The organism is uncultured Lacinutrix sp. (assembly GCF_947500325.1).
Lineage (GTDB): Bacteria > Bacteroidota > Bacteroidia > Flavobacteriales > Flavobacteriaceae > Lacinutrix.
This window is the reverse complement of sequence record NZ_CANMRQ010000019.1, coordinates 1-57,671: the sequence shown is the minus strand read 5'-3', so window position 1 is coordinate 57,671 and position 57,671 is coordinate 1. Positions and strand designations below refer to the sequence as shown.

The window sequence follows — 57,671 nt, the reverse complement described above, 5'->3', positions numbered from 1 at the left end:
AGAGGAGAAGAAAATAAAAGTCTAGATTTTATTTATCCAAAAATAAACTACACCCTTAGTAAAGCAGATACTATTATTCCAAAATAACACCTATATATAAATCAGATTCACAAAATATAGTACAACAACTTATGATTATTGCTTTTGATACTTACTACTATGATAACAAAGCCAAAACTGTTGGTGTCAGCTTTAATAAATGGAATGATAATCAGCCTATTGAAATTTATAGTGAAATAATTGAAGGAGTAGCAGAATACGAACCTGGTTCTTTCTATAAGAGGGAGATGCCATGTATCATAAGCTTATTAAAAAAAATCAATATAAATGAAGTTGAGTTGATTCTTGTTGATGGCTATGTTATATTAAATAATGATGGAAAATATGGTTTAGGTGGTCATTTATACAAATATTTAAATGAAAAAATTCCAATTGTGGGAGTTGCAAAATCGGGATATGATTCCAATACCTTAAATTCAAAAGCTCTTTTAAGAGGGGAGAGTAAAAAACCTCTTTATATATCAGCAATTGGAATTGAATTAGATTTGGCCTATACACATATAAAATCAATGCATGGGAATTATAGAATACCCACACTGCTACAAATAATGGACACAAAAACAAAAGAAAACTGTGGGTAACAATTTGTATATTGCATATGCTCCCTACGGGAAGCAAACGCAACATACAAGAGACGTTGTACGCAAGCTGAAAAACATCACGTGAATTTAGAAACTGCAAAATACATAATTGACTATTTTCCCAATCTTCTAACTAGTGAAGAATGGAATGCTTTGAGGTATTTAAGACTTAAATCTAAAACTCAAGGAAATCCGAGAATGGAGAGGCTTTTAAGAAAAAAAGGCGATTTGATAATTAGTGATGTTGGAGCGGAATTGATAAAAAACGGTTCTAAAAGCTTCAGAATTAATGTCGGAAAAAGAATCTTGAAAGAAAGTCCAGATGACATATTCATGAATGAATGCCTAAAATGCGGATTTCTTGCCAGAACACCTCAATCAAGGCAGTGTCGGAATTGCGGACATAATTGGCACAAAATAAAAGTGGCTGATTTTAAACTCAATACTTCTTTCCAGCTAACTGGTGGGTATTTTTATGTTTTAGGTGAAATAAGAAATGGTAATGTTGAAATCGGAAATTTCATCGATTTAACAATGCTCGGAATGAATTGTAAACCAAAAATAGAAAAAATAGAATTTGCCCTTAAAAAAATCAATGGAATTGCTACCGAAGACATCGCTCTCGGAACTAATGAGCTTACTAAATCTCAAAAAGAGCGATTAAAAGAGATTGATTGTTTTGGAACACCATTTGACATAATTAAAGAAAGATAGCTGAAAATGGAACGATTAACAACAAATAGAGATTCATATTTCAAAGAAGTTATAAAAGAACTTACCGAAATTGACTTATCAAATAATGAGGAAAGTAAGTTTGTATTTTGTGAAATTGGACAATTGTTAACTCACGGGTTTTCTGTAAGTCTGATTTTGGGAGAAAAAGAATATCTAAGAATGAAAATATGGAATTCACATTATGATAATGAGCGATTTAAGTTAAGAATTTTCAATCTTGACAGATTAGCTGTGACGGAAAGGGATTTAGACTTATCTGAATTCGAATTAAATGAGGTCAATGGAATTTTGGAACAAGAACTTGATACAAAAAAATATGCTGGAATTGTACTAGATGGACTCTTTTGTCAACTAAAGATCGGAAATAAAACTCTTGAATGGAATATTGACGAAGAAATGAATAAGAACCTTAATAGTCTGATTACCATATTGAGAAAAAAAGCCAGCGTACAACAAAGTGTATAATTCATTGCTAGTACTCGCCTACTTACGAAAATCCTCGCGGATTTTCTATTCGGTTTGTATTTGCTAAATTAGTTACTTAAACACGCAACTAACCATACACCAACCGTTGTACAACATTTGAAGACATTGAGTTTTAAAAACAAAATATTTAAAAAATATGATGATTTAGTTTTAATTGAAAATAAAACTGAAGAGGATATTTTACGTTCTGAAATCAAGTTAATGTTAGAAGAATACTCTGAAAAAGATTCTAATTGCTATCATTTACTTGGACTTGTGGACTTCGAATCAGATGATTGGGAAAAACATATTGGAAAGTCAATCTGGAATTTTAAAAAAGCAGTTGAATTAGATGAAAATAATTTTTTGGCGCAATTGCATTTGGCTCATTGTTATCACGACTTAAAACAATTAGACTTAGCATTGGAAAACTACAATAAAGTTGACAAACAAAAATTAAAGGAATTTCAAGTTTGGCGATACACGAAATTGATTGAACAAATTGGGTATTGCGAATACAAACTTGGAAATGAAAAAATTGGAGAAGAGCACTTTGAGGAAGTGTTGAAATGGTACAAAAAATTACCTGAAATTGACAGAGTAGTTCCTTCAGAACTCATTGAGTGTTTGCCAAAAAATCATCGAATTGTAACCGAAATAAAAAAAATAGAAACCTATTTGGAATAAAAAACGTTGTACAACAACCTGTATAGTTAATTACTTGTTCTGTGTGTACTCGGAAAACCTTACGGATTTCTCTCAGGCTCGTTTTCTTTTGCTAACTTAGTTCTTGCCAACGCAACTAACATAAACTAACACGTTGTGCAACATTTGAATCGAGCCCATAAACTAAAATTTAACTATTGACTTTGAAATCGGAATTAAACATAAACTCTTTACTAAAAAAAGCACTTTTGGTTGTATTCATTACATTCTTTTCTTGTAAAAACAGTTATGATTCAGAATCTGAATTTATGAATTGCATATATTCTAAAACTGCTGATTCCAAATCCCTAATTAAAAGTGCAATATTCCAACACGAAGTTTATTTAAAAACTAAAGGTATTATTAACAACAATAAAGGAAAAGACTATAAAAAATTTATACGAGAGATTGGAGATGGGAAAATCAATCCGAATATGATTGAAAAAACACTAGCTCTTGATGTGGACGAATTAGATCTTGATGTCATCGGTTGTGGAAAAAAATATTCGTCAAAAAGTTCTAAAGCAAAAAAATTGCGGAATTTTTTTAAAGATATTCTTGAAAACAAAAAAGACATTAAAACCGCATTTAATGATTTCGATAAAATTGCAAATGAAGAAGATTTTGAGCATCCCTTTTTTAAAATCTGCACTTTTGTAATATTGGATTACTATATTTTAAACTTGAATGAATAAAAAACGTTGCACAACAATGTATAAAAATAACTGCTTGGTCATTGCCTACTTGGAAAACTCTACGGATTTTCCTCTGGTTCGTTCTATTTTTGTTAAGTTAGTTCCTTAATCACGCAACTAATCATACACAAACACGTTGTAACACATTTAATCACAATTGAGAAAAAGAATTGACATATCTGAAAAACTGAATCGTGAAAAAGTTGAGAGAGAATTTCAATTAATTAATTCATTCTACTTTTCAGAAATCAATTATGACGAAGATGGTAGTTTTTTTGACTTGTATTTTCTAAAAAATGGAATTGGTATTACAGAAAAGCAAATAGAAGCTTACAATGAACTAATTGAAAACTTGAATCGACATTTGACTAAAATTAGTGAATACATTAAAACGACTTACTCAAATTTTGAAATAAAGAAAGCAGATAAACTTAATGAAGTAAAATTGAGATTAAGTGTAGTTGAGATTACAGATTATAATAAGGACTTTGACACTGTTATAACTTGTGAAAAGGAATATAAATATTTTGGAATTTTTAAGAAAAATATTGGGATTAGAACAGAAATTAAGAATGGTCGAAGAATCTCAATGGAGAGAAAATCTGACACCTTAAAAGAAAACAAAAAAACGTGTTACAACAATGTATAACCGCAATTACGGCGGATTCGACTACGTCCGAATTCACTCAAAATTGCTTAAGTCTGTGCTAAACCGAAAACAATCAATAATTTAACTAAACCAAAAACTGAATGAACAAAATTTACATTATACTGCTACTAATTTTAATTACAAGTTGTGGAAATCAAACAGAATTAAAAAATCAAATTGACCAAATACAAACTCAAAATGACAGTTTAAAATCGGAATTAAAAAAATATGAAAATAAGTATGTATTTGACCAAGTTAAAATTAAGCATTATCCTATTAAAGGTAGCCAAGTAAAAAAAGGAACTAAATATTACGGAGAATTTATTTTTGTTCCAGTTGTTAGGGAAGATATTGTAATGTTTGGAACAGAAAGAGATGAATCGAAACAAGGTTATGAAATTAACAATCCGATTACATTAAAAACTAAAAAAGGCGATTTCGGAGCTTATCGATTTGAGATAGATATTGTAAATGACACAACAGATTTACTCTTTAAACCTATAATAAAAAATAAACTTTCGCTTCAACATCTAAATGCTGGATTTAGTGGATCAATGTTCATAGATAAATTAATTGTGGACTAAAAAACTATGGCACAGCACAGTATGTAAAAATTACTATTTTTAGCTTAGACAATGGCTGTTGTTTTGTTTGCTAGCTTCTGATTCTCCTTCAGAAAACCCTCGCACACAAACACTCAACTTTCCATATACAAACCGTTAGTACAAATATGAAAAAACGCATCCTGATAATATTAATTTTTCTAATTCCTGCTATAACTTTTGCCTGTAGTTGCGATATACCAAAGCCAATACTTGAATTTGAATCTGCTGAATATGTTTTTGAGGGTAAAGTTATTTCTAAAGTTTATGCAATGGACTCTTTGACTTACACTGTTACTTTTGAAATTTCAAAGCACTATAAAGAAAGTGATAAGCCAAAAACCATAGAATTCACTTTCAAATCTGAAGGAAAATACACAGGAGAATGGACTTCGTGTGATTGGAGTGTAAATAAAGACGAAAACTGGCTTGTATATGCAGACTATTGGAATGAAAAACTGACTTTTAGCTACAATTGTTCGAATTCAAAACCTTTATACAAAAGAACTATTTCAAAAAGTGAACAGAAAATTTTAGACAATGGAAATTCTTTCAAATTAGAAAATTACATTTATCAATTTGAACACGATTTTAATTACACAAAACCGATTTCCGATATTGATTCTATATTAAATACTGGAAAAATTAAAGATTACGAAAGATCTTTTACTTGGTTAAAATTATTTGTTGATAAAAATGGTAATCTAAATTCGGTAACTACACACATTGGTTATCAACTCGAAACTGATTCGGTATTTAAGCTTCCAACAGAATTTAAAATAAAGTTAAGAAAGCCACTAACTGAATTTGAGAAAGATGCAATTGAATTAGTTAGTAAAATTCCAAAATGGGAAATTAAAAAGCATAAAAAAACGAATGTTCCTGTACCTTATATTAAACATTTAGCGATAGAATTTGATAAAGAAAAAAAGAAGTGGAAATACGAATTATAAAATACTTGTGCTAACATCCTGCATAATTAATGGCTAGTTTACGCCTACTTACGAAAATCCTCGTAGATTTTCTATTCGGTTTGTATTTGCTAACAACGTCCATAAAACTACCTCAACATAAAATAAAGAACCTTATCTAGAAATTAAAAAGCACTCTTTTTTAAACGAGTGCTTTTTAATACTAAACATTTTATGATTTATATTACAATCCAAAATCTAAATCAGGATCAAAATCATAATCTCCAAAATCGGGTTCATGCATTTCATCTCTATAATGATCTCTATCCCTTTCATACTCATAATCATTTAGATCTTCATAATTATTAGACACTGTCGTTTTCTCATTTTCTCCAATGTCGTCTATGCCTAGATCTGTTTCATCAAAAACATATGGGCTCTTACCTAAAAAACGCGTTAAATCGTTTTCATTGTTTCCATCATCATTATAAAGTTCTCTATAATCTGGTCCAAAATCTTGTAGCATAGGATGTGTACTAATATTACTATTATATGTGTTAGACTCGTATCTACTATAATCGGTATTTTCTCTAAATAGAGCAGAATCTGCGACATTTCTAAAATAAGATTCGGCTAGCATTGAAATAGGGTTTGGTTTAATTGCATCGTGTGCATCTTTTGGCATAAAAGGCCCATTTATAACTGCCCTTTTAATAAGTTGATATCCTGCTTCTACAGTTATTAAATTTACTCTAGAATATTGAGAAACTTTTTCAAGAATTTGATCAAGATGTTCTGGAGGAATTGAAGGAACATCGACAAAATCATCAACAAAGTCATTAATAATTTGTTTATTATAATGCCCTAAATCGTAGTTAGGCATATCATCAAGTATACGTCTAGCCATTTCTATTTTTGGATTTGTAACTTCTCGAGAAAGATAATCTCTAGAACTACCTTGACTAATAGAAGGTACTCCATTAATATTACTTTTAAACTTATGCATTTTAATATAGTTTAAAAGCGCCCACCATTTTTAATTTTATAAACACATGTGTTAGGTATTTATAAAATATCGACCTAATAGAATATAATAACCAAATCAAAATTAAACATGAAACGTATCTTAACTTTACTATTATTATCTATTTGCTTAACTGGATATTCTCAAACAATCGATTTAACTGCTTATAATGATTTTTTAAAAGATCATGTCTCAAAAAAGGGGGTAGTTAACTATGATAAAGTTTTAAAAAACATAGGTGAATTAAATAAAATTACTAGCAATTTTTCTAAAATCTCTCCTAATTCAAGTTGGAGTAAAAGTGAATTAAAATCGTATTGGATAAATTTTTACAATGCTAACGTTATAAAATTGCTAGCCGAAAACTACCCAATAAAAAGCATTAATTATATAAGAGATCCTTTTGATATAAATATTGTTGCTTATGCTGGTAATAAAATATCTCTTGACAATGTAGAACACGAAGTTATAAGAAAATTAGATGATCCAAGAGTACATTTTGCCCTTTACTCTACTGCAATTTCATCTCCTGTATTAAAAAGAACAGCATACACACCAGAAACAGTAGAAAAAGATTTAGGTGTTGCTACTAGTAATTTTATTAACGATAAAACGAAAAACAAAATTGGCGCAAAACACAGTAAGCTTTCTAAAATATTTAAATGGTATAAAGATGATTTTGATATTGTAACTTTTATTAACAGGCATTCTGGAATTAAAATAAATAAAAATACCGTTATTGACTATATGGATTACGATTGGAATTTACACCGTAAATAATTGCTACTGTATAGTATCTAATCTATAAAAAACCGTAATATTAATTACGGTTTTTTTATGTTTTATTATAATATAATTAGAAACAGAATATAGTCAATTTCATTTATCTTTACAGGACAAAGCAATACACTGTGAATTATACTATAATAGATGTTGAAACCTCAGGACGTACAAATCGTATTACTGAAATTTCAGTGTTTAAATACGATGGAGAAACTGTTATAGATGAATTTACATCACTAGTAAATCCAAATTGTTACATCCCCGATCATATTACCGCTTTAACAGGTATTGATAATGGTACAGTTGCCAATGCTCCAGAATTTCATGAGATAGCACAAAAGATTATAGACATTACTCAAGATTCTATTTTTGTGGCGCACAATGTAAATTTCGATTATAATGTAATAAGAAACGAGTTTAAATTATTAAATATAGATTTTACAAGAAAAAAACTATGTACAGTTCGCTTAAGTAGAAAATTATTACCTGGACATCGTAGTTATAGCTTAGGGAAGTTATGTAAAGATTTAAACATAAATATTGTAGGTAGACATCGCGCTCGTGGTGATGCAGAAGCTACAGTAATTCTCTTTAAAAAATTACAAGCGCAAGATAATTCTCAGGATGTTTTTAACGCATTTTTAAATAAGAATAATAAAGAGGCTACCTTACCTCCTAATCTACCTAATGCAGTTTTTAATAAATTACCAAATGCAACAGGTATCTATTATTTTAAAAATAAGAAAAGTGAAATCATCTATGTTGGTAAAGCTAAGGATATAAAAAAACGAGTACTAAGTCATTTTTATAGTAAGGCGAAAAAATCCCTAGATATGGTACGAGAAACTGCAGATATAGATTTTGAGTTATCTGGCAGCGAACTCATAGCTTTATTAATGGAAGATGCTGCTATAAAGAAGCATTTTCCCCAATATAATATTGTTGCAAAAAAAACAATTAAAGGGTTTTCATTATTTAGTTATCAGGATAGAAATGATATTATGCATATTGCCATTAATAATTCTAAAACAACACCCAACCCAATAATTACATTTTATAGTTTAAGAGAAGCTAGGTTACTTTTAGAACGACTATGCGAACAATTCTCTTTATGTCCTAAATTTTGTCATTTACAAGAAGGCGTTTCTCAATGTTCTCATTATACCATAAAAAACTGTAAAGGCATTTGTAGAAATAAAGAATCTGTTGACGATTATAACGAACGTGTTACAAATGCTATTTGCCACATCGTTAACAATAGTAAAGATGTGGTTTTAAAAGAAAAAGGGAGACATACAGAAGAAGACGCTTTTATTATTATAAAAAATGGTAAATATCTAGGATATGGTTTTATTGATAAAACTGAACAAATTTCTCATGAAGATGAATTAGAAGCATATCTTATAAGACAAAAAGATAACAACGAAGTTCAAAAAATATTAAGGAATGCTTTATTAAAGTAATTACTGTTTTTAGTATTTAATATTATTTTCTATACTCTAGAATTATGGATCAAAATTTCAATACAATTAATCTTGAATATTTAGAGACTAAAAAGGTTTCTTTTTTTATTAAAATTATAGCTTTCATTCTATGCGCTTTATTTATTATTATACCGCTTTATGATTTAACAGATTTATTTCATACTCCATCATATTGGGGCTATGGATGTTATTAATTACTTATATTTAGGTTTGTTTAAATTTGATTCATGAATATCATTAAAAACTTAGCATTTCGCTTTTTTATAAGTGTATTTGTTGCATACAGAATCTCTTTACAATTCCCCTTATATGAAGATTTGGTTTTAATAGGTGGAACAATACTTTTATTAGGCTTGCTTACATACATGGCTAAGAAATTTTAACTGTTATTTAATTGGTTTGTAACGTTATAAATTTTTCATTTATATCAATATTTATTTAACTACAGTTTTTAAATAATTTCTATCGTTTTTACATTTATGTATAGCACTTATACATTTTATGTTGTTATTTCTTTTATTATGCAGTTTATTTATTTTATTATTAATTTTAAAATGATTTAAATATGTTAGAGAAATTTAAAAAATTCGAAATCGAAAATCAATATTCCATCTATGGTGGTTGCCAAGAAATTGATTATCACCAAACAGAAGATGACTCTGTAATGAGATAAATCTTCTAAAACAATAATTAAGTAGAATTTAAAAGCGAACTTCGGTTTGCTTTTCTTTTTTCTTACTTTTCACACTACTGTTTTAATTTATTTTGTAACATTATATATAGTTCATTGACTTATCTATTGTATGATTTTATTTTCTATATATATGGGTGTTTTAGGTGTTTTAAATATACTTTCAACTTTTTTTGAATGGGAGCTTTTTAAAAAAAGTTGGCACAAAGGGAAACCTTACTCTAATTTTGATAAAATCATGTCTTATATTGTTAGTTTTATATTTGTTATAATTAGTATATTCATTTTTATAAAGAGTTATTAACCACAGTTTAATATTTCTTTCCGTGTTTGTGTTCACGCAATGAATTAAATCGCATTTTAGCTTTAATATGCTTTTCTAAATAGCTTAGACAAATTAGATATGGAATCAGTTTTAAAAATAATATTAGAATTTATTAGTGAAATATTTACTTCTAACACAAAATTGACTTTGGTTGTTAGCATATCAATTATTTTTTTCTTTTTGTTATTCATACTATTTTAATTACTGTTTGTTTGATTTGTAACATTTTTTCATACCTATATACTAATAGGTATGAACTTTTATAATTGTTTTAAACTTTTTATAATTACATTATTAAGCATAATTGCTTTTTGTGCTTGTCTATATATTTTCGGACTTATGTTTGGAAAGGCATTTACACTATTGGTTTTATTTATCATTTTTTTAAAACATGTAGTTTATGACGAATTGAAAATAGGTGAATAACTACTGTTTAATTGGTTTGTAACATTTTCTTTAGTATTAATACTAATTAGTATGGATGAAAATATTTCTAATATTATTATGGCTTTTTTTCTTTTTTCATTTGCGTATGAAAAACCATTCATTAATGCAGAAACAGGAAAGCAAAAAACATGGTATCGAATACTTCTTTTTATAGGTTTTTCATATTTTTTAATTAAACTTACCTTAGGATTGATTTCTTAATTATCTACAGTTTAAGTGATTTTTCGGTTTTAATTATATTTAATCTCAAATATTTTATCATGCTTAAATTTTTAAAGTTTTCATTCTTAATAATATTTCCTTTTTTCCTTTTTAGTTGTTCTAATGATGATAATTCAATTAATTGTAATGAATTAAATATTCAAAGTCCTGATGATAATTTCATGACTTGTGAAGAATTAGCTCAAGAATATAATTGTGACTGTAATTAACTATAATTATAAAGAAATGTACTTCTTAAAGTATTATATATATAAGATAACTATATAACTTTTATAATAGAAATATAGTTACCTTAGTAATTATATAACATTGTTGTAACCAATTTGAGAAAACGCAAATGATATTTGAAACTGAAAGATTATTTATAAGAAAACTTCGAAAATATGACATAGAAGGATTTTATAATATGCAAAGTAATCCGAACGTTATGCGACATATAAAAAAAATTATGAATCGTTCTGAAAGTGAGAATGAATTGAAACGATTTATGGATTATTATAAAAATGAAGATATTTTCTTTAACATCTGGGCAGTTGAACAAAAAAACGATAACAATTTTATTGGTATTTGTGGTGTTTATGAAAATGATAAGTCAGAATTTGAAATAGCATATAGACTTCGTGAGTTTTATTGGAAAAAAGGTTTCGGAACAGAAATCGCAAAAGGTTTAATAGATTATTGTTTTGAAAAAATAAGTTTGAATGAATTATCAGCTTACGTAAGAGTTCAAAATAATAGCTCTGTAAACATTCTTGAAAAAGAAATGGAATTTATAAATGAATTTCATTGTGAAAAGACAAATTCTTATGAGCGACTATATAAACTAAAAAAAGAGAACTGGTTACAACAATGGCTATAATTAATACGAATTTAGGTACTTAACCCAAAAGTAATTGTTTTTAATTCCCGCTCCAACCATAGCCGAGACGTTAGCATGCATTCGAAAAAATGAATAGAAAATCTAAAATCTTTATATCATTATTATTGATAATATCTGGTTGGTTACTAACTGGAATTGGATTTACTGTAAAGATTGGACATCCGATAAATACAACTCTTTTTTTATTAGGACTTTTGACTTTCCTTGGTGGGATTATTTGGTTAATAGTTTTAATTAAATCTAAAATTGATACGAAATCATAAAATGACAGATACTAAAGGATATACATATTTTGCTATTAAAACTGAAAATGAAAAAATCGGACTGGATGAATTCAATTCATATCTAACAATTAAGCCGACGGAATTCAAAAAGATGTTTGAAAACGGAAAAACTCCGAAATGCACAACTTGGGAATTATCCTCAGGTAAATTGATAAATCCCTACTACTTCGAAGAAATTGAAAAATTGATTAATGAACTTGAAAAACATAGAAATGAATTAATTGGATTAAAAAAACAAAATCCTGAATTTTCATTTGTTTTAGAAGTTGTAATCTTTTTAGGAGATAAAACTCCAGGCCTTCATTTTAGTGAACGAACAATACGATTTATAAATGATATTGGTGGAACTATAGATTGTGACATCTATAACGAAAAATAAAAAACGACACGCTAACAAATTGTATATTGCATATGCTCACTTTGAAAAGCAAACGCAACATACGATGAACGTTGTACACAATTAAGCAATAACTATGAAAATTGGATTTGGATTTGACAAATACCCTGAAGAATATGACTATATAGCGACTTTTAAAGAAGTCAATGGACTTGAAGGAGAAAATGTCATTCAAAAACATTTAGAAAACGAAAATTCTATTGATTATTGTGAATTAACTCTTTTTAGATGTAGTATTGGAGAGAAAGAATTTCTAAATAGGTTTGATAAAGAGAGTAAACATTATGATTATTCAGCTTACATCTACATTTTATCCTCAAGTGGAAATATTTTAACATCAAATTTCATTTCTGGAGTAGAAGTTTCAAAAATATTTAAAGACAATAACAACTTAAATGTAACTATAAATGGTTGGTTATATCCATCAAGTAAAGGGTTTTACGAGATTGCGAAAAAACGTTTAAACAATGATATTAAAACTTTCGGAACTTGGAAAGATTTATCACCAGAAAAAGTTCAAGGTTGGTTAGATGCAAGTATAAGGTTAGGAACTTATTCAGAAGATGTTTCTAATAAAATTGTGAGTATTAATAGTAATGATATTGATTGTGAAGATAAATTCTATTGTGCACTAGGAGAGTCAATTAACGGAATTGGAGGTTATTTTGGAAGAAATTTAAGTGCCTTAAATGATTGTTTCTACGGTGGCTTTGGAATAAAAGAAAATTTCACTTTAAAATGGTTAAATCACGAAATATACAAACAGAAATTTCCTGAACATTTTAAAGGCATATTAGAAATTTTTTCAGATAATAATAAGACACTAATTTTAGAATAAACCTATGTACAACTCGGTATATAAAACATAACTAATAAATCGAAATTTTTATGCTTATTTGCAAAGACCGCCAAATTTAAAATTTGGTATTTAAGATTAATACGTTAAAAACAAAATATAAAAATTCGACTTTGTGTTAATCCGAAAAATTCGTGCCTTTTATATGCTACATTTCATACATAAAACCGTTGTAACCAATTTGACCAAACGAAATGAATCCTACAGAATTTAAAAAACTTTGGATGACTAATGACTCTGAAAGATGGGTTGAATTTCCAATTGACCAAGTAAAAAAATCAAATCTGAATGAAAAAACAAAGGAATTTTTAAAAATCGGATTTCCAGAAGATGCAGCACCTTTTTTAGGATTTGGATTAAGAAGTTATAATTGGGAATTTAATACAATCCAAAGATATTATGAATATGATGATTTAGATGAAAAAACTAAAGATTATTGGATTTTTGGTTCAGACAATAATGGAAATCCAATTTGCATTGATTCATCTAATAATGACAAATTAGTTCTACTTGACCACGAACAAGGATTTGAGTTTATGGAAAATATGAACAAAAATATTTCAGAATTAGCTTCTTCTCTTCTTCTTTTTAGAGGTTTTATTGAAAGAATAAACAACGAGTTTGGAGAAGATGGGTTTTTCGAATCAATGTTTACAGAAAAGCACCTGATGGAATTAGAAAATGAATTTAAAACGTTGAATCCTAATTATTATCTTGAATCTAGTTTTTGGGACACCGAAATTGAAAATTTAAGAGCAGAAATTGAATAAAAACTGGTTGCGACAACGTGCATAATTAATTGTTTTGGCAAGCGCTTATTTTGAAAATTACTTCGGAATTTTCCATACATAATTCTACTGTTTAAAATATTTTAAAGTAGGGTGTTGAGCATTCCATCTGTTTAATATATGTATTTGTGTTTTGCATAAGATTGGTTTATATGATTAGTTAAGTGATGCATAACATTTTTTATATACTGAAAGACTACTATTAACTTAGTAGTCTTTTTTTTTTTTAGTCTTAAGACTAATTATTTATTATTAATATTATAATAATTGTGTTTTAATTTTTCTCGTTGTAGCTGGTTTATTTTTTTACTCACATATTAAATGGCAAAATGAGAGAGTGAAAACAATGAAGATTATAACTCATAACTACTCTTTTTTAGTTTGTTTATATTTGTGTTATGCTTAAAAAAGCATTTGGCATTATATTCATTATCATAGCATTAATTATTTTAATAGCTGTTATTTATCAAGCACCTAAAGCAATCAATACTGCTTTTATTAGGATAGATAATCTTGACTTTCTTTTTGATAATTACATAACTTATCCAATTATTGCGTTAATAATTGCTTTTATAAGCATTCGTTTTTTACTCAAATTAGGAATTAAGTGGATTAAGAATTAGCTACTTTTCTATTTCATCACATCTAATAATGTTGAGATACATGATTATTAATTTTTCTCTAGCTTCATCCCTTATTTTAGGTTTAATTACAACATTTATATATTCGCCGTTTCTGCAACTACATCTATATTCAAATGCTTTTATATCTACTATTTTTGCATTTACTCTCCTTATAAAGAGTAATGAAATTCGTTACAGTTTATTTATTTCTATGTTGTTTCTTTGAATTATACAATAAGTAAGATACTAGTACCTAAAACACCTGAATAATAGTAGGGTGTTTTTCTTCTTATTATTACTACTTTAATAATTTTATATTTATCCATGTATGAGGTATTAATTCAATTTAAACCCAACATAATTACTCATTGGTGCTGTCAACCTCATTTTTGTAACTTTCATTAATTCTACTGTTTTTTTTAATATTTAATGTTCTTGTACAATACTTCGGCATAATTAATGTTTTACATTTTCTATATTTGAACTTTAAATTACAATAATGAAATATTTATTTATCGTATTAATAAGCTGTTTTTCGTTAACAATAAATGCGCAAAACAATGCTTTTCAAGCAGGAGAAAAACTAACATTTACAGCTGGCTACAAAATGTCTGGTTTAATGACAGATTTTGCTCAGGTAACAATGGAAACTAGTAATGTTAAAACTAAAACATCTACATTATTACGTCTTAAATGTAAAGCAACTTCTTATTCTAAATGGGATAGTTTTTTTAAAATTCGTGATTTATATGAAAGTTATGTAAACCCTAGAACTATCACACCATATTTATATAAAAGGGAAATAAATGAAGGTGGCCATTATAAGTTCATGAAATATAATTTCAATCCAAAAAATAATAGTGTAAAAAGCCAAAGAAAAAAGCGCCGTGGAGATGGAACTATATGGGAAGTTAATAAAAACTACAAAATTGGCAACTCTACAAAAGATATAGTATCTACTATTTATCACCTACGTAGTTTAGATATAAAGAAAGCACCTATTGGTTCTAGTGATTCTTTTAAAGTATTATTTGATAATGAAGAAAAAGCATTTACCTTCACTTTAGTTGGCAAAGAGACAATTAATACTGCTATAGGTAAAAAAGAATGCTATAAATTAAGAATAAGCTTAGTAGGAAATAATGTATTAAAAGGTAGTGGTAACTATCTTTGGTTAACTGCTGATGAAAATAAAATACCAGTATATGCTAAGTTTAAAGTAGCGATTGGTAGTGGTGAGTTAAAAATTAAAAGTGCAACAGGTTTAAAAAATTAAACTATTTATGAGAAAAACAGCTATAGTTTTAGGATTTATTTTTTCAATATTAGCAGTACTTTTGGCTGTATTACCGTTTTATAATTTTGCTTTTATCCCTGCGATTATTGCGCTTCTTTTAGGAATAATTGCGCTTTTAAAATCTAAAGCTGAAGGAGAAAAAAAACATACCATACAACTTATTTTTTTATTAACCATTATCGCTTTAGCTCTAGCAACCTATAAATCTATATATACAACAACCGAAGTTGGAGATACAGAACAATTAGAGCAACTTGAGGAAGATTCTCTAGAAGATTCAATAGACGAATTAGAAGATATAGAAATTTCTGAATAAGAAACGTATTCCATTTTTAGGCTAAATTATATATCTTTGACATTCAAAATCTTATGAATGAAATCCTTTATTATACTTAGTGTATTAGCACTTGTTGGTTCTTGTGCTGAAACAAAATATTCGAAAAAAATTGAAAATTTAGATAATGGAGTACAAATTACAGACAGTACTCTTGTTACAAAATATGCAAACACCATAACAGCCGAAGAATTAAAATCTAACCTATATATCTTTGCCTCTAAAGACTATGAAGGTAGAGCTGTAGGAAAGCCTGGTCAAATAAAAGCTGTAAATTTTCTTAAACACTTTTATGTAAAAGAAAATATAGCGCCAGCTATTAATGACTCTACATATTTTCAAACTATCCCTGCAAGTTTTTTACCAGAAGGCACTGGCGACTCACAAAATGTTTTGGCTTATATTAAAGGCTCAGAAAAACCTGAAGAAGTGTTAATTATTTCTGGCCACTTAGATCATATAGGCGTTGAAAATGAAGATATCTATTTTGGTGCAGATGATAATGGTTCTGGATCTATGGCCATTCTAGAAATCGCACAAGCATTTAAAATTGCAGAAAGAGAAGGTCATAGACCTAAAAGAAGCGTGCTTTTTATGCATTTAACTGCCGAAGAAATTGGCTTACAAGGTTCGTTATATTATACTCAAAATCCTATTTTTGATTTAAATAAGACTATCGCAAATTTAAATATAGATATGATAGGTCGTGTGGATGATAGACATAAAGACAATCCAAACTACATTTACATTATAGGTGCAGATCGTATTAGCAAAGAACTTAATTTTGTTTCAGAAAAAGCCAATAACAGTTTTACAAATTTAGAATTAGATTATAAATATAATGCTGAAGACGACAGTAATAATTATTACTACCGTAGTGATCACTACAATTTTGCAAAACAAAATATACCTGTTATTTTTTATTTTAATGGAGAACACCCAGATTATCATAAACCTACAGATACTCCAGATAAAATAAACTACTCCCTTTTAGAAAAACGTACAAAACTTATATTTGCCACAGCATGGCAATTGGCAAACAAAGACAAAATGCTTAAGCATAATGAGGACATATAACATGTTAAAACTGTTTTAAACATACAGTAATCCTTTTATTTTCTTGTACTTTTACAATTACTAACAACTTTTTAGTTTTTATGAAAAAAATAACAATCATTTTAGGTGCAGCTTTATTGCTCGCAGCCTGTGGCACATCTAATAATTCTACTACAAAAAAAAATAAAGTAGTTGCAAATGCATCTACTTATGCAAGTTCTATAACTTCTGCCGATTTAAAAACAGCACTTTACAAATATGCATCAGATGAATTTGAAGGTCGTGAAACTGGGAAACCTGGTCAAAAAATGGCTGTAAATTTCATAAAAGAACATTACATGAAGTATGGTGTTGCTGCTGCTAAAAGTGATGGTAATTATTTTCAAGAAGTACCATTAGAATTAATGTCTGCTCCTGGTATTTTAGTTGATGTAAATGGTGTTAAATACAAGCAAGTCGATGACATTATTTCTGTTGGAGCTGGTAAAACACAAGTTTTAAACACTAAAGAAATTATATATGCTGGCTTTGGTATAGATGATGAAAAATATTCAAGCTATACTAATATGGAAGATTTAACTGATAAGATTGTATTAATTAAATCTGGCGAACCAAAAAATGATGATGGTACTTATGCTATAACTGGAACAACCCAAAGTTCTAAATGGTCAGACTTTAGGCAAGCATATGCCTCTAAAAGAGATGCCGCTCAAAAACGTGGTGCTGCCGCTGTATTATTTTATTATCCTGAAGTATACCAAATGGCTGCCATGCGTTTTGGTACTTCTAGTGGACGAATGTCTTTAGCAGGTAATAGTGATGTTATGTACTATTTTATGGTAAATACCGATTTAGCAAAAAGCTTGGTTTCTGATATTGAAACTAATGAAAAAACAATGCCTGTAGCAACTAATATGAGCTTAGATTTTAAGAATAATTCTGAAGCTATAAGTTCTGAAAACGTAGCTGCAGTTATAAAAGGAAGCGAAAAACCTGATGAATATATTATTATTTCTGCGCACTTAGACCATGAAGGTATTAAAAATGGAGAAGTCTATAATGGTGCAGATGATGATGGCTCTGGAACTGTTGCCGTTTTAGAAATTGCCGAAGCTTTTGCAAAAGCTAAAAAAGACGGAAACGGCCCTAAACGTTCAATTGTATTTCTTAATGTTACTGGTGAAGAAAAAGGACTTTTAGGCTCTAGATATTATACAGATATTGATCCTATATTTCCATTAGCAAATACTGTAGCAGATTTAAATATAGACATGATTGGTCGAATAGATCCAAAACGTAAAAAAGAAACTAGAAACTACGTTTATTTAATTGGTAGCGATAAATTAAGTACAGAATTACATAACATTTCTGAAGCTGTAAATAAAAAGTACATGAATATTGATTTAGATTACACATTTAATGATGATAATGATCCAAATCGTTTTTACTACCGTAGTGATCATTATAATTTTGCAAAAAATAATATTCCAGTAATCTTTTATTTTAATGGTACGCATGATGATTACCACAGACCAGGAGATACTCCAGATAAAATCCAATACGATTTATTAGAAAATCGCACACGTTTAGTGTTTTATACTGCTTGGGAATTAGCTAATAGAGATGCAAGAATTGTAGTGGATAAAGCTGTAGAGTAAAGACATTAAGTATATTTATAAAATAAGAAAGGTCTAAGTCAATCTTGGACCTTTTTATTTTGTAGAAATAAAGAACCGTAAAACTAGTACAACAAAAAAAGCTTCTCATTTCTGAGAAGCTTTTTACTTTTGGGTGGAAGACCGGGTTCGAACCGGCGACTTTCGGTACCACAAACCGACGCTCTAACCAGCTGAGCTACAACCACCATTTGTGCGCATTTTTGTAATGCGTGTGCAAATGTAAATTAATTCCTTTTTACTACAAAGACTTTTAGTAATATTTTAAATATTTTTTATTGATATTTTTATTTCAAATCAAACAAACTGTCTACAGCAACATACCGTTCTACCGTAAATGCCTCAGCGTGATCTACTCCCACTAATCGTCCTAAGTCTCTTGCTCTGTAATCTATACTATCAATAAATGTTTTACTTGTAATTGGAGTTACTGGATCTTTACTATTAGGGTCATAAAATTGTGTCTTATATGCCTTAACAGAAGCCATTTTAACATCCATGTAACCAGAAACATCAACAACTAAATTGGGCTCTAAATTTTTCCACTGTACATAATGATACACTGTTTTTGGTCTCCATTTAGCTTGTGGTTCTCCATTAAGTTCTGTTTCAATTTTAAGTAACCCGCTTAAAAAGCAAGCATCACTAACCAATTTACTACCCTTTCCATGATCTATATGCCTATCATCTACCGCATTACAAATCACTATTTCAGGTTGATACTTACGTATCATTTTTATAATTTCTATTTGATGTGTTTTATCGTTAATAAAAAAACCATCAGCAAAAGCTAAATTTTCTCTTACTGCAACACCCAATATCTTTGCAGCATCTGCAGCTTCTTGATCTCTTGTTTCTGCGGTACCACGAGTTCCTAATTCTCCTCTGGTTAAATCTACTATTCCAACTTTTTTTCCTTGAGCTACAGCTTTTGCTACAGTAGCTCCAGCTCCTAATTCTACATCATCTGGATGCGCTCCAAAGGCTAATATATCTAACTTCATCTATTTTAGTTATTTTGTTTTGTCCATTTAGTTTGTTCTTTTTTATTCAAAAAAGTCCAAGCTACTACTCTACTCTTTTTATTCCCTTGATCCATTGCTATGGTATTAACTGTTGTTGCTCCTAATTTAGTTAAGGACTTATACATAGACTTAACATTATCTTTATTAGAAACTAAAGTTGTATACCAAAAACAAGAGTCTTTATGTAAAGAGCTTTCATACAAATAAGTATGCAAAAAAGCTTTTTCTCCTCCATTATACCAGAGTTCATGAGCTTCTCCTCCAAAATTTCTTATTGGTGAGTCTTTTAATTTACCCAAACCTTTCAGTTTGCTTGTAGTGACTGCTAATGCTTCTGCTTCATTTTTATAAAATGGTGGATTACACATAGTAACCGCAAATCTATTAGTCCCATTTAAAACACCTTCAAAAATATGTGATTTATCTTGCTGAAAATTTAGTTTTATACTACTCTCAAGCTTATTTTGATTTATTATCGCTTTAGCAAAAGCTATGCTTTTTTTATTACAATCTGTAGCTAAAAAATTCCAATTATACTCGGCATAACCCAATAAAGGATAAATACAATTTGCGCCTGTACCAATATCTAAAACGTTTATGTTATTATTAATATTTGAAGTCTTTAACAAATCGTTTATATGATGAATATAATCTACTCTTCCTGGAATAGGTGGACATAAATTATCGTCTGGAAATTCCCAAAAACTAATATTATAATATAACTTTAAAAGCGCTGTATTAAGTAATTTTACAGCTTTTGGATTCGCAAAATCAATAGTTTTATTTCCATATTGATTTGTTGAAACAAAAGGCTCTAATTTTGAAGTCACTTCAATTAGCTTTTCAAAATCATAACCTTTTTTATGTTTATTATTTTTATGCAATGTTATAATTGATTTACTGCTTGCTCAATATCTGCTTTTAAATCACTAGGTGCTTCTATTCCAACTGAAAATCTAATCAATCCATCACTAATACCTATAATATCTCTTTTTTCCTGACTTAACAAAGCATGTGAGGTTTTTGCAGGGTTTAAAACTGTACTTTCTAAACCTGCTAAACTCATAGAGGCTTTGATTAATTTTAAAGCTTTTTGAAATTTCACAGAATCTAAACCATCAACTAATTCAAAAGATAGCATGGCTCCAAACCCTTTCATTTGTTTTTTTGCTAATTCGTATTGCGGATGTGATTTTAATCCTGGATAGTATACTTTTTTTATAAATTTTTGAGCTTCTAACCATTTCGCCATTTTACGTGCATTTTTTGTTTGTTTTTTTACACGTAACCCCATAGTTTTCATACTACGTTCTAACATCCAAACGGTTAGATCGCTTAAACTACCTCCAAGGTTTTTAGAAACATTCCAAATCTTTTCCATATGTTCTTTAGAACCTGCTACTGCACCTGCACAAATATCACTATGTCCTCCAAAATACTTAGTTGCCGAGTGCATAATAAGGTCGATACCAAAATCTGCTGGATTTTGGTTTATTGGACTAGCAAAAGTATTATCTATACTTGTAACAATATTTTTAGATCTTGCTAATTTGGCTACTGCTTCAATATTTGTAATAGTAAGCAAAGGGTTTGATGGTGTTTCTATATGTATAAGCTTAGTATTTGGTTTAATAGCATTCTCAAAATCTTTAACATCATAGCCATCTGTAAACGTAAAATCTATATTCAATTTCGGGAATTCCTCTTGTATAAAATTACTAGTACCTCCATATAATGTATTTTGAACTACAATGTGATCGCCAGCCTTTAAAAAAGCTAAAAACATATGACTAATAGCAGCCATACCAGAGCCAAAAATCATAGCAGTTTCAGTGTGTTCTAAAGCAGCTACTTTTTTTGCTAAATACTCTTGATTTGGTGTATTAAAATAACGTGGATAACGCTTAACATCAACATCTAAAAACTCATACGAAGAAGCCAAATATATTGGAGATACTGCACCTTTAAACTGTTCGTCTTTTATCTCGCCTACATGGGCACAAATGGTATTTAAACCTAACTTTTTTTTGCTCATACTGTAAAGATAGAAAATATAGAGTTTGAAAAATAAGTAATTTAAAATTTAAACATTAACTGTTTTCCATTTCCCTTTTTTAAACCAAATAATACCAATAATAGCTATTAATACTTCTGCTAATGTAATGGCCCAAAAAACGCCAACTGGTCCAAAATCAAATGTAATAGCAGCTAGATATGCAAATGGCAATTGGAACATCCAAAAACAAATAAAATTAATATATGTTGGTGTTTTTGTATCTCCCGCTCCATTAAATGATTGTATTACGGTCATACCATAACCATAGAAAATATAACCTGCAGCTATAATACGTAAACATAAACTACCGTATTTAACAACACTTGGAGTACTATTAAACAGCCCTACAATTTGAGGTGCAAATACTAAATAAATTACAGATACCAATCCCATAAACCAAGCATTATACTTTCCGGTTTTCCATACAGAAGCTTCTGCTCTATCTGGTTTTTTAGCACCTAAGTTTTGTCCCACTAATGTTGCTGCGGCATTACTCATACCCCAAGCTGGCATTATAGTAAACATCATTACGCGAATAGCGATAGTATAACCTGCTAAAACTTCGCTTCCAAATTCACTCATAATTCGCATTAAAAAAACCCAACTAGATGTACCTATTAAAAACTGTCCTATTCCTCCTAGGGATACCTTAACAAGGTTTAACATTACACCAATTCTTAATACTAAATCTTTAACTTTTATCTTTATTTTACTGTAGCCGTAAAATAAAACGAATAACTGAAAGACAACAGCAGTACCACGACCAATAGTAGTTGCTATTGCTGCACCTTCAACACCATAAGCTGGAATTGGTCCAAAACCAAAAATAAACATTGGATCTAATATAATATTAAGACCATTAGATAATATAAGCGTCCACATCGCTATAGATGCATTTCCTGCACCTCTAAATACTGCATTAATTAAAAAGAGTAACATAATTGTAATGTTTCCTCCCAGTAATATTTTAGTATAGCCATAACCTTCAGCTATAAGATCTGGTTCTGCTCCCATTATTTTTAAAATTTCTTTAGGATATAGTATACCAATAACACTAATTATTACAGCTATTAAAACACCTAGAAACAAAACTTGAACAGTGGCTTGCGATGCGCCTTTTAAGTCTTTTTCACCAACTCGTCTTGCTACAACAGCAGTTGCAGCCATACTTAAACCAATAGCAACAGCATACACTAAAGTAATTACAGACTCAGTTAAACCTATTGTTGCTACTGCATTAACACTTACTTGTGATACATAAAGAATATCTACTATTGCAAAAATAGACTCCATTAGCATCTCTAAAATCATAGGAATGGAAAGCATAAAAACGGCTCGTCTTATGCTACCAGAAGTAAATTCTTGTTCTTTACCTGATAAGGCTATTTTAAAATATTGAAAAAATTGTTTTATGGAAATTGTATTTGATTGCATTTTAATTATGTTTAATAGATAAGACATTGTTAATCATAATAAAATGACTAACACTCTATAGTCGAACAAGTTTCGACAGGACGAAAAACATATATTAAACAATCATAAGTAACAAATATGGCTAAATATTTTGAAACTAACAATTAAATAATGTAAAGAATAAATAAACCTATTTACTATTTTTTATAAAATTTAGCATATTTCAGGTAAGCAAAAAAGCCTAATACAGCAACAATTACAACTGCTATTCCTATAAATTTTAAACTTACAATTTGGTCTCCACTTGCATAAGAATGTAAGCCAGCAAGATAAAAGTTAACTCCAAAGTAAGTCATCATAATACTTGCAAAGGCTACAATAGACATTAAATTAAAAAACCATCTACCACGTAATCCTGGTACTAATCGCATGTGTATAACAAAAGCATAAACCATAATACTAATTAATGCCCAAGTTTCTTTTGGATCCCAACCCCAGTAGCGTCCCCAGCTTTCATTTGCCCACATACCGCCAAGAAAGTTACCAATAGTTAACATGACTAAACCAACAGTTAATGCCATTTCATTAATTATAGTTAACTCCTTAATATTTAAGAGCATTTTTTCTTTGTTCTTTTCATTGGTTAAGATCATTAATAATAATACAACAACCCCTAATATCATTCCTAAAGTAAATGGGCCATAACTGGCTACAATTACTGCTACGTGAATCATTAACCAATAGCTATCTAAAACAGGTTGCAAATTAGCAATAGCTGGATCCATCCAATTCCAATGCGCAATCATTAATATCATAGATGTTACAAAAGCCGCAGCTGCTATAGTTAAATCTGATGTTTTTCGATAAAACGTGTATGTAAACATGCTTAAAATCGCACGCAATACTTTATTTTTTATAGGCGATTTTTTTGCTGCTCCCATTAATAATCCAAACAACATTGTTGCCCAAGCTACATAAATCATAGATTCATAAGCATCACTCCAAGGTGCATGTCCTGAAATATACCATCGTGCAATTAAACCTAGTGTGTGCAATACAAATAAACCAATTATAACACCTTTAAATACTGTTACTATTGTATTAATTAGTTTGCTTTTATCCTTAAATATTTGAACTATTAAAACAATAAATAGCAATGTGCCAGCATACATATACCAACTATATAACTTCTTAAAAATATCGTATTTATTATAACGAATTTCTGCTTTAATTTTGTCATCACTAAGCATGACTTCGCTTCCTATAGCTTTTTGGTTTTTCTTAAATGCTGCTAAAAGTTTATTAGCTTCGGTATAATCTCCGTTTTGTTTTGCTGCATTTAGCCTATATAAATAAACATCAAAACTACCATTAATAAATCCTGCATAGATAGAATCTTCTATCTTATCATTATATCCATCTTTTCTAAATTCATCATCAGAAATCCATTTATTATTTTCATCATTAGGTACAGGGAAAATTCTTAAAGATTTTCCTTGAATTGTATTATATAGTAAGTTTACACGAGAGTCCGTTTCTTTAAATTCTTTTTGAAAACCACTAGGTATTTGTGCTTTGTATGCTTCCTCTAAATATGGTTCTAACTTATAATCACCTCTATTAGTAAAAAAATGAGCTAGCGTAGCATATTTTTCAGTTTTTTCTAAGCCAATAATCTTACGTATAGAATCTCCCTTTTTAGGTTTTAAATAAATAATAGGGACATTATACCATAATAACGGACTTTCTTGAATGGATAAAAATACTTGATCTGCAGTAAAGGTTTCATATGTATCACTTTTACTTAACTTTCTTAGAAACTCTGAAGCATAAGTATTTAAAGGCATCATTCTTCCTCCAATATCTTGAATTACTAAGTTTCCAAAATTCTCAGCTTCATGTTTAGGAACAACATTTGCTTTTAAAATAGAATCTACTTGAATTTTATTTTCAGCAAAAGAAAATACTTGCTCTTCTTTTATATTTACTTGCTGTTCTTGCGTTTTGGTATGCTCACTATGATCATGACCATCGTGCTCATTATGCTCTTCAACTTGAGCAAAAGCCGATATAGAAAAACATAAAACCAAAAGCATTGTTAGCTTGCTTTTTTTATTTTTCACTTTCTCTAAAGCTTTTTTCAAATCGGCAAAACGTGTATTCTTATCAAATAAAATGGCCATTAATCCAAAATATAAAAGAAAATACCCTAAATAAGTAAACCAAGTTCCCCATCGATCATGATTTACAGAAAGAATGGTCCGTTTTTCATTATTATCGAAACCAGATTGAAAGAAACGATAGCCTCTATGATCTAATACATGGTTCATGTATATTTTATAATCAAAATCACCTTTCTCTTCATCTTTTACCGTAATGGCACTAGAAAAAGCAGAATATACATTTGTTGTTCCTGGTCTTTTATCTGCGACAAAGTCATTTAGCTTAACACTAAAAGGTAGATCTAATACTTTAGAACCAAATTTTAAATCGAAAACTAAACCGCCAACATTAACTTGCTTCCATTTATTATTTGTACCAATTCCGCCTAATAAATTTACTTTTTTTGTTTCTCCATTTGCAGTAACATTAACTACAATACCATCTTCATCACTTTTAAGTAGTTTAGATTTTTTTACTACATCAAAATGCCCTTTTATAACTGGTTTAGGAAAAACCATTTGCATTTTACCAATAACATAACGAGATCTTAACATTAATGGTTGTAAGCTATCTTTCGCTAACTTACCTTGTGCCATCGTTGCCATTGTTAAAAATTCACCTTCAAAAGGTGATTTAATATTTAAAGAATCTCCTGCATAAGTAATATTTATGGCTCCTTCAGTTGGTTTATTTAAAGCAATTAATACATTATGAATGTTTTGTATTTCTCCTACTTTTAAATAATGATTATGTGGTGTTCCATCTCCAGCTTCTACAATTTTAAGATATTCTTCACCAGTATCATCTGGAATAATATCTTCTTCTGCATTAGAAATAAATTTATCTAATGTGATGCTAATTGGTGTATCACCATATTTAGAATTAATATTTAATTTATTATTTAGTCTTTCAGAAAAATCAACAGTTTCTTCAATTCGTAGACGCTGCGGCACACCTCCAATTTTATAATCTCCATTAACTAAAACAGATAAATATGTTTTTTCGGAAAGGAATGTATTTTCTGTTTCCCCTTCAAAAATTGGCATTTTACCTTCATAACCAATATACCTTGTAATAAAGGCACCGAATAGAATGAAAATAAAAGCTAAGTGTAATGTTAATGTTGCCCATTTTGCTTTTTTATACAATCTGAATCTAAAAATGTTACCAACAAAATTGATAACAAAAAATACCATAATGGCTTCAAACCAAATAGTATTATATATCCAATATCGAGAATAAGGCGTTGGAGATGTTTCCATGTGCCTATCCATAAAAGTACCAATACCCATGGCTAGCGCGAAAGCAAAAAATAGAAAAGCGGTTAAACGTGTAGAGAAGAGAAATTTTGCGAGTTTATTTTGCATAATATCAAGGCTATTTTAGCTCGTGCAAAGATAAGCCTTTTTGTTTGTTTTTTTAAACTGTATCGTGCGTAATTAATTGTTAAAGTTCTATTCGCTTTTTTGTCTAGCTTCAAAAATTTTTAAATACATAAAAGTTCCCATTTTTCGAGCGCGTCGTTTAGCATTTTCTGCAACTTCGCCATGAAATAATTCATCAATGGTTTGTAACCAATAATTTAACCAAATGCCAAAGTGTAGTTCTGTAATACTATTATTGTTTTCTTTATCTACAGTAACATGAACGTCTAAAGGATTCCCTTTATATTTTTTCTCTAATCTTCTAGTCATAAACAAACTAGTTTCCCAAAACGTTGTTAAGTGCTCTAAATGCGCATCCCAATCTTTAATTTTATTATTAAAAAAAGGTCCTAGAACGTCATCATGCCTCACTTTTTTATAAAAAGTAGAGACAAGGTTATATACATTGTCTCTATTCTCAATATCTTTTTTTTGTTTTATCATCTGTACTATTATAGATTAATGATAATCAATAATATATTAATTAACATAGACAAAACTAACATATTAAACACCAATTTATAACCTAATTGCGCTAAAACAGATGCATTATAAGCCATAGAGACTATAACACATAGTGTTAATTGAAAAAAAGGAAACGCATCTACAGCACTGGTTTGCAAAATATACATAGCAGCAATAGAACCTATACAACTTTGAAGAATGATACTTAGTGGTATATATATCATAAAGTTTACTTTAAAATCTGATAGCATATAATTATAATATTTCATAATGTGTGGTGTTTAAATTAACACTACAAATTTCTATATCATATCTTTGTTATTTTATGATTGAAATCATAATACTATGATAGCTCCAGATATTTTACTACGTTATAAAGCAACTTTAAAATCTTTTAGTAAAGACCGAGTTATTTTTAATGAATTAGATACGCCTCAATTTTACTTTCAAATAAAAACGGGAAAAGTAAAAATGTACAATATAACTGAAGACGGTAAAGAGTTTGTACAGGGTTTCTTTGAAGATGGCAAGTCTTTTGGAGAACCGCCATTATTTGTCGATTCTAAATATCCTGCTTCTGCAGCTGCAATGGATAACACTGAAGTTTACATACTTCCAAAAACTATTTTTTTAGACCTTTTAAAAGAGAATCCAGAGATTCATCTAAATATAACTAAGTTACTTTGTGAACGTATGGTTTATAAAGCAACAATAATAAAAGAGGTTTCTATTTATCCACCAGAGCATCGTATTCTAACACTATTAAATTACCTAAAAACGGCTTCAAATACAGATAAAAAATCACTATATGAAGTGACACTAACTAGACAACAACTTTCTGAACTTACAGGACTTAGAGTAGAAACTGTTATTAGAAGTGTGAAAAAATTAGAAAAGTCCAATAAATTATCGATCTCTGAAAGAAAAATTTATCTGTAATTAACTACTTTAGCGCTATGATTTCAGTAGTACTTTTAGGCGCAGGAAATGTTGCCTCTCATTTATATAAAGCATTTCAAAATGCTAAAGACGTTGATGTAAAACAATGGTATAATCGTAACATTAAAGCTATTGATAGCTATAAAAATGATGTCGACATTACTGATGATTTATCCAGTTTAGTAGAAGCAGATATATACATTTTAGCGGTTAGTGATGATGCTATAGAAGATTTATCTAAGCAATTACCGTTTGAAAATCGATTAGTAGTACACACTTCTGGAAGCACTAGTTTGTATGCTGTAGATATGAAACAGAAACGTGGTGTATTTTATCCATTACAAACATTTTCTAAAGATGCAGAAGTTGATTTTACAGAAGTACCATTATGTGTTGAAGCGTTAAAAAAAGAAGATTTACCGTTATTAAAATCTTTAGCTAAAGCTATTGGTTGTAAAAGTCACAAAGTAAATAGTGATCAAAGGCAAGGCTTACACTTAGCAGCCGTATTTGTAAATAATTTTACAAACCAATTATACAGAATAGCTCACGAAATTACAGAAGCAAATGGTGCAGAATTCGACATTTTAAAACCTTTAATTAAGGAAACAGCTAATAAAATAGAAACACTTTCTCCTTATATGGCTCAAACTGGACCAGCTAAGCGTAATGATAAAAAAACCATTCGCAGGCATATTAAGCAATTAGAAAGTGACCACCATAAAGCTATTTACGATTTACTAACAAAATCTATACAAAAAACTCATGGCAGACGATAAAAGCTATAAAGAATACTTAAGCAACATTAATACTTTTATTTTTGATGTTGATGGTGTTTTAACCGACGGTTCATTAACTATTACCTCGACTGGGGAGATGTTAAGAACCATGAATGTTAAAGACGGTTATGCCATGAAACAAGCTTTAAATAAAGGCTATAACTTGTGTATTATTTCTGGTGGAACAAATGAAGGTGTTCGCAATAGATTGAAAAATTTAGGTGTTGAAGATGTTTTTTTGGGAGCCCATAATAAAATTGAACAATTTAAAGAGTATACAAAAGCTAAAAAGGTAACTCCTGAAAATGTATTATATATGGGAGATGATATTCCAGATATTCCAGTTATGAAACGCGTTGGTTTAGCTACTTGCCCACAAGATGCTGTGCATGAAGTAAAAGCTATATCTCATTATATTTCACATAAAAATGGCGGTAAAGGTTGCGTTCGTGATGTTATTGAACAAGTATTAAAAGTGCGCGGTGATTGGGATGGCTTTTTTGATGCTTCATTGTAACATAGCACTATTCCTTTAGTCTTATTTGTAATTAATTCAATTACAATGAAAAGACCAAAAAGAAGACACAATACAAGTTTTAGTTATACTGGAGCAGGGAATAAAGCATCTGTTTTTAATAGGAAACCTAGAGCAGTTTTTTCTGAAAGTAAAAATAAGTTAAACAATAAAAGCCTATCTAAATATAAATTAGAATTTAACAATAAGAGTTTATCTAAAATAGAAAGAAAATATATTAAAGATAAAATACGTTCAGAAAATAGAAAGAAAAACATAACAGTAATAATTTTTTCTTTTTTACTTTTAATTCCAATTATTTTGGTCTTACAAGCTATAATTGAAGGCGCATTATCAAACTTAAAATTTTAAATCATTGAATATACTAAACCTCATTCGTTGGAAAAACCTAATCATGATTGCCGGAGTGCAACTTCTAATTAAGTATGCTTTATTTCCTGCATTTGCAATAGATATTACACTAAACGGACTAGGCTTTGCTATTTTAGTGTTCTCGACCCTATTTATTGCTGCTGGTGGTTATATAATAAATGATATTTATGATATAGAAACGGATGCTGTTAATAAACCCACTAAGGTAATTGTAGGCAAACATATAAGCGAAGATATAGCAAACAAACTTTATATTTTATTTACAGTAATTGGAGTTGGTTTAGGGTTTTATTTATCTAACTCGGTTGGTAGACCTCCTTTTTTTATTGTCTTTATTACTATTTCTGGTTTACTTTATATTTATGCTTCTTACCTAAAGCAAATAGCTGTTGTTGGAAATATTGTAGTCTCTGGAGCAGTAGCTTTAAGTCTTTTAATTGTTGGTATTTTCGAATTAATTCCTGCAATTACTACTACCAATCAAGTAGACCAATCAAGTATGTTTGAAATACTAACAGATTTTTCAATTTTAGCATTTCTAATTAATTTTATTCGCGAAATCGTTAAAGATATTCAAGATGTTGATGGCGATCATAAAGCAGGAATGCAAACTTTACCTATTATCTTTGGAAAAACACGAACGGCAAAAATAGCTTTTGGTTTAACTTGTTTTACCATTTTAATAATTGCTTATTATGTAGGCACATTTGTATACATGCATATGTTAGCTATTCTTTATTTCTTAATATTTGTTATTGCTCCACTAATCTATATTGCTATAAAATTATTTACTGCAGAGAAAAAACAAGAGTTTAAACATATTAGTTTAATGCTTAAAATAGTTATGTTTACAGGAATGTTATCAATGGCTTTATATTATTTTATTCTATAGATTATGCTAAACGAAAAACTTAAAAACTTTAATATTATTCTTGCTTCTGGTTCCCCAAGGCGCCAACAATTTTTTAAAGATTTAGGTTTAGATTTCGAAATACGCTTAAAAGAAGTTAAAGAAGAATACCCACCAGCTTTACGTCATTTTGAAATAACAGATTATCTCGCACAATTAAAATCAATGCCTTTTTTAAATGAATTAACAGAAAAAGACATTCTTGTAACAAGCGACACTATAGTTTGGCATGAAGAGACTTGTTTAGGTAAACCTAGAGATAAACAAGATGCTTTTAATATGATTCAGTCATTAAGCGGTAAAACCCATGAAGTTATTACTTCGGTATGTATACGAACTAAAACCTATCAAAAAACAGTAAGCGCAGTAACCAAAGTTACTTTTAAAGATTTAAATACTGATGAAATTTGGTATTATATAAATAATTATTCTCCTTTAGATAAGGCTGGCGCATATGGCATACAAGAATGGTTTGGTTTTATCGCTGTTACAAAACTTGAAGGAAGTTATTTTAATGTTATGGGCTTACCAACTCATCTTGTTTACGAAACGTTAAACTCCATTGCTGAAGGCATTTAGAATCGTATTTTTATATAAAATCTAATACGATGAAAAAGATATTTAAAGCCGAATTAATCTTTTGGGGAATTATTGGTCTCTTATGCATTTTAGGCTCATGTAAACATACAGAAGACAAAACACTTGCTATAGCAAAACCAGAAACCGAAACAAAAGCACTAGTAAAAACTGAAGCTTTTAAACCTACAAAACAATTTAATGAGTATTGGTATGCTGGAGAAGCAGAAATTTCATCGTATAAACTTGAGCAATCACGTTATGGAGAAACTAGAAATGGTACGGCCGTTTTAGTATATGTTACTGAACCATTTTTAACAAAAGCACAAGTAAAAGCAGATTACAATAATCCATCTAATATTAATGTTTTAAAATTAAATGCTACTAAAAAATTTAACACAGGTATTTATCCGTATTCTATTATGCAAAGTACGTTTTACCCAATAGCAAATAACCAACATGCTATTAAGACGAGTTGTTCTGTTCAAGAATGGTGTGGCCATGCCTATACACAACTAAATAATAGAGACCAATTTGAAGTTAATTCTCACTCTTATTTTGAAGGTGAAGCCGATAAAAATTTTAATTTAAACAAAGCCATTTTAGAAAATGAATTATGGACACAATTACGTATAGCTCCTAAAAGTCTACCTACAGGAGAACTAGAAATTATTCCTGCTTTAGAACTTGTGCGTTTAAAACACAAACCCCTTAAAGCATATAATGCAATTGCAGAATTAAAAGACGGTAATTATACGCTTAGATTTCCAGATTTAAAACGAACGTTAAGTATTAATTTTAATACAAACTTTCCTTATGACATTACAAGTTGGGAAGAAACTATAGATGGTAAAACGACTAAAGCAACAAAGTTAAAAACTATTAAATCTGCTTATTGGAATAAAAATAGTAATAAAGATGAAATTTTACGTAAAACACTTCAGTTAGAATAACTTCTGTACTATATTTATACTCTTATTATAGTGTATGAATTCTTTTTTAAAAACCTATCAAAACGAACTTATAAATTCTTTAATAGTCTTTGGAATTTTCTTTATTGTGCAATTTATTGTTAGATTAATTTTAAGGAGAATAGGAAAATCTAAGTTAAAGAATATAGGACGAATTAAACTTATTGGTCGCTATGTTACAGTAACATTTTTAATGATAGCCTTACTTGTTGAAGCTTTTGTTTTAGGTGTAAATATTGAAGATTTAGTGGTTGTATTTTCGTCTGTCTTTGCTATTCTTGGTATTACTTTATTTGCCAATTGGTCTATTTTAAGCAATGTTACTTCTGGAATAGTAATGTTCTTCTCTTTTCCATATAAAATAGGAGATAAAATACAAATCCATGATAAAGAACTAGAGATAACTGCTGTTATTGAAGATATACGATCTTTTCAATTACACTTAAGAAAAGAAAATGGAGACCTTGTAACTTACCCCAATAATTTACTACTTCAAAAAGCAGTGACATTATTAGAAAAAAATGCTGTTTTATAATTCAAACAGAGTTAAACATTACGTTAAAGAAAACCTAAAATCCAATATTAGAAAAGTGATTGTTTATATTTGAAAATCATTCAAATTGAAAACAAAACAATGCGAAAAATAATTGCTACACTCCTACTTACTATACTAATCGCTAACATAAGTAATGCGCAACAGCCACAAAAACTAAACGCTTCTGAAATTCACGATGCAATAAAAAAACTCAATTTTTTAGGTTCTGTTTTATATGTTGCTGCGCATCCAGATGATGAAAACACAAGGTTAATCTCTTATATGTCTAACCATGTTAAAGCCAGAACTGCTTATCTATCTTTAACTCGTGGTGATGGAGGACAAAACTTAATTGGTCCAGAAATTAGAGAATTATTAGGCGTTATAAGAACACAAGAATTATTAGCTGCTAGAAGAACCGATGGCGGACAACAACGCTTTACAAGAGCTAACGATTTTGGATACTCTAAGCATCCAGACGAAACATTAGCAATTTGGAATAAAGATGAAGTATTAAGTGATGTTGTATTAGCCATAAGAGAATTTAAACCAGATATTATAATAAACCGTTTTAATCATAGAAATCCAGGAAGCACTCATGGACATCATACTAGTTCTGCGATGTTAAGCTTGGAGGCTTTTGATTTAGCAAACGACAAATCTGCTTATCCAGAGCAAATAAAAAAATATGGTACATGGCAACCAAAACGTGAGTTTTTTAATACTTCTTGGTGGTTTTATGGTAGTAGAGAAAAGTTCAAAAAAGCAGATAAATCTAAGCTTTTAAATTTTGACATTGGTGTATATTACCCATCAAAAGGCCTATCTAACAATGAAGTAGCCTCATTAGCTAGTAGTAAGCACTTATGCCAAGGCTTTGGTAGGTTAACGCAACGCGGTTCTCAAACAGAATATGTAGAACTTATAAAAGGAGATTTACCTAAAGACAAATCAAATATTTTTGATGGTATTGATACCAGTTGGAATAGAGTGAAAAATGGAAATTTTGTATATAATATTCTAAATAAAGTAGAAACAGATTTCAATTTTCAAAATCCAGCAGCTCATATTAATGATTTAATGACTGCTCGAGAATTAATTAAAAAAATTGACAATAATCATTGGAAAACGATTAAAACTGAAGAAATAGATAACATTATTCAAGCCTGTGCTGGTTTATATCTTGAAGCGTCTTCAAACACACCAACTTCAAGCCCAGGTCAAAGTATAGATGTTAACCTTGAAGTTTTAAATAGAAGCACGGCTAATATAGAGTTAGTCTCTTATAATATTTCAACTAATAAAACTGCAACACTAAAAACTCAATCTTTAAAAGCAAATGAAAAGTTTAATTTTAAAGAAACGGTTAGCCTTTCAACAAATGCAAAACCAACAACACCTTATTGGTTAGATAAAAAGGGAAGTTTAGGAATGTATACTGTAGAAGATAAAAGTTTAATTGGTAAGCCTGAAACACCAAGAGCACTAACAGTTATTTTCAACTTAAAGGTAAATAACAAGCCTTTAACTATAACAAAAGATATCGTTTACAGATATTCTAAACCAGACAAAGGTGAGCTATACAGACCTTTTGAAATTATACCAGAAGCTTCTGCTAAAATTGCTGAAAAAGTAATTATTTTCGAAAATGACCAGCAAAAAGAAATTCCAGTAATTGTAAAAGCTGGTAGAGATAATGTAGAAGGCTATATAGAAATGGAGTACCCTAAAGATTGGAGTGTTTTTCCTAAAAAGCAAAAAATAAATATTGCCAATAAAGGACAAGAGCAAACTATAGTTTTTACTGTTATTCCTCCAAAGAACCAAAGTGAAGGTTTATTAAAACCCAGAGTTATTATTGGAGATAAAACCTATACAAAAGAACTTATAGAAATTAACTACGAGCATATTCCGTTTCAAACAGTATTATTACCAAGCGAAAGTAAAATTGTACGTTTAGATATTAAAAAGAAAGGCGAAAACATTGCTTATATTGTAGGTGCTGGAGATGTTGTTCCTGAAAGCTTAGAGCAAATTGGTTATAATGTAGTTATTATTAAACCAGAAGACATTACTGCTCAAAGATTAAGTCAGTTTGATGCAGTAGTTGTAGGAATTCGTGCATATAATACAGTAGAGGCATTAAAATTTAAACAGCAAACACTATTCGATTTTGTTGAGAATGGTGGTAATATGATTGTGCAATACAATACAAGTCATAGAGTAAAAGTTGATAATGTCGCACCATACAAATTAAAGTTGTCTAGAGATCGTGTTACAGATGAATTTGCTGAAGTAAAAATTCTAGAACCAAACCATGAATTAATGAATGTGCCTAACAAGATAACAGCTAAAGACTTTGAAGGTTGGACTCAAGAGCGTGGTTTATATTTCCCTAACGAATGGGCTAAAGAATTTACTCCACTATTAGCAATGAACGATAAAGGAGAATCTTCTAAAAAAGGAAGTCTATTAGTTGCAAAACATGGTAAAGGTCATTATATCTATACTGGTTTAAGTTTCTTTAGAGAATTTCCAGCTGGTGTATCTGGAGCTTATCGCCTATTTGCAAATATGCTATCTATAGGAAAAGAAAATATAACTACTAACCAAGAAATAAAAAACTAAATGGAACAATCTAAATACAAGTGGAAATCACTTTATACAGCTGTTTTAGTAGCTAACGCGCTTTATATAATAATCTTTTACTTCATTACGAAAGCCTTTTAACTATGCAAACATTAGATTGGATTGTTCTTATAGGAACACTTTTAACCATAGTAGTATATGGTACATTACAAACACGTGGTAGTAAAAATGTAGAAGACTATTTAAAAGGAGGTAGTACTTCAAAATGGTGGACAATTGGCTTATCTGTAATGGCTACACAAGCCAGTGCAATAACATTTCTGTCTACTCCAGGACAAGCCTTTAATGATGGAATGGGCTTTGTTCAATTCTACTTTGGTTTACCTATTGCTATGGTGGTTATTTGTATGGTATTTATTCCTTTATATCACCGTTTAAAAGTATACACAGCTTATGAGTTTTTGGAAAGTCGTTTCGATTTAAAAACCAGAACTTTAACAGCTATTTTATTCTTAATTCAACGTGGATTGGCTGCAGGAATTACCATTTTTGCCCCTGCTATAATATTATCTGCGGTATTAGGCTGGAATCTATTATTGTTGAATGTAATTATTGGAATTTTAGTTATTATTTATACTGTTTCTGGAGGAACGAAAGCTGTAAACGTAACTCAAAAACACCAAATGGTTGTCATTTTCACAGGAATGGTTATTGCTTTTATTTTAATATTAAATCAATTACCTGATGATATTACTTTTTCAAAAGCAGTTGATATTGCTGGTGCAAGTGGTAAAATGGAAGTTTTAGATTTCTCTTTCGATTTAAATAACCGCTATACAATTTGGACTGGTTTAATTGGTGGTACCTTTTTAATGCTATCTTATTTTGGTACAGATCAAAGTCAAGTGCAGCGTTACTTATCTGGCAAATCTGTAAAGGAAATGCAATTAGGTTTAATTTTTAATGGATTATTAAAAGTACCTATGCAATTCTTTATTCTATTTGTAGGTGTAATGGTGTTTGTATTTTATCAATTTAATCAAGCACCAATAAATTTTAATCCTACTGCAACAGAAGTGGTTTTAAATTCTGAGTATGCAGATGAATATAAGGCTATTCAGAAAAAAAACGAAGCCTTATTTGCTGTTAAGAAAAAAGCAATTAACGATTATGTTTCTTCTAATGCAACTAATGATGCAGCTTCTATCGCTAAATTAAATACTGAAAATGAAGTTTTAAGACAGCAAGCCAAAGCGCTTATTGAAAAAGCTGGAGATGCACAAGATCTAAAAGTAGAAAGCAATGATAAAGATTATGTATTTATAAACTTCATTCTTAACAACTTACCAAAAGGTCTAATAGGTTTATTACTAGCTGTTATTTTAAGTGCAGCAATGTCAAGTACATCTAGTGAGTTAAATGCTTTAGCTAGTACAACAACAATCGACTTATACAAGCGCAATACTAGCGAAAAAAGCGAAGCAGATATGGTAAAAGCATCACGTTGGTTTACTCTAGCTTGGGGAATTGTTGCTATTGGAGTCGCCTGTGTCGCGAATCTCGCAGAGAATTTAATACAACTAGTTAATATTATAGGTTCTGTATTTTATGGTAATGTATTAGGTATATTCTTATTAGCATTCTTCTTCAAATTTGTAAAATCTAACGCTGTTTTTACTGCAGCTTTAATTACGCAAGTGATTGTAATAACGCTATTTTTATTAGACAAATACGAACTAATTAATCTACCGTTTTTATGGTTAAATTTTGTTGGTTGCGCCATTGTAATTGCTATAGCGTGTTTGTTACAAGCAGCTAATAAGCAAGCTGGTGTTGTTGAGTAATTAGTAGTGTAATGAAAAAAATAAGGTTATCAATAATATTAAGTTTAATATGGAGTGAAGGTCTATTGTTAGAAAAAAAAGAATAACACCATCAAATAATATTTATTATAAGCATTCATTAAAAAATGAGTGCTTTTTTTATCTTTATAATTCAACCAATACTAAATATTATGAAACTAGGCGCATTTTCAGCAAGTCTTGCTGTAAAAGATATTAAGGCATCGAAAGCATTTTACGAAACCTTAGGTTTTTCTGTTTTTGCTGGACAATTAGAAAACAATTATCTCATCATGAAAAATGGCAATGCACTTATTGGCTTATTTCAAGGCATGTTTGAAAATAATATACTAACATTTAATCCTGGTTGGGATGAAAATGCCAAAACATTAGATAATTTTGATGATGTAAGAACCATACAAAAACATTTAAAAGCGAATAATATCAAACTAGAAACAGAAGCAGATGAATCAACTTCTGGACCAGCAAGTTTTGTTGTTCTAGATCCAGACGGCAATGCCATATTAGTAGACCAACACGTATAAATAAGTGAAATTTAAATCAATTCGCGTGATTTGAAAAAGCCCCTTATAAAATAAAAAAGCGCAATCTCTCGATCGCGCTTTTTAATATCTAAGAAAACAATATTACATTGCTCCCCATTCTTTTAAAGACTCTTTGTTCATTTTCACGTAATCAGCATTGTTTGCTTTTTCAGCACCAGCTAAAGACGCTTTAGCAGCTTTAATAGCTCCTTTTTTGTTTCCAGCTTTTGCATGGATTAAAGATTGTTGACGTAAATACCAGAAACGAGGTTCAGCTTTAGTCATCTCTACAGCTTTATCTATCCATTTAACAGCTTCTTTAATATCTCCATTAGACTCTAAGTTATAACGTGCAGCAGAAAAATAATCTCCAGCAGCTGGTCCATTCATTACTTTAGAGATACTAGCTTCTACTTTTTTAGCAGTAGGAACACTAATTTTTACAGCAGTATAAACATCTTCCCAAATCATACCTAACATTGCAGAATCATTTGTTAAATCGTCAAAAGTCATAGTAAATGTTTCAACTTTCATAGGCATTTTCATTACCTCAGTAGTTACTTTAGCAGCTACTTTAGATTCATCCCATTCTCTTGGCGTTCCCCAGTTATCTGTATTAGAATAAAAAACAACCTCCCAAGACGTAGCATTTGGTGTTATAAAAATAGCATAATCTCCAGCTTTTAGTTCTTTACCTCCAATTGTTACTGCATCACTAAAAGAAATCATAGTATTCTTATTAGCTCCAGCTCTCCATAATTTTCCGTATGGCACTAAATCTCCAAAGATAGTACGACCTCTCATTCCTGGTCTAGAATATTCTAAAGTAACGTCTGTTAAACCAACTTTCTGTTCTATTTTAGAAAACGGACTTGGCTGTGGCGTTTCTATTTGTGCGTTTATAGTAAATGACACCGCAAGTACTAAAACAATAGTTAATAATTTTTTCATAATTTTTTCAATGTATTAGTTATAAATCAAGCTCAAATTTACGAATATCCAAAAGCTAATCTTGTTAACAAAACCTTAAATTAAACCTATTTCACTTGTAAGGCATTTTTATTAATCGTAACATTGCGATAAACAAATAATATGGGATTAGTAAAAACCGAAATGTTTACAAATACACAAAACAGCATTGCTTTATATGCAAAAGCTTTTGGACATCCTGCACGAGTAGCAATTATTCAACATTTATTTAAAATTAAAGCCTGTGTTTGTGGGGATTTAGTTAACGAAATTGGTTTAGCACAACCTACAATATCACAACATTTAAAAGAACTAAAAGCCTTAGGCTTAATTAAAGGCACTGTTGAAGGTACAAGTGTATGTTACTGTATAGATAAAGACAACTGGACAAACATGAAAGCCTTATTAGGTGCTTTTTTAAATGAAGACATTATAAACGACAGTGATTGCTGTTAGAAAATAAAAAAAATATGACACTTATAGAAGTAAAACAACATTTAGAGCAATTAGATTCAATAACATTTACACTTCCAAATGGCAACTTAGTTCCTAATCATTTTCATGTAACAGAGATTGGAAAAATCTCTAAAACCTTTATTGATTGTGGTGGTACTTTAAGACAAGAAAAGAAAGTGAATTTTCAATTATGGAATGCTAATGATTATGACCACAGATTGCATCCAGAAAAATTATTAAAAATTATAGAATTATCTGAAGATACATTAAATCTGGAAAACTTAGAAATAGAAGTAGAATATCAAGGCGAATATACCATTGAGAAATTTGGAATGGACTACCAAAATGGCACTTTCTTATTAACATCTTTAGTAACAGATTGCTTAGCAAAAGATAAATGCGGTATTCCTACGAAACCTAAAGTTAAACTCTCAAATATACAAGATCAAGCCTGTTGTACTCCAGAATCTGGTTGTTGTTAAAACAAGTCATGCGCAAACTAAAAATATCAAAAAATGATAAAACCTGAAGTAAAAATGACCTTTAAAACTATACAGGAACATATAAATTCTCTAGATGTTTCATTAATTACTAAAGAAAGAAAAGCAACATTAGAACCTCTTATTAGCTACATCACAGAGAAATATAATAGTAATGCTGCTATTCAATTAAATTTTATTTGCACACATAATTCCCGTAGAAGTCATTTGTCTCAACTATGGGCACAAGTAATGGCTTTTTACTTTTCGGTAGAAAATGTAACTTGTTATTCTGGAGGCACAGAAGCCACTGCATTGTTTCCCAAAGTTGCAGAAACATTAAAAAACTGTGGATTTGAGATAGAAACTTTGTCATCTGAAAAGAATCCAATTTATAGTATTAAATTTAGTACTAATACACATCCAGTTATTGGTTTTTCTAAAACATATGATGCAAATTTTAATCCGTCTTCTAACTTTGCTGCTATAATGACCTGTTCAAGTGCAGATAAAGGTTGCCCATTTATTTCTGGAGCAGAAAAAAGAATTCCTATTACTTATGAAGATCCAAAATTGTTTGATAATACACCTCAACAAAATGAAAAATATTTAGAGCGTTCAAATCAAATTGCCACAGAAATGAAATACGTATTTAATCAAGTAAAAAATAACTAATGAAAAAGTATTACGCCGAAGCTATAGGAACATTTGCAATGATATTTTGTGGTACTGGTGCTATGACTATAAACGAAATTACAAACGGAAGTATATCTCATGTAGGAGTTGCTGCAGTTTGGGGTTTAATTGTTATGGCTATGATTTATGCTTTTGGAGATATTTCTGGAGCTCATTTTAATCCAGCTGTCTCTATTGGTTTTGCCTTCGCAAAAAAGTTTTCTTGGAAAGAAGTACCAAAATATGCATTTGCTCAATTAATTGGAGCCGTTTTTGCAAGTGGCTTATTATGCTTTCTATTTCCAGAGAGTCTATTTCTTGGAGAGACAACACCTGCTACTGGTTTTCCTCCATATAAAGCAGCTATTTTAGAATTTATACTCACTTTCTTTTTAATGGTTGTTATTATAAATGTTTCTACTGGAAGTAAAGAAATTGGAACTATGGCAGCAATTGCTGTTGGTGGCGTTATTCTATTAGAAGCCATGTTTGCTGGCCCAATGACTAAAGCTTCTATGAATCCTATTCGTTCTATTGCTCCTGCTCTATTTACAGGTAATTTTCAATACTTATGGCTATATATTACTGCTCCAATATTAGGTGCTTTAGCTGCTGTATCTTCTTGTAAATTAGTAAAAGATAGTAATTGCTGTGATGATGATTGTTAGTTTCTATTAATTAAAATCTATTGTAAACTCTTGTTAATTTTTGTTTAACTAATACGATTAATCGTTAAACATTTCGTATCTTTATGCTATTAAACTACTTACAATGGCAAAAAAGAAAAACCTCAATAAAAATGACATTATTTCATTTTATATGGACTATGTCTTAGAGCATAACGAACAACCAAATTCTGTATACATATTTGCAAAACATAACAACTTTGAAGAGTCGAAATTCTATGAACATTTTGGGACTTTCGAAGCAGTAGAAAAGGGTATTTTTAAAGCTTTCTTCGACAATACAATAGTAGCACTTAGTAGTAGTAATGATTATGATAATTTTGAACCTAGAAACCAACTGCTAAGTTTTTATTTTACATTTTTCGAAAACTTAACGGCCAATAGAAGTTATGTTGTTTATGCCTTAGATAAGCACAAAAACAAAATAAAATCTTTAGCATTACTTTCAGAACTAAAGTCATCTTTTACACATTATATTTCAGAGTTAGGCATTGAAATGATAGATGTTAAACATGAAGACTTAGAAAAAATTCAAAACAGAAGTTTAAAAGAATCTGCCTGGTTACAATTATTAATTACAATCAAGTTTTGGCTAGATGATGTGTCTCCTAGCTTTGAGAAAACAGACATTTTTATAGAGAAATCTGTAAACACAAGTTTTGATGTTTTAAATGTTGCCCCAATAAAAAGCTTAATAGACTTAGGGAAATTCATTTTCAAAGAAAAAATGCAGATGAATTAATTTAAAACTAGAACTATTGAAAACTATAGATAAAATACCTACATCCAAAATACAACGTGCTTCAAAACTAGTGCAAACTGGTGCTAAAGTAGGTGTTAATTATATTAAATATTACGGAGATAAATTAACAAAGACTGAAGACGAAGCCAAGGCACGTTTAAATGAAAACAATGCAGAAGATATTTACGATGGCCTAAAAAGACTCAAAGGTAGCGCCTTAAAAGTAGCGCAAATGCTTAGCATGGAAAAAAGTATTTTACCTCGCGCTTATGTAGAAAAGTTCTCTTTAGCTCAATTTTCTGTTCCGCCATTATCTGCGCCATTAGTTATAAAAACATTTAAAAAATACTTTGGTAAATTACCAACAGAGATTTACGATGTATTCAATTCTACATCTGTTAATGCAGCTAGTATTGGTCAAGTACATTTAGCAGAAAAGGATGGCAAAAAATTAGCTGTAAAAATTCAATACCCTGGAGTAGCACAAAGCATATCTAGTGATTTAGCTATGGTAAAGCCAATTGCTATAAAAATGTTTAATATAAAAGGAAAGGATAGCGATAAATACTTTAAAGAAGTTGAAGATAAATTGGTCGAAGAAACTAATTATCTTTTAGAAGTTGAACAAAGTAAAGCTATTGTAGAAGCATGTAAACATATACCAAATTTAAAATTTCCAAACTATTACGAGGCATTATCATCTGAAAGAATAATTACTATGGATTGGATGGAAGGTGAACACCTTTCAGAATTTACTGCACATAATACAGATCAAGAAAAGGCTAATAAAATAGGACAAGCACTTTGGGATTTCTACATGTACCAAATGCATGTTTTAAAGAAAGTACATGCAGATCCACACCCAGGTAATTTTTTAATCTCTAAATCTGCAAATTTAATAGCATTAGATTTTGGATGCATGAAGGCAGTACCTCAAGAGTTTTATGTTCCATATTTTGAATTGGCAAAACCAGAAGTAATAAACAATCCAAAAGAGTTTGCGCAGAAAATGTATGAATTGGAGATTTTACGAGAAGATGATTCTCAAGAGGAATTAGATTTCTTTTCAGATATGTTTTTCGATATGCTTAGTTTATTTACTAAACCATTTCATAATGAAACATTTGACTTTTCCGATGGAGAATTCTTTCAACAAATTACAGATCTTGGAGAACGCTATAGCAAAAGTACAGAATTACGCAAAATGAATGGAAATCGTGGATCTAAACATTTTATATATATCAATAGAACATTCTTTGGTTTATATAATTTAATGTTCGATTTAAAATCTCAAAACATAAAAATTAACAATTTTAATACATTATAAATAAGATTATTAATATAAAAATCATTCAAAAAACGCATTAAATCATAGAGAAATGTAGATTATCGAAAAATTTTATCGATTAAAGACCATTAATTTGGTAAAAATTGCTTTATTTGGCAATTGAGTATCCATCTAACCTGATGCTTTTCGAAAAAAACACCTTGTTTTATTCAAATTTATAGGCTTAATTTACCTTAAAAATTAGTAAAACTTTTGTGATATTTATTTCTTCTGGCAAGGTTATTGGTCTATCAAACTTAAACAGTATTGTACAATATTTCGCAAAACGGCCTCAAGTACAAGAATGTTTAATAAATCAAATAGCAAACGAATTAAAAACAATTCTACTAACAGAACGTGTTGTTGTAAAATAAATGCTCAGCATTTATCTATTTCTTTCAAATAGATTAAACAATTACAACTTCTTATTATGGAAACGTGTTTAATAAGCAAGCTAAAATAAATGAATTACAGAATTACATAAAAGATTAAAAATGGACATGTTAAAACGAGCACTAGAATTTGAACAAGAAGGAACCTCTTTTAAGACTACAAACGAACGTATTGTAGCTTCTAGAAAGGCTAAAGAGATGATTCTAGGCTTAAACGAAATTTATAAAGAAACAAAAGACCCAGAATTAATGGACGTTATGAAACGTCTTACTGTTATTAAACAAAAAATTGAAAAGCGATTAAAAGGTCGCCCATCATCATAATATAAACCTCTTGGTTAACTATTTTATCTATTTTATTTATTTTATTTATTCATTAAATTAATAATAAATATTGTAGTAAGAAAAAATATACTTTATAGAAACAAAACCTGGCAAATTTCGACAATTTGACAGGTTTTTTTATTAATAAACATTAGTATATTTAAATATTAAATAACAACTAAAGAAGACAATGTCAAGTATAGATAATCATTCATCTTTATATAGTATTAAAATTAATTCTATAAATGGTATACCAGTAAACTTTATAGAATTTAAAGGAAAAAAAATACTCTTTGTAAATGTAGCATCAAAATGTGGTTTTACTCCTCAATATAAAGCACTTCAAAAATTAAGTGACACTTATAAAGAATCTCTTGTTGTTATTGGCGTTCCATGTAATCAATTTGGAAAGCAAGAACCTGGAAAAGCTTCAGAAATAGAAAGTTTTTGCAAAGTGAACTATGGTGTTACTTTTTTAATCTCAGAAAAAATTGATGTTAAAGGAGGAGATATTCATCCGCTTTATCAATGGCTAACACAAAAAGTAAAGAATGGTTCTAAAAACTCTTCTGTAAAATGGAATTTTCAAAAATATTTAGTTAACGAAAATGGAGAATTAATAGATTATTTTTATTCTATAACAAAGCCTTTAAGTAAAAAAATCATTAAACATTTATGAAATTAACAACTCGAATTATTATCTTTTTAATTATCAATTTTGGAGGCTTAGCCTATGGCAGTTGGTTAATGAATAATGGTCCACAAACAGAATGGTATATAGCATTAAACAAAGCACCTTGGACACCTCCAGGTTGGGTTTTCGGGGTTACTTGGACTATTATAATGATTTGCTTTTCAATATATTTGGCCCATTTATTTTTAAATTCAGATTCTCTAAAATTAAGATTAGCTTTTATATTTCAAGTCTTTTTAAATGTAATTTGGAATTATGTGTTTTTTAATCTACACATGATAACCATAGGATTAGTTGTTATTGGAGCATTAACTATTGTGATATTTACATTTTTCATTAGTAATAAGAAAACTATGAAATCTAAAAGTTATCTACTGTTACCATATATGACTTGGTTAATTATAGCAACTTCATTAAATGCCTATATATTATTAAACAACTAAGAAAATAATGCATGAAAATATATCGTTTACATAAAAAACAAAAGCTTCCAATTTCTAAACAAGAGGCTTGGGAATTTTTATCTAGCCCAGAAAATTTAAAAACCATTACTCCAGATTATATGGGGTTTAATATCCTATCTGGAGCAGACAGACCTATGTTTGCTGGGCAAATTATACAATATATAGTGACTCCTGTTTTGGGCATAAAAACCAAGTGGGTTACCGAAATTACACATGTAAAAGACGGCGAGTATTTTGTAGACGAGCAACGTTTTGGTCCTTATGCTTTATGGCATCATAAACACTTTATAAAAGAAATTGATGGTGGTGTTGAAATGGAAGATATTATAGATTACAAAATACCAATGGGGTTTTTGGGTCAAATGGTGCATCCTTTTTTAGTAAAACCTAAGTTGGAAGAGATTTTTAATTATAGAACAAAAAAATTAGAAGAACTATTTGGAAAATATTAATATAATGAATCCAAAAGTAAATATATTCTGGTTTAGAAGAGACCTTCGTTTAGATGATAATCATGGCTTATATAAAGCTTTAAAAGACAATAATCTTGTCTTACCTATTTTTATTTTTGATAGCAATATTCTTAATAAACTACCTAAAAATGATGCTCGTATTACTTTTATTTATGAAAGTATACAAAACATGCAAAGCAAACTCAAAAAAGACTACAATTCTAATATTGCTTTATTTTTTGGAGAACCAGAAAAGATCTTTAGGACACTTGTAGAGCAATATACTATAGATACAGTATATACAAATCACGATTATGAACCCTATGCAATAGCTAGAGATAAGGCTATAGAAACACTTTTAACGTCAAAAAAAATTGCTTTTAAATCCTATAAAGATCAAGTTATTTTTGAACGCAACGACATTGTAAAAAAAGATGGTACTGCTTATAAAGTATATACACCTTTCTCTAGAGTTTGGTTAGATACGTATAAAAGAGAAGGTATTACCTTTTACCCATCAGAAACACTATTAAATAATACTTTAAAATCTAATACTCTCCCTAATTTATCTTTAAATGCTATTGGATTTACTGAGTCGAAAATAAAAGCTGAAAAATATACGATAACTCCAAATTTAATTGCAGATTATGAAGCTACTCGAAATTTTCCTGCCCAAGACAATACCTCCAAACTAGGACCTCATCTTCGCTTTGGAACAGTTAGTGTTCGTAAAATGGTTAATGAAGCTTCAAAACAACAAAATATAACATTCCTTAAAGAACTAATTTGGCGCGAGTTTTTCATGCATATTCTTTGGCATTTCCCATATACGTCTAAAAATAGTTTTAAACCAAAATACGACAGAATAGAATGGCGTAATAATGAATTAGAATTTAAAGCATGGTGTGAAGGTAAAACTGGTTATCCCCTAGTAGATGCTGGTATGAGGCAATTAAACAAAACGGGGTTTATGCATAATCGTGTACGCATGTTAGTAGGTAGTTTTTTATGCAAACATTTACTTATAGATTGGAGATTAGGTGAAGCTTATTTTGCCTTAAAATTACTTGACTATGATATGTCTAGTAATATTGGTAACTGGCAATGGGTTGCGGGATGTGGTGTTGATGCTGCTCCATACTTTAGAATTTTTAATCCAACAACACAGATAGATAAATTTGATAAACAATTAGAATATATAAAAAAATGGGTTCCTGATTTTCAAGAACTCACTTACCCAAATCCCATTGTTGATCATAAAATGGCCAGAGAACGTTGTTTAAAAGTTTACAAAGCTGCAGTAAGTTAAACCTAACATTTAGTTAATAAATACTATTTCATTTTTTACTAACTTTAGCTTTCAATCTTAAAATTTAAAGTTATGAATACTAAAGAAGTCGCTCAAAAATGGAAAGAAATGTGTCAAGAAGGCAAAAATCTTGATTGTATTAACGAGCTATATGCAGAAAATGTAGTAAGTAAAGAAATGCCTGGAATGCCTGGAGAAGAAATTACTGGAAAACAAAATGTTTGGAACAAAGGAAAAGAATGGTTAGAAAATGTAGAAGATTTTCATGCGAGTTCTATTTCTGAACCTGTTGTAGCTGGAAATTTTTTTACTGCAAAAATGGGCTTTGATTGTACTTTTAAAGACAGAGGAAGACAACAAATGGAGGAAGTTTGTGTTTACGAAGTAAAAGATGGAAAAATTGCTAGTGAGCAATATTTTTACACTATAGAATAGTGCTTTTATAATAATATATACAAAAAAAGCTTCAGTATTATACTGAAGCTTTTTGTATATATAGACATTGTTGCCCTTATTATTCTACTCTGGTAATTTTAGCACCAATACGTTGTAAACGCTCAACAATATGCTGGTAACCTCTATCTATTTGCTCTATATTATGAATAGTAGACGTTCCTTTAGCAGATAATGCAGCAATTAGTAATGAGATACCAGCTCTAATATCTGGAGAGGTCATTGTTGTTGCTTTAAGTTGAGATTTAAAATCATGACCTATAATGGTTGCTCTATGCGGATCACAAAGAATAATTTTTGCTCCCATATCTATTACTTTATCTACAAAAAACAAACGGCTTTCAAACATTTTTTGATGTACCAAAACTTCACCTCTTGCTTGAGTGGCAACAACTAACACAATACTCAATAAATCTGGTGTAAAACCTGGCCAAGGTGCATCTGCAATGGTTAAAATTGAGCCATCAATATAATTTTGTATTTCATATCCGTCTTTGTGTTGCGGAATATAAATATCGTCTCCTCTTTTTTCTAAAGTGATTCCTAGTTTTCTAAAAACGTTTGGTATTTGCCCTAAATCATCCCAGCTTACATTTTTAATAGTTAATTCACTTTTAGTCATAGCCGCTAAACCAATCCAACTACCAATTTCAATCATATCTGGCAGCATCGTATGATCTGTACCACCTAAGCTATCTACACCTTCAATAATTAACAAGTTTGAACCTACACCAGATATTTTTGCTCCCATACGATTCAACATCTTACATAATTGTTGTAAGTACGGTTCGCATGCAGCATTATATATTGTTGTTGTTCCTTCAGCTAAAACAGCAGCCATTACAATGTTTGCTGTTCCAGTAACAGATGCCTCATCTAAGAGCATATCTGTTCCTTTTAATTTTTCGGCTTCAACACCATAGAAATAATCTTCTCGATTATATCTAAATTTAGCGCCTAAATTTATAAACCCTTCAAAATGTGTATCTAAACGTCTACGTCCAATTTTATCACCACCAGGTTTTGGTATATAACCTTTACCAAAACGTGCCAACAAAGGACCTACTATCATTATAGAGCCACGCAAACCTCGTCCTTCTTCTTTAAAACTAGCAGACTCTAAATAATTTAAATTAATGTCATCTGCCTGAAATGAATAAGAACCTGCTTTTAATTTTTCAACTTTAACTCCTAAATTACTCAACAGAGCAATTAATTTGTTAATGTCTATAATATCTGGAATATTATTAATGGTTACTTTTTCTGGTGTAAGCAATACAGCACATAAAATTTGTAATGCTTCATTTTTTGCGCCTTGTGGTTGTATTTCACCTTTTAATTGGTGACCGCCTTCAATTATAAATGTACCCATTAGCTACTAGTATCGTTTTTTTCCGCGATTATTATTCTTCTTATTAGAACCTCCTTTTTTATTATTATTCGTGTACTTCTTTTTAGCACTACTCTTTAATAAACTAGCAGAATCTATTAAATCTTCTTTAGATTCTTTTAAATTGATTTCACCATTAGATAATTCAAATAAGTGATTAAAAATCACATAATCTTCAACCGTATCTTTGTTCCAATTTAAAAAACACTTTTTCATATGATTAGCAATCGTATATGTTAAAGCTTCTTTTAATTCTCCATCTTCCCACGAAATAGCAACATCAATCATTGTCTTAATGTTGTTGCCATAGAAACGATATTTAGGAAAATTCTGAGGATACTCTAAAGGTTCTGGTCGTTCTTCTAAAAGTTCTTTAGATGGTTTTTCATATGGAGAATCTGCATCTAACTCAAATTTAGACATAATAAACAATTGATCCCAAAGCTTATGCTGGAAATCTGGTACATCTCGCAAATGCGGTTGTAGATTACCCATAACAGAAATAATGGCTTTAGCTACCTTATTACGTTCTTCTTTAGTCTCTTGTTTAATGGCAAAGTTTACCATTTTCTGAACGTGTCTTCCATATTCTGGAATAATTAAATGTTCACGTTCTGTGTTATATTCTATATCGTCTATCAAAATAAAAATTGTGTAGAATTAATGTGTTGCATTGTAGTTCTCTAATGCCTTCGCAAAATACAAAACTATTTAAAGTATAACGATAAAATTATAAAGAAATTACACCTTCAATCTTTTCTGCAACTTCTTTGTATTTTTCTATTACAGCATCTGGGTTTTTCATACGGACATTAATAGAGACACTTGTATATTTACCATTACTAGATTCTTTTGTTTGTATTACAGCACCCAAATGGTTAAATATAGCTTCAATTTCTGCTATTTTTTTTTGATCTGACAATACTATAAATTTATATAAATATTCTGTTGGCCAAAGTGTTGTATCTAATAATTGGCTCTTTAATTTTGTATAAAAATCCTCTGGATTTTGTGATTTACTCATAAGTCTTATATATCTCACAAAGATAAGTTATCCTTGTCATTTTTTTTATACCTTTTTTATTACGATTTTTACAGCTAAAATTATACCATAATTGAATACAAAAACAATAGTTATTACTGGTGGTCCAGGTAGCGGTAAAACCTCTATTATAAACGAATTAACGAATCGAGGGTTTACCTGTTTTGAAGAAATCTCTAGACAAATTACATTAAAAGCTAGAGAAGATGGCATAGAACAATTATTTCTTACTAGCCCAATTCAATTTAGTGAATTACTTTTAGAAGGTAGAATAAAGCAGCATGTAGAAGCCGTAAATAGTAAGAATGAATTTGTTTTTTTAGATAGAGGTATTCCGGATATTCCTGCTTATATGGATTTTAAAGGTGATACTTATCCCGATTTATTTCGTAATGCCTGTAAAGAAAACATCTATGACTATGTATTCATCTTAGCGCCTTGGCAAGATATTTTTACTAGTGATAGTGAACGTTATGAAAATTTTGATCAAGCATTAGAAATTCATGAAAAGCTTTTAGAAACCTATACTAAGTATGGTTATAACTTAAGAGATGTTCCTTTTGGATCTATTGAATCAAGAGCAGACCATATTATAAATGTAGTGAAAGCGTTATAATACCTATTGAATTTGAAATGATACATCAAAATAGTTTTTTTTGCACTTTCTTATCATTTAAAAATATAACCGTAGCTTTGACTATGCTATTTTTTTTAAACTCAATTAAGCGCAAAATATTTCAATTTACCCAGCATAATTTCAAATTCAATAGGTATTAATGCAACATCCAATAAACATATTAGAACGTTATTGGAAATTTACTTCATTTAAACCACTTCAAGAGGATATTATAAATTCGGTTTTAAAAGGCGAAGACACTTTCGCATTATTACCAACTGGCGGCGGAAAATCTATATGTTTTCAAATACCTGCTTTAGCTAAAGATGGTATTTGTATAGTAATCTCTCCTTTAGTCGCATTAATGAAAAACCAAGTTCAAGCCTTACAAGATAAAGGTATAAAAGCAATGGCTTTAACTAGTGGGATTTCTTATTCGCAATTGGACACCATGTTAGATAATTGTATTTATGGGAATTATAAATTTTTGTATTTATCTCCAGAACGGTTACAACAAGATATAGTACAAGAGCGTATTAGACAAATGAATGTTAACCTTATAGCTATAGACGAAGCACATTGTATTAGCCAATGGGGAAATGATTTTAGGCCTAGCTATAAAAACATAGTAAAGCTACGAGAAATACAACCTACTGTAAATGTAATAGCTTTAACAGCAAGTGCTACTCCTGAAGTTGTTGATGATATTATAAAAGAACTCGATTTTATTAGCCCAAAATGTTTTAAGCAATCTTTTGTAAGGTCTAACCTAGCCTATATGGTTTTTCATGAAGAAGATAAATACTATAAATTAGAAGCCATTCTTAAAAAAAATCCAGCACCATCTATAATATATGTTAGAAATAGGAGAGCAACACTTGAAATAAGTTCTTTTCTAGAAAGTAAAGGTTATAGTTCTATTTATTATCACGGTGGATTATCTCATGCAGAAAAAGATAATGCTCTTGAGAGTTGGATGCAAAACAGAAAGCAAATCATGGTTGCAACCAATGCTTTTGGTATGGGTATAGACAAACCTGATGTTAAAACGGTTATACATTTAAATCTACCAGAAAGTATGGAAAGTTACTTTCAAGAAGCTGGCCGTGCCGGTAGAAATGGAAACAAAGCATTTGCTGTTATTTTAAAAAACAATAGTGATGAACTATTAGTAAAAAATCAGTTTTTAAAAGTATTACCTAGTGTTAGTTTTATTAAAACTATTTACAGAAAACTAAGTAGTTATTTTCAAGTGTCTTACGGTGAAGGCGTTGATAATGTTTTTGATTTCAATTTTAATACTTTTTGTAAAACTTATAAGTTTAATACCATCTTGGCCTATAACGCTTTATTATTATTAGACAGAACAAGTGTTATTTCTCTTTCTAAACAATTTAATCAAAGAACATTAGTACATTTTATTGTTAGCAATACTGCTTTATTTAGTTATTTAGAAACTCATAAAGACAGTAACACTATTGTAAAATCTATTTTAAGAACTTACGGTGGTATTTTTGAGCAAGAGACTAAAATAAATACAAATCTTATAGCAGACAAAGCTTCAGTTAAAGAAGAGGCTGTTTTTGCGGTATTACACCAATTAGAGAAAGCAGAAATCATTACCTTAAAAAACTCTAAAACAGATGCGCAAATAACCTATTTAGAACCTCGTGAAGACGACAAAACCATTAATAGAATCTCTACAATTATTAAGCAACAAAATACTTTAAAAGAAAAACAAGTACTTTCTATATTAAACTATATAAATAATGATGACCTTTGTAAAAGTATACAACTACTCTCCTATTTTGGAGAACAAGATATTGATGCTTGTGGTATTTGCTCTGTTTGTATTCAAAGAAAAGGATCTAAAACAGTTGATTCTAAAGTTATAAAACAAAGTATTATTAAAGCATTAGAGAATGGTGATTTATCGTCTAGAAGTTTACTTGAGCAACTAGATTACTCTGAAAATCAAATAAATAATACCATTAAAGAACTATTAGAATTAAGAATAATAAGTATTACAAAAACAAACACCTATAAATTAGCACATATATAATGACAAAAAAAAGAGACTTACGCATTGTTTTTATGGGTACACCAGATTTTGCTGTAACCACTTTACAAACACTTTTAGAAAACGATTTCAATATTGTTGGTGTTATTACTGCTCCAGATAAACCAGCTGGGCGAGGTAGAAAACTTAACAAAAGTGCAGTTAAAACATTTGCTGAATCTAAACATTTAAACATTTTACAACCTACCAATTTAAAGAGTGACGATTTCATTACAGAATTAAAAGCACTTAAAGCCAATTTACAAATAGTAGTTGCTTTTAGAATGCTTCCAGAAATTGTATGGCAAATGCCAAAATATGGAACTTTTAATCTTCATGCATCTCTATTACCAAATTACCGTGGTGCTGCACCAATTAATTGGGCCATAATTAATGGTGAAGAAAAAACAGGTGTTTCGACATTTTTTATTGATAAAAAAATAGATACTGGCGAAATGATTCTTCAAGAGGAATTAGAGATTACACCAGATGAAAATGCAGGTAGCCTGCATGATAAATTAATGATAATAGGCAGTGAATTAGTTATTAAAACTGTAAAACTAATTGAAACAGATAAAGTAAAGACTACGCCACAGCCTGAAGATGCCATTAGTAAAACGGCATACAAACTTAATAAAAACAACTGCAAAATAGATTGGACTGCATCTATAGATACTATATATAATAAGATACGTGGTTTAAGTCCATATCCTGCTGCTTGGTGTGAGTTACATAACGGAGATGCTGTATTAGATGTAAAAATATATACAACCGAAAAAGAGATAAAAGAGCATAAACATGACATTGGCAGCATCGTTTTTTCAAAAAAAGAAGTCAAAGTTTCTGTAAAAGAGGGCTTTATAAAAATATTAGATATTAAGTTACCAGGTAAGCGAACCATGGATGTAAAATCGCTTTTAAATGGTTATCATTTTGAAAATGATGCAAAAATGCTGTAAAGCCTTATCATTGCTAACAAAGTTAAAAAACGCAAAAAACAACACTCCTTTATTAACAAATGACCGAAGTTATCAACAAAATAGGGTATTTCCCTTGCTATTACTTGCATAGTAGCATAATCCGTATAAATTTGTAGAGGATTTAACAAAATATTGTTTACCAACTATTTATTAATAATTAAAATTTAAATTATGAACAAAACAGATTTAATCGATGCTATGGCAGAACACGCAGGAATTACTAAAGCAGCTTCAAAAAAAGCTTTAGAATGTGCGTTAATTGAAATTGAAGGTGCTTTACAAAAAGGTGACAGAGTTTCTTTAGTAGGATTTGGATCTTGGTCAGTTTCTAAAAGAGCTGCAAGAGATGGAAGAAACCCTCAAACTGGAAAGACTATCAAAATCAAAGCTAAAAACGTTGTTAAGTTTAAAGCTGGATCTGATTTAGCAAGTGCAGTAAACTAAGTTTTACTACATTTTTATAGTATTAAAGCCTTCATTATGAAGGCTTTTTTCATTTTACACCTTTCTCAAGGTGTTTTATAACAAGCAAACAATTGGTTTTTTAATAAATAAAGTTTACATTTATTAGATAAATTTCTTTTTTATGATTTCAACTAAACCAACAAAAGGAGATTTGTTAGTCGCAGAACCATCGATAATAGGTGACTTATCTTTTAACCGCTCTATTGTTTTATTAACAGATCATTCCGACGAAGGCTCAATAGGTTTTATTTTAAATAAACCTTTGGATTATACTATAAATGACTTAATTCCAGAAATTGAAACAGCTTTTAAAGTATACAATGGCGGTCCAGTAGAACAGGATAATTTATATTTTATTCATAAAGTACCAGAACTTATACCTAATAGTATAGAGATTTCTTTAGGAATCTATTGGGGCGGCGATTTTGCAGAAGTTTCAAAATTAATAACGGAAGGCAAAATTAGTGAGAAAGATATCAAGTTCTTTTTAGGGTATTCTGGATGGGAAACTAACCAATTAGAAAATGAGTTAAAATCTAATTCATGGGTAGTAACTAAAAACATTTACAAAAAATCGATTATAGAAAAAGACTATGAGTTTTTCTGGAAAGAAAAAATGGTAGAGTTTGGTGGCGATTATAGTATTTGGTCTAATGCTCCAGAAAACCCAAGTTATAATTAACCTAACCTTATCTTCACGTTTATTTTTTGAAGTAACATTTTAGCTACTTCATTTCCAAATGTCTTTTTTCTATATTTTGTAATTGACTGAATACCAGTAATCACATTTGTTATAAATAATTCATCTGCTTTTTGTAATTCGAATGGCGAGATTGACACTTCTTCTAAAGTGTAATCTGGTAATAACTCTAAAAGATTTAATAACTGCTGTCTCATCACTCCTTTTAAACAACCATCTGCTAAAGGTGGCGTTTTTATAGTATTACCTTTTACTAAGAAAATATTACCATTAAGTGCTTCTACTACATTTTTGTTAGTATTTAATAATAAGCAATTATCTAAATCATTCTCTTTAGCATAAATACTAGCGACAACATTTAAAGCTTTATTATTAGTTTTTAGCGTTGATAGTAGACTTGGTGAGACATAAAAATCTTTAAATAAATCAACTTCATATGTATTATCATTCAATAAATAGAAGTCACTTTCTAAGGCTTTTGCAGATATTATAAAACTAACATCAATATTTGTTGGTAGATATAAGCCTCCAACATTTCTATGTATTTGAATTTTAACTCTTGAAGAAGCATTTGCCAACTCATTTTTAGTGATTGTTTTAATTATTTCTTCCTCAAAAAATTCCATTGTAAAATGCATAGGTATTTCCATACGCATAATACGCATAGATGCCATAAGCCTAAAATAATGGTCTTCTAAAAATAATATCTTGCCATGCGATACCTTAATAGTTTCAAATAATGCATCTCCATAGCTATAACCACGGTTTTCAAATGTTAAAACCGAATTATTTTCGCTAAAATTTCCATTAATATTTATCATAAAAAAAAGTCCTGATCAAAAATCAGGACAAATATAAGTTTAAAATCTATAATTATTTAAGCAGAACCTAATACTTGTTTTAATCCTGAAATTTGATTTTCCCAAAGCATTTTTCCTTCTTCTATTTCATCTTCTTCAGCAAAATCTGTAACCATAATAGATACATCTTTTGTGATTTCGTCTACTTGAATTCTTATTTCAAAATAATAAGGTTCATCTTCATCTTCTAACCATCTAAATTTAATACGTTCTCCACTCTTTTTAGTTAGCAGTTTAGCTTGTTCTTCTGCTCCATCCCATATAAACTTAAAAAGTTCTCCACGAGAATTCACATTATCTGCAAACCACTCAGACAATCCTGAAGGTGTAGAAATGTATTGATATAATAAACTTGGTGAGGCGTGTATAGGGAATTCTAATTCGTATTTAACTTTATCGTCCATTGGTTGGTATTAAAAATATTTTGCTCAATATATACATTAATACGAAATAAACACCAAAACAATTAATTATTTTTAATTTGAGTAATACCTTTTTGGAAACATTTTAAATAAATATTTTTATTCACTTTTATGTTTGCGCACTCTAAATTTGTTTTTATATTTGCACCCTCAATAAATGGCGAGGTAGCTCAGTTGGTTAGAGCGTCGGATTCATAACCCGGAGGTCACGAGTTCAAATCTCGTTCTCGCTACAATAAAACCTCTTGATTTTCAAGAGGTTTTTGTTTTTTTAGCCTGTTTTTGTTTAAAATTTAATAACTAACGACTCATATACTCTTGCCAGGTTATTAAAAGGTATTTTTCTTTTATATTCTCTTTTAAATCTAAAAAACCATATTCATAACAAAAAAGATAAACTTGTCCTTTACTATTTTTCCAATAATGAGTAAAATACTGTGGATCAAAACCTTCTGCTAGCAATCTATCTTTTCGCACTGTAGATTTCCCAGATTTATTATATGCTTTTAAGAGCTTTCGGTTCGTTTTTAATTTTTTGTCTATTACGTAATATAGCGAATCTTCTAATTTTCGTTTTTGATATTGATAAGCAGATTTACAGTGTATAGAACAATATTTCTTATCAGATCTGCCTATAATTTTAGAATTACAATGTGGACATATAGTCATAACTTTTCTTTTCAATTAATATTAATTAAATATTATACGAATAGTATGCGATTAAAATACTACTATAATTATTAAATATCGCTTTTTTGTAACATGAACCTTACTAAACATATTACTCTGAAGCATTTATTGATTGATAATCAAAAAATGATTGGGATACAATTTTCACCTGATAAAGTAATTCAAGCCTTAATAAAAGAGCTTCCCAACCCTAGATGGAGTAAGAAATTCTCTATGGTATACATTATTAATACCAAAGACAATCTTAATATCATTTTTAACAAATTTAGAGGAGTAGCTTGGGTCAATGGAAACTCTTTCTTTAAAGAAAAAGCAATACGTGACAATCAGCCTGTAGATATCAATTGGTATCGCAACAGAGCTAAAAAGGCTTCCTATAAATATGCCCCTGAAGACTATTTGATAAAATTAGAACTTAAACGATATGCCTTAAACACCTGTAAAATATATATCTCGTTGTTCGAAAATTTTATCAATCACTACCCACTTAAAGATATTGTAACGCTATCTGAACAAGAAATAAGAAAATATCTACAAATACTCATCCAAGAAAACAAATCCAATAGTTATATAAACCAAACCATCAATAGTATAAAATTTTACTACGAGGTTGTCATGGGAATGCCCAATAGGTTTTATAGTATAGAACGACCAAGAAAAGAACAGAAACTCCCACAAGTACTTTCTAAAGAAGAAATACTCACTATAATTGCCAATACCAATAACATAAAACATCGTTGCATAGTAAGTTTATTATATTCTGCTGGATTACGTAGAAGTGAATTATTAAATTTAAGAATTGAAGATATAGATAGTAAAAGGATGTTGATCCATATCAAAAATGCAAAGAATAATAAAGATAGATATTCCTTACTATCAAAAACCGTATTAAAAGAACTAAGAATATATTATAAGAAATGGAATCCAAAAGAATATTTATTTGAGGGATTAAAAGGAAATAAATATAGCGGAAGTAGCGTAAAAGAAATCGTAGTTAAAGCAGCAAAAAAATCTAAAATAAGCAAAAGAGTAACCCCACATATGCTAAGGCATAGCTTCGCTACTCATCTATTAGAAAATGGTACAGATTTAAGATATATTCAAACTCTTTTAGGTCATAGTAGTACAAAAACAACAGAAATATATACTCAAGTAGCAGTAAACAATTTTAAATCAATTAAAAATCCACTAGATTTGTAGTAAATACATGGAATATAATAGCAATTGCTATTATAACATTGTTGTGTACAATTAAAGTGAATGAAACCAAAAATATTAATCTTAGTTCTAATATGTGTTTTATTAGGTTGTACGAAT

General features: G+C 29.6%; 66 protein-coding genes and 2 tRNA genes (1 of these 68 running past the window's edge). 52 read left to right on the top strand and 16 right to left on the bottom strand.

The features are described 5' to 3' along the window. From Q0997_RS16915 to Q0997_RS16875, 9 genes are all read left to right on the top strand, one after another. Window positions 1-87 carry the end of an alpha-ketoglutarate-dependent dioxygenase AlkB gene (locus Q0997_RS16915; RefSeq protein WP_299890927.1) on the top strand. Its footprint begins 690 nt before the window's first position, so the window shows 87 of its 777 coding nt (coding positions 691-777); the start codon falls outside the window, past its left edge; the stop codon is at window positions 85-87. A 44-nt stretch (window positions 88-131) separates the two neighbouring features. Then, window positions 132-641 (top strand): endonuclease V, encoded by a 510-nt coding sequence (locus tag Q0997_RS16910; RefSeq protein WP_299890925.1) that lies wholly within the window; start codon window positions 132-134, stop codon window positions 639-641. 81 nt (window positions 642-722) lie between these two features. Further along, a complete protein-coding gene (locus tag Q0997_RS16905) occupies window positions 723-1,355 on the top strand; it encodes a hypothetical protein (protein ID WP_299890923.1) in 633 nt (210 codons plus the stop codon). A 6-nt stretch (window positions 1,356-1,361) separates the two neighbouring features. Then, window positions 1,362-1,841 carry a hypothetical protein gene (locus Q0997_RS16900; RefSeq protein ID WP_299890921.1) on the top strand — a complete coding sequence of 160 codons (480 nt, stop codon included), beginning with the start codon at window positions 1,362-1,364 and terminating at the stop codon, window positions 1,839-1,841. 126 nt (window positions 1,842-1,967) lie between these two features. After that, entirely contained in the window at window positions 1,968-2,528 is a 561-nt protein-coding gene (locus Q0997_RS16895; protein WP_299890919.1) for a hypothetical protein, read from the top strand. 182 nt (window positions 2,529-2,710) lie between these two features. Next, window positions 2,711-3,241 (top strand): hypothetical protein, encoded by a 531-nt coding sequence (locus Q0997_RS16890; protein ID WP_299890918.1) that lies wholly within the window; start codon window positions 2,711-2,713, stop codon window positions 3,239-3,241. Between the two features lie 157 nt (window positions 3,242-3,398). Further along, on the top strand, window positions 3,399-3,890 hold the full coding sequence (locus Q0997_RS16885) for a hypothetical protein (protein WP_299890916.1): 492 nt from the start codon (window positions 3,399-3,401) through the stop codon (window positions 3,888-3,890). Between the two features lie 101 nt (window positions 3,891-3,991). Further along, the gene (locus Q0997_RS16880) at window positions 3,992-4,474 is read left to right on the top strand and encodes a hypothetical protein (RefSeq protein ID WP_299890914.1); all 483 of its coding nucleotides are present in this window, start codon (window positions 3,992-3,994) and stop codon (window positions 4,472-4,474) included. Between the two features lie 146 nt (window positions 4,475-4,620). Beyond that, window positions 4,621-5,445: a hypothetical protein gene (locus tag Q0997_RS16875; protein WP_299890913.1), complete on the top strand. Its 825-nt coding sequence runs from the start codon at window positions 4,621-4,623 to the stop codon at window positions 5,443-5,445. Window positions 5,446-5,647: 202 nt separating this feature from the next. Here Q0997_RS16875 and Q0997_RS16870 read toward each other — a convergent pair whose 3' ends face one another. Beyond that, window positions 5,648-6,409 (bottom strand): hypothetical protein, encoded by a 762-nt coding sequence (locus tag Q0997_RS16870; protein WP_299890911.1) that lies wholly within the window; start codon window positions 6,407-6,409, stop codon window positions 5,648-5,650. A 108-nt stretch (window positions 6,410-6,517) separates the two neighbouring features. Between Q0997_RS16870 and Q0997_RS16865 the strand changes: the two genes are divergently transcribed. The 12 genes from Q0997_RS16865 to Q0997_RS16810 all read left to right on the top strand — a co-directional run bounded on the left by Q0997_RS16865 (window position 6,518) and on the right by Q0997_RS16810 (window position 18,552). Continuing rightward, window positions 6,518-7,207 (top strand): DUF547 domain-containing protein, encoded by a 690-nt coding sequence (locus tag Q0997_RS16865; RefSeq protein ID WP_299890909.1) that lies wholly within the window; start codon window positions 6,518-6,520, stop codon window positions 7,205-7,207. A 131-nt stretch (window positions 7,208-7,338) separates the two neighbouring features. Next, a complete protein-coding gene (locus tag Q0997_RS16860; RefSeq protein ID WP_299890907.1) occupies window positions 7,339-8,673 on the top strand; it encodes an exonuclease domain-containing protein in 1,335 nt (444 codons plus the stop codon). Window positions 8,674-10,187: 1,514 nt separating this feature from the next. Next, window positions 10,188-10,358, top strand: a complete 171-nt coding sequence (locus tag Q0997_RS16855; RefSeq protein WP_299890905.1) for a hypothetical protein — start codon at window positions 10,188-10,190, stop codon at window positions 10,356-10,358. Between the two features lie 59 nt (window positions 10,359-10,417). Beyond that, on the top strand, window positions 10,418-10,588 hold the full coding sequence (locus Q0997_RS16850; RefSeq protein ID WP_299890903.1) for a hypothetical protein: 171 nt from the start codon (window positions 10,418-10,420) through the stop codon (window positions 10,586-10,588). 128 nt (window positions 10,589-10,716) lie between these two features. Further along, entirely contained in the window at window positions 10,717-11,238 is a 522-nt protein-coding gene (locus tag Q0997_RS16845) for a GNAT family N-acetyltransferase (RefSeq protein WP_299890901.1), read from the top strand. 285 nt (window positions 11,239-11,523) lie between these two features. Next, entirely contained in the window at window positions 11,524-11,922 is a 399-nt protein-coding gene (locus tag Q0997_RS16840) for a DUF4279 domain-containing protein (RefSeq protein WP_299890900.1), read from the top strand. 94 nt (window positions 11,923-12,016) lie between these two features. Next, on the top strand, window positions 12,017-12,778 hold the full coding sequence (locus Q0997_RS16835; RefSeq protein WP_299890898.1) for a barstar family protein: 762 nt from the start codon (window positions 12,017-12,019) through the stop codon (window positions 12,776-12,778). A 212-nt stretch (window positions 12,779-12,990) separates the two neighbouring features. Beyond that, a complete protein-coding gene (locus tag Q0997_RS16830; RefSeq protein ID WP_299890896.1) occupies window positions 12,991-13,566 on the top strand; it encodes a hypothetical protein in 576 nt (191 codons plus the stop codon). 1,140 nt (window positions 13,567-14,706) lie between these two features. Continuing rightward, window positions 14,707-15,483, top strand: coding sequence for a DUF3108 domain-containing protein (locus tag Q0997_RS16825; RefSeq protein WP_299890894.1), 777 nt, complete (start codon window positions 14,707-14,709; stop codon window positions 15,481-15,483). Between the two features lie 7 nt (window positions 15,484-15,490). Further along, window positions 15,491-15,820, top strand: coding sequence for an FUSC family protein (locus tag Q0997_RS16820; protein WP_299890893.1), 330 nt, complete (start codon window positions 15,491-15,493; stop codon window positions 15,818-15,820). A gap of 57 nt (window positions 15,821-15,877) precedes the next feature. Then, window positions 15,878-16,915, top strand: a complete 1,038-nt coding sequence (locus Q0997_RS16815) for a M28 family peptidase (RefSeq protein ID WP_299890891.1) — start codon at window positions 15,878-15,880, stop codon at window positions 16,913-16,915. 80 nt (window positions 16,916-16,995) lie between these two features. Then, window positions 16,996-18,552, top strand: coding sequence for a M28 family metallopeptidase (locus tag Q0997_RS16810; RefSeq protein WP_299890889.1), 1,557 nt, complete (start codon window positions 16,996-16,998; stop codon window positions 18,550-18,552). A gap of 131 nt (window positions 18,553-18,683) precedes the next feature. On the opposite strand, the gene Q0997_RS16805 is transcribed toward Q0997_RS16810, so the two are convergent. The 8 genes from Q0997_RS16805 to Q0997_RS16770 all read right to left on the bottom strand — a co-directional run bounded on the left by Q0997_RS16805 (window position 18,684) and on the right by Q0997_RS16770 (window position 27,385). Beyond that, window positions 18,684-18,759, bottom strand: a tRNA-His gene (locus Q0997_RS16805). Window positions 18,760-18,857: 98 nt separating this feature from the next. Further along, complete coding sequence (gene bshB1, locus Q0997_RS16800) at window positions 18,858-19,574, bottom strand: bacillithiol biosynthesis deacetylase BshB1 (protein WP_299890887.1); 717 nt, start codon at window positions 19,572-19,574, stop codon at window positions 18,858-18,860. Between the two features lie 5 nt (window positions 19,575-19,579). Continuing rightward, window positions 19,580-20,479, bottom strand: coding sequence for a 23S rRNA (adenine(1618)-N(6))-methyltransferase RlmF (gene rlmF, locus Q0997_RS16795; protein ID WP_299890885.1), 900 nt, complete (start codon window positions 20,477-20,479; stop codon window positions 19,580-19,582). Window positions 20,480-20,481: 2 nt separating this feature from the next. Beyond that, the gene (locus Q0997_RS16790) at window positions 20,482-21,630 is read right to left on the bottom strand and encodes a PLP-dependent aspartate aminotransferase family protein (RefSeq protein ID WP_299890883.1); all 1,149 of its coding nucleotides are present in this window, start codon (window positions 21,628-21,630) and stop codon (window positions 20,482-20,484) included. A gap of 48 nt (window positions 21,631-21,678) precedes the next feature. Further along, complete coding sequence (locus tag Q0997_RS16785) at window positions 21,679-23,085, bottom strand: MATE family efflux transporter (RefSeq protein WP_299890881.1); 1,407 nt, start codon at window positions 23,083-23,085, stop codon at window positions 21,679-21,681. A 176-nt stretch (window positions 23,086-23,261) separates the two neighbouring features. Then, entirely contained in the window at window positions 23,262-26,594 is a 3,333-nt protein-coding gene (ccsA, locus tag Q0997_RS16780; RefSeq protein ID WP_299890879.1) for a cytochrome c biogenesis protein, read from the bottom strand. 87 nt (window positions 26,595-26,681) lie between these two features. Then, window positions 26,682-27,095 (bottom strand): group III truncated hemoglobin, encoded by a 414-nt coding sequence (locus Q0997_RS16775; RefSeq protein WP_299890877.1) that lies wholly within the window; start codon window positions 27,093-27,095, stop codon window positions 26,682-26,684. 8 nt (window positions 27,096-27,103) lie between these two features. After that, window positions 27,104-27,385, bottom strand: a complete 282-nt coding sequence (locus Q0997_RS16770; RefSeq protein ID WP_299890875.1) for a hypothetical protein — start codon at window positions 27,383-27,385, stop codon at window positions 27,104-27,106. Between the two features lie 76 nt (window positions 27,386-27,461). Here Q0997_RS16770 and Q0997_RS16765 point away from each other — a divergent pair, with 76 nt between their 5' ends. From Q0997_RS16765 to Q0997_RS16715, 11 genes are all read left to right on the top strand, one after another. After that, window positions 27,462-28,055: a Crp/Fnr family transcriptional regulator gene (locus Q0997_RS16765; protein WP_299890873.1), complete on the top strand. Its 594-nt coding sequence runs from the start codon at window positions 27,462-27,464 to the stop codon at window positions 28,053-28,055. 17 nt (window positions 28,056-28,072) lie between these two features. Then, a complete protein-coding gene (locus Q0997_RS16760; protein ID WP_299890871.1) occupies window positions 28,073-28,834 on the top strand; it encodes a Rossmann-like and DUF2520 domain-containing protein in 762 nt (253 codons plus the stop codon). Next, window positions 28,821-29,351 (top strand): HAD family hydrolase, encoded by a 531-nt coding sequence (locus Q0997_RS16755; RefSeq protein WP_299890869.1) that lies wholly within the window; start codon window positions 28,821-28,823, stop codon window positions 29,349-29,351. Before Q0997_RS16760 ends, Q0997_RS16755 begins: the two co-directional genes overlap by 14 nt. 45 nt (window positions 29,352-29,396) lie before the next feature. Further along, window positions 29,397-29,720, top strand: a complete 324-nt coding sequence (locus tag Q0997_RS16750; protein ID WP_299890867.1) for a hypothetical protein — start codon at window positions 29,397-29,399, stop codon at window positions 29,718-29,720. Window positions 29,721-29,724: 4 nt separating this feature from the next. Then, entirely contained in the window at window positions 29,725-30,633 is a 909-nt protein-coding gene (locus Q0997_RS16745) for a geranylgeranylglycerol-phosphate geranylgeranyltransferase (RefSeq protein WP_299890865.1), read from the top strand. Window positions 30,634-30,636: 3 nt separating this feature from the next. Beyond that, window positions 30,637-31,230 (top strand): Maf-like protein, encoded by a 594-nt coding sequence (locus Q0997_RS16740; protein WP_299890863.1) that lies wholly within the window; start codon window positions 30,637-30,639, stop codon window positions 31,228-31,230. Window positions 31,231-31,259: 29 nt separating this feature from the next. Continuing rightward, window positions 31,260-32,180, top strand: coding sequence for a septum formation inhibitor Maf (locus Q0997_RS16735; protein ID WP_299890861.1), 921 nt, complete (start codon window positions 31,260-31,262; stop codon window positions 32,178-32,180). 34 nt (window positions 32,181-32,214) lie between these two features. Beyond that, window positions 32,215-32,733 (top strand): mechanosensitive ion channel domain-containing protein, encoded by a 519-nt coding sequence (locus tag Q0997_RS16730; protein ID WP_299890859.1) that lies wholly within the window; start codon window positions 32,215-32,217, stop codon window positions 32,731-32,733. 99 nt (window positions 32,734-32,832) lie between these two features. Next, window positions 32,833-35,361: a PIG-L family deacetylase gene (locus Q0997_RS16725; RefSeq protein ID WP_299890858.1), complete on the top strand. Its 2,529-nt coding sequence runs from the start codon at window positions 32,833-32,835 to the stop codon at window positions 35,359-35,361. A 104-nt stretch (window positions 35,362-35,465) separates the two neighbouring features. Continuing rightward, window positions 35,466-37,166 (top strand): sodium:solute symporter, encoded by a 1,701-nt coding sequence (locus Q0997_RS16720; RefSeq protein WP_299890856.1) that lies wholly within the window; start codon window positions 35,466-35,468, stop codon window positions 37,164-37,166. A 170-nt stretch (window positions 37,167-37,336) separates the two neighbouring features. After that, window positions 37,337-37,708 (top strand): VOC family protein, encoded by a 372-nt coding sequence (locus tag Q0997_RS16715; protein ID WP_299890854.1) that lies wholly within the window; start codon window positions 37,337-37,339, stop codon window positions 37,706-37,708. A gap of 102 nt (window positions 37,709-37,810) precedes the next feature. On the opposite strand, the gene Q0997_RS16710 is transcribed toward Q0997_RS16715, so the two are convergent. Next, window positions 37,811-38,659: a DUF2911 domain-containing protein gene (locus tag Q0997_RS16710; RefSeq protein ID WP_299890852.1), complete on the bottom strand. Its 849-nt coding sequence runs from the start codon at window positions 38,657-38,659 to the stop codon at window positions 37,811-37,813. Window positions 38,660-38,800: 141 nt separating this feature from the next. Between Q0997_RS16710 and Q0997_RS16705 the strand changes: the two genes are divergently transcribed. From Q0997_RS16705 to Q0997_RS16645, 13 genes are all read left to right on the top strand, one after another. Next, entirely contained in the window at window positions 38,801-39,133 is a 333-nt protein-coding gene (locus Q0997_RS16705; protein WP_299890851.1) for a helix-turn-helix transcriptional regulator, read from the top strand. Between the two features lie 14 nt (window positions 39,134-39,147). Further along, on the top strand, window positions 39,148-39,615 hold the full coding sequence (locus Q0997_RS16700; RefSeq protein ID WP_299890849.1) for a DUF6428 family protein: 468 nt from the start codon (window positions 39,148-39,150) through the stop codon (window positions 39,613-39,615). A 33-nt stretch (window positions 39,616-39,648) separates the two neighbouring features. After that, window positions 39,649-40,287 carry a protein-tyrosine-phosphatase gene (locus Q0997_RS16695; RefSeq protein ID WP_299890848.1) on the top strand — a complete coding sequence of 213 codons (639 nt, stop codon included), beginning with the start codon at window positions 39,649-39,651 and terminating at the stop codon, window positions 40,285-40,287. Beyond that, window positions 40,287-40,955: an MIP/aquaporin family protein gene (locus Q0997_RS16690; protein ID WP_299890846.1), complete on the top strand. Its 669-nt coding sequence runs from the start codon at window positions 40,287-40,289 to the stop codon at window positions 40,953-40,955. Before Q0997_RS16695 ends, Q0997_RS16690 begins: the two co-directional genes overlap by 1 nt. Before the next feature lie 103 nt (window positions 40,956-41,058). After that, window positions 41,059-41,715 carry a TetR family transcriptional regulator C-terminal domain-containing protein gene (locus tag Q0997_RS16685; RefSeq protein WP_299890844.1) on the top strand — a complete coding sequence of 219 codons (657 nt, stop codon included), beginning with the start codon at window positions 41,059-41,061 and terminating at the stop codon, window positions 41,713-41,715. Window positions 41,716-41,731: 16 nt separating this feature from the next. Beyond that, a complete protein-coding gene (locus tag Q0997_RS16680; RefSeq protein WP_299890842.1) occupies window positions 41,732-43,042 on the top strand; it encodes an AarF/UbiB family protein in 1,311 nt (436 codons plus the stop codon). Between the two features lie 215 nt (window positions 43,043-43,257). Next, a complete protein-coding gene (locus Q0997_RS16675; protein ID WP_299890840.1) occupies window positions 43,258-43,416 on the top strand; it encodes a GTP cyclohydrolase I in 159 nt (52 codons plus the stop codon). 120 nt (window positions 43,417-43,536) lie between these two features. Continuing rightward, on the top strand, window positions 43,537-43,758 hold the full coding sequence (locus Q0997_RS16670; RefSeq protein WP_299890839.1) for a hypothetical protein: 222 nt from the start codon (window positions 43,537-43,539) through the stop codon (window positions 43,756-43,758). Between the two features lie 190 nt (window positions 43,759-43,948). Beyond that, a complete protein-coding gene (locus Q0997_RS16665; protein WP_299890837.1) occupies window positions 43,949-44,437 on the top strand; it encodes a glutathione peroxidase in 489 nt (162 codons plus the stop codon). After that, on the top strand, window positions 44,434-44,895 hold the full coding sequence (locus Q0997_RS16660; protein WP_299890835.1) for a TspO/MBR family protein: 462 nt from the start codon (window positions 44,434-44,436) through the stop codon (window positions 44,893-44,895). Before Q0997_RS16665 ends, Q0997_RS16660 begins: the two co-directional genes overlap by 4 nt. An 11-nt stretch (window positions 44,896-44,906) precedes the next feature. Next, window positions 44,907-45,368: an SRPBCC family protein gene (locus tag Q0997_RS16655; RefSeq protein WP_299890833.1), complete on the top strand. Its 462-nt coding sequence runs from the start codon at window positions 44,907-44,909 to the stop codon at window positions 45,366-45,368. A gap of 4 nt (window positions 45,369-45,372) precedes the next feature. Beyond that, window positions 45,373-46,677 (top strand): deoxyribodipyrimidine photo-lyase, encoded by a 1,305-nt coding sequence (locus tag Q0997_RS16650; protein ID WP_299890831.1) that lies wholly within the window; start codon window positions 45,373-45,375, stop codon window positions 46,675-46,677. A 72-nt stretch (window positions 46,678-46,749) separates the two neighbouring features. Beyond that, on the top strand, window positions 46,750-47,112 hold the full coding sequence (locus tag Q0997_RS16645) for a nuclear transport factor 2 family protein (RefSeq protein WP_299890829.1): 363 nt from the start codon (window positions 46,750-46,752) through the stop codon (window positions 47,110-47,112). A gap of 79 nt (window positions 47,113-47,191) precedes the next feature. Here Q0997_RS16645 and murA read toward each other — a convergent pair whose 3' ends face one another. From murA to Q0997_RS16630, 3 genes are all read right to left on the bottom strand, one after another. Further along, window positions 47,192-48,502 (bottom strand): UDP-N-acetylglucosamine 1-carboxyvinyltransferase, encoded by a 1,311-nt coding sequence (murA, locus tag Q0997_RS16640; RefSeq protein ID WP_299890828.1) that lies wholly within the window; start codon window positions 48,500-48,502, stop codon window positions 47,192-47,194. A gap of 6 nt (window positions 48,503-48,508) precedes the next feature. Beyond that, window positions 48,509-49,162, bottom strand: a complete 654-nt coding sequence (locus Q0997_RS16635; RefSeq protein ID WP_299890826.1) for a DUF4290 domain-containing protein — start codon at window positions 49,160-49,162, stop codon at window positions 48,509-48,511. An 88-nt stretch (window positions 49,163-49,250) separates the two neighbouring features. Further along, on the bottom strand, window positions 49,251-49,544 hold the full coding sequence (locus Q0997_RS16630) for a DUF493 family protein (RefSeq protein ID WP_299890824.1): 294 nt from the start codon (window positions 49,542-49,544) through the stop codon (window positions 49,251-49,253). Window positions 49,545-49,635: 91 nt separating this feature from the next. Between Q0997_RS16630 and Q0997_RS16625 the strand changes: the two genes are divergently transcribed. The 5 genes from Q0997_RS16625 (at window position 49,636) to Q0997_RS16605 (ending at window position 54,364) form a co-directional block, all read left to right on the top strand. Continuing rightward, window positions 49,636-50,178: an ATP-binding protein gene (locus tag Q0997_RS16625; RefSeq protein WP_299890822.1), complete on the top strand. Its 543-nt coding sequence runs from the start codon at window positions 49,636-49,638 to the stop codon at window positions 50,176-50,178. 160 nt (window positions 50,179-50,338) lie between these two features. Then, window positions 50,339-52,240 (top strand): ATP-dependent DNA helicase RecQ, encoded by a 1,902-nt coding sequence (locus tag Q0997_RS16620; RefSeq protein WP_299890820.1) that lies wholly within the window; start codon window positions 50,339-50,341, stop codon window positions 52,238-52,240. Further along, window positions 52,240-53,196 carry a methionyl-tRNA formyltransferase gene (gene fmt, locus Q0997_RS16615; protein ID WP_299890818.1) on the top strand — a complete coding sequence of 319 codons (957 nt, stop codon included), beginning with the start codon at window positions 52,240-52,242 and terminating at the stop codon, window positions 53,194-53,196. Before Q0997_RS16620 ends, fmt begins: the two co-directional genes overlap by 1 nt. 192 nt (window positions 53,197-53,388) lie before the next feature. Further along, window positions 53,389-53,661 (top strand): HU family DNA-binding protein, encoded by a 273-nt coding sequence (locus tag Q0997_RS16610; protein ID WP_299890817.1) that lies wholly within the window; start codon window positions 53,389-53,391, stop codon window positions 53,659-53,661. 142 nt (window positions 53,662-53,803) lie between these two features. Next, window positions 53,804-54,364 (top strand): YqgE/AlgH family protein, encoded by a 561-nt coding sequence (locus Q0997_RS16605; RefSeq protein ID WP_299890815.1) that lies wholly within the window; start codon window positions 53,804-53,806, stop codon window positions 54,362-54,364. On the opposite strand, the gene Q0997_RS16600 is transcribed toward Q0997_RS16605, so the two are convergent. Both Q0997_RS16600 and Q0997_RS16595 read right to left on the bottom strand, forming a co-directional pair. Then, on the bottom strand, window positions 54,361-55,203 hold the full coding sequence (locus Q0997_RS16600) for an aminotransferase class IV (RefSeq protein ID WP_299890813.1): 843 nt from the start codon (window positions 55,201-55,203) through the stop codon (window positions 54,361-54,363). The genes Q0997_RS16605 and Q0997_RS16600 overlap by 4 nt on opposite strands. 56 nt (window positions 55,204-55,259) lie before the next feature. Further along, the gene (locus tag Q0997_RS16595; RefSeq protein ID WP_299890811.1) at window positions 55,260-55,646 is read right to left on the bottom strand and encodes an START-like domain-containing protein; all 387 of its coding nucleotides are present in this window, start codon (window positions 55,644-55,646) and stop codon (window positions 55,260-55,262) included. Between the two features lie 177 nt (window positions 55,647-55,823). Between Q0997_RS16595 and Q0997_RS16590 the strand changes: the two genes are divergently transcribed. Next, window positions 55,824-55,897: transfer RNA gene (locus tag Q0997_RS16590), tRNA-Met, on the top strand. A 67-nt stretch (window positions 55,898-55,964) separates the two neighbouring features. On the opposite strand, the gene Q0997_RS16585 is transcribed toward Q0997_RS16590, so the two are convergent. Further along, the gene (locus Q0997_RS16585) at window positions 55,965-56,333 is read right to left on the bottom strand and encodes a hypothetical protein (RefSeq protein WP_299890940.1); all 369 of its coding nucleotides are present in this window, start codon (window positions 56,331-56,333) and stop codon (window positions 55,965-55,967) included. A 147-nt stretch (window positions 56,334-56,480) separates the two neighbouring features. On the opposite strand from Q0997_RS16585, the gene xerA reads away from it, so the two are divergent. Continuing rightward, window positions 56,481-57,554 carry a site-specific tyrosine recombinase/integron integrase gene (gene xerA / locus Q0997_RS16580; RefSeq protein WP_299890810.1) on the top strand — a complete coding sequence of 358 codons (1,074 nt, stop codon included), beginning with the start codon at window positions 56,481-56,483 and terminating at the stop codon, window positions 57,552-57,554. The last annotated feature ends 117 nt before the right edge of the window (window positions 57,555-57,671 follow it).

What these genes read in the sequence shown, in the direction of transcription:
- ccsA (WP_299890879.1), bottom strand. Translation starts at nt 26,594, where the DNA reads ATGCAAAATAAACTCGCAAAATTTCTCTTCTCTACACGTTTAACCGCT.
- murA (WP_299890828.1), bottom strand. Translation starts at nt 48,502, where the DNA reads ATGGGTACATTTATAATTGAAGGCGGTCACCAATTAAAAGGTGAAATA.
- bshB1 (WP_299890887.1), bottom strand. Translation starts at nt 19,574, where the DNA reads ATGAAGTTAGATATATTAGCCTTTGGAGCGCATCCAGATGATGTAGAA.
- Q0997_RS16660 (WP_299890835.1), top strand. Translation starts at nt 44,434, where the DNA reads ATGAAATTAACAACTCGAATTATTATCTTTTTAATTATCAATTTTGGA.
- Q0997_RS16725 (WP_299890858.1), top strand. Translation starts at nt 32,833, where the DNA reads ATGCGAAAAATAATTGCTACACTCCTACTTACTATACTAATCGCTAAC.
- Q0997_RS16790 (WP_299890883.1), bottom strand. Translation starts at nt 21,630, where the DNA reads ATGAGCAAAAAAAAGTTAGGTTTAAATACCATTTGTGCCCATGTAGGC.
- Q0997_RS16705 (WP_299890851.1), top strand. Translation starts at nt 38,801, where the DNA reads ATGGGATTAGTAAAAACCGAAATGTTTACAAATACACAAAACAGCATT.
- Q0997_RS16830 (WP_299890896.1), top strand. Translation starts at nt 12,991, where the DNA reads ATGAATCCTACAGAATTTAAAAAACTTTGGATGACTAATGACTCTGAA.
- Q0997_RS16720 (WP_299890856.1), top strand. Translation starts at nt 35,466, where the DNA reads ATGCAAACATTAGATTGGATTGTTCTTATAGGAACACTTTTAACCATA.
- Q0997_RS16630 (WP_299890824.1), bottom strand. Translation starts at nt 49,544, where the DNA reads ATGAGTAAATCACAAAATCCAGAGGATTTTTATACAAAATTAAAGAGC.
- Q0997_RS16655 (WP_299890833.1), top strand. Translation starts at nt 44,907, where the DNA reads ATGAAAATATATCGTTTACATAAAAAACAAAAGCTTCCAATTTCTAAA.
- Q0997_RS16685 (WP_299890844.1), top strand. Translation starts at nt 41,059, where the DNA reads ATGGCAAAAAAGAAAAACCTCAATAAAAATGACATTATTTCATTTTAT.
- Q0997_RS16755 (WP_299890869.1), top strand. Translation starts at nt 28,821, where the DNA reads ATGGCAGACGATAAAAGCTATAAAGAATACTTAAGCAACATTAATACT.
- Q0997_RS16910 (WP_299890925.1), top strand. Translation starts at nt 132, where the DNA reads ATGATTATTGCTTTTGATACTTACTACTATGATAACAAAGCCAAAACT.
- Q0997_RS16875 (WP_299890913.1), top strand. Translation starts at nt 4,621, where the DNA reads ATGAAAAAACGCATCCTGATAATATTAATTTTTCTAATTCCTGCTATA.
- Q0997_RS16825 (WP_299890894.1), top strand. Translation starts at nt 14,707, where the DNA reads ATGAAATATTTATTTATCGTATTAATAAGCTGTTTTTCGTTAACAATA.
- Q0997_RS16900 (WP_299890921.1), top strand. Translation starts at nt 1,362, where the DNA reads ATGGAACGATTAACAACAAATAGAGATTCATATTTCAAAGAAGTTATA.
- Q0997_RS16710 (WP_299890852.1), bottom strand. Translation starts at nt 38,659, where the DNA reads ATGAAAAAATTATTAACTATTGTTTTAGTACTTGCGGTGTCATTTACT.
- Q0997_RS16700 (WP_299890849.1), top strand. Translation starts at nt 39,148, where the DNA reads ATGACACTTATAGAAGTAAAACAACATTTAGAGCAATTAGATTCAATA.
- Q0997_RS16670 (WP_299890839.1), top strand. Translation starts at nt 43,537, where the DNA reads ATGGACATGTTAAAACGAGCACTAGAATTTGAACAAGAAGGAACCTCT.
- Q0997_RS16865 (WP_299890909.1), top strand. Translation starts at nt 6,518, where the DNA reads ATGAAACGTATCTTAACTTTACTATTATTATCTATTTGCTTAACTGGA.
- Q0997_RS16880 (WP_299890914.1), top strand. Translation starts at nt 3,992, where the DNA reads ATGAACAAAATTTACATTATACTGCTACTAATTTTAATTACAAGTTGT.
- xerA (WP_299890810.1), top strand. Translation starts at nt 56,481, where the DNA reads ATGATTGGGATACAATTTTCACCTGATAAAGTAATTCAAGCCTTAATA.
- Q0997_RS16870 (WP_299890911.1), bottom strand. Translation starts at nt 6,409, where the DNA reads ATGCATAAGTTTAAAAGTAATATTAATGGAGTACCTTCTATTAGTCAA.
- Q0997_RS16730 (WP_299890859.1), top strand. Translation starts at nt 32,215, where the DNA reads ATGAATTCTTTTTTAAAAACCTATCAAAACGAACTTATAAATTCTTTA.
- Q0997_RS16605 (WP_299890815.1), top strand. Translation starts at nt 53,804, where the DNA reads ATGATTTCAACTAAACCAACAAAAGGAGATTTGTTAGTCGCAGAACCA.
- Q0997_RS16835 (WP_299890898.1), top strand. Translation starts at nt 12,017, where the DNA reads ATGAAAATTGGATTTGGATTTGACAAATACCCTGAAGAATATGACTAT.
- Q0997_RS16765 (WP_299890873.1), top strand. Translation starts at nt 27,462, where the DNA reads ATGATAGCTCCAGATATTTTACTACGTTATAAAGCAACTTTAAAATCT.
- Q0997_RS16770 (WP_299890875.1), bottom strand. Translation starts at nt 27,385, where the DNA reads ATGAAATATTATAATTATATGCTATCAGATTTTAAAGTAAACTTTATG.
- Q0997_RS16855 (WP_299890905.1), top strand. Translation starts at nt 10,188, where the DNA reads ATGGATGAAAATATTTCTAATATTATTATGGCTTTTTTTCTTTTTTCA.
- Q0997_RS16820 (WP_299890893.1), top strand. Translation starts at nt 15,491, where the DNA reads ATGAGAAAAACAGCTATAGTTTTAGGATTTATTTTTTCAATATTAGCA.
- fmt (WP_299890818.1), top strand. Translation starts at nt 52,240, where the DNA reads ATGACAAAAAAAAGAGACTTACGCATTGTTTTTATGGGTACACCAGAT.
- Q0997_RS16600 (WP_299890813.1), bottom strand. Translation starts at nt 55,203, where the DNA reads ATGATAAATATTAATGGAAATTTTAGCGAAAATAATTCGGTTTTAACA.
- Q0997_RS16840 (WP_299890900.1), top strand. Translation starts at nt 11,524, where the DNA reads ATGACAGATACTAAAGGATATACATATTTTGCTATTAAAACTGAAAAT.
- Q0997_RS16650 (WP_299890831.1), top strand. Translation starts at nt 45,373, where the DNA reads ATGAATCCAAAAGTAAATATATTCTGGTTTAGAAGAGACCTTCGTTTA.
- Q0997_RS16785 (WP_299890881.1), bottom strand. Translation starts at nt 23,085, where the DNA reads ATGCAATCAAATACAATTTCCATAAAACAATTTTTTCAATATTTTAAA.
- Q0997_RS16815 (WP_299890891.1), top strand. Translation starts at nt 15,878, where the DNA reads ATGAAATCCTTTATTATACTTAGTGTATTAGCACTTGTTGGTTCTTGT.
- Q0997_RS16740 (WP_299890863.1), top strand. Translation starts at nt 30,637, where the DNA reads ATGCTAAACGAAAAACTTAAAAACTTTAATATTATTCTTGCTTCTGGT.
- Q0997_RS16775 (WP_299890877.1), bottom strand. Translation starts at nt 27,095, where the DNA reads ATGATAAAACAAAAAAAAGATATTGAGAATAGAGACAATGTATATAAC.
- Q0997_RS16690 (WP_299890846.1), top strand. Translation starts at nt 40,287, where the DNA reads ATGAAAAAGTATTACGCCGAAGCTATAGGAACATTTGCAATGATATTT.
- Q0997_RS16845 (WP_299890901.1), top strand. Translation starts at nt 10,717, where the DNA reads ATGATATTTGAAACTGAAAGATTATTTATAAGAAAACTTCGAAAATAT.
- Q0997_RS16715 (WP_299890854.1), top strand. Translation starts at nt 37,337, where the DNA reads ATGAAACTAGGCGCATTTTCAGCAAGTCTTGCTGTAAAAGATATTAAG.
- Q0997_RS16620 (WP_299890820.1), top strand. Translation starts at nt 50,339, where the DNA reads ATGCAACATCCAATAAACATATTAGAACGTTATTGGAAATTTACTTCA.
- Q0997_RS16735 (WP_299890861.1), top strand. Translation starts at nt 31,260, where the DNA reads ATGAAAAAGATATTTAAAGCCGAATTAATCTTTTGGGGAATTATTGGT.
- Q0997_RS16595 (WP_299890811.1), bottom strand. Translation starts at nt 55,646, where the DNA reads ATGGACGATAAAGTTAAATACGAATTAGAATTCCCTATACACGCCTCA.
- Q0997_RS16585 (WP_299890940.1), bottom strand. Translation starts at nt 56,333, where the DNA reads ATGACTATATGTCCACATTGTAATTCTAAAATTATAGGCAGATCTGAT.
- Q0997_RS16850 (WP_299890903.1), top strand. Translation starts at nt 10,418, where the DNA reads ATGCTTAAATTTTTAAAGTTTTCATTCTTAATAATATTTCCTTTTTTC.
- Q0997_RS16810 (WP_299890889.1), top strand. Translation starts at nt 16,996, where the DNA reads ATGAAAAAAATAACAATCATTTTAGGTGCAGCTTTATTGCTCGCAGCC.
- Q0997_RS16665 (WP_299890837.1), top strand. Translation starts at nt 43,949, where the DNA reads ATGTCAAGTATAGATAATCATTCATCTTTATATAGTATTAAAATTAAT.
- Q0997_RS16750 (WP_299890867.1), top strand. Translation starts at nt 29,397, where the DNA reads ATGAAAAGACCAAAAAGAAGACACAATACAAGTTTTAGTTATACTGGA.
- Q0997_RS16645 (WP_299890829.1), top strand. Translation starts at nt 46,750, where the DNA reads ATGAATACTAAAGAAGTCGCTCAAAAATGGAAAGAAATGTGTCAAGAA.
- Q0997_RS16695 (WP_299890848.1), top strand. Translation starts at nt 39,649, where the DNA reads ATGATAAAACCTGAAGTAAAAATGACCTTTAAAACTATACAGGAACAT.
- Q0997_RS16760 (WP_299890871.1), top strand. Translation starts at nt 28,073, where the DNA reads ATGATTTCAGTAGTACTTTTAGGCGCAGGAAATGTTGCCTCTCATTTA.
- Q0997_RS16610 (WP_299890817.1), top strand. Translation starts at nt 53,389, where the DNA reads ATGAACAAAACAGATTTAATCGATGCTATGGCAGAACACGCAGGAATT.